This window comes from Methylobacterium sp. ap11 (assembly GCF_900110515.1).
In the GTDB taxonomy this organism is placed as follows: domain Bacteria; phylum Pseudomonadota; class Alphaproteobacteria; order Rhizobiales; family Beijerinckiaceae; genus Methylobacterium; species Methylobacterium ajmalii.
In genome coordinates, this window is the sequence record NZ_FOEB01000005.1 from 1 (window position 1) to 57237 (window position 57237).

A 57237-nucleotide genomic window follows, 5' to 3' on the forward strand; every position below is an offset into this window, starting at 1 on the left:
AGGCGAGCGCGACGGGGAACATCCACATCGGCACCATGGCGGGGAAGTTGAACGGCGTGATGCCGGCGACCACCCCGAGGGGCTGGCGGATCGCGCTGCTGTCGACGCGGGTGCCGACGTTCTCGGTGATCTCGCCCTTGAGGAACAAGAGGGCGCCGGTGGCGAACTCGACCACCTCCATGCCGCGCTGGATCTCGCCCTTGGCGTCGGAGAGGACCTTGCCGTGCTCGGCGGTGATGACGGCGGCGAGTTCGTCGATGCGATCCTCGAGGATGCGCAGGAACTTGTTGAGGATGCGGGCGCGGCGCAGCGGCGGGGTGGCGGCCCAGGCCGGGAAGGCGGCGCGGGCGGCCGCCACGGCGGCCCCGACCTCGTCGGTGCCAGCCAGGGCGACGGTGCCCGACTGCTCGCCGGTGGCCGGGTTGAAGACCGGCGCGGTGCGGCCCGAGCGGCCGGCAACCTGGCTGCCGCCGACGAAGTGTCCGATGGTGTTCATGGTGTCTTCGATAGTCCGGATGCGAGGATGACGAGGATTTCGATGCGTTGATCCGCGCGGCATGCCTCACCCCACCCACGAACTCGTCCTGAGATGTTGGTCCATCATCGATGGACCGACATCTCAGGACGAGGTTGCGGTGTGGGAGAAGAGGCGCTCGCGGCACCGCCTCTATCGACGAGGAGGCTGTCGATGCCCGATAGGGTGGATGCTTACGCCGCCCGGCGCAGGGCCTCGCCCAGCATCGACGCCATGGTGTCGATGTGCTCCGCTTCCGCGATCAGCGGCGGCGACAGGGCGATGATGTCGCCGGTGACGCGGATGAGCAGGCCCTTCTCGAAGCAGTCGGTGAAGACGTCGTAGGCCCGCGCGCCCGGCTTGCCCGCCCGCGGCTCCAGCTCGATGCCGGCGATGAGGCCGATGGTGCGGATGTCGATCACGTTCGGGCGGTCGCGCAGGGCATGCATCGCCGCGTGCCACTGGGCCTGGACCTGGTTCGTGCGGGTGAGGAGGCCTTCCTCCTCGTAGATCTCCAGGGTGGCGAGGCCGGCCGCGCAGGCGACCGGGTGGCCCGAATAGGTGTAGCCGTGGAAGAGCTCGATCGCGCCCTCCGGCCCGTGCATCAGCGCGTCGTGGACGGCCCGGGTGGCGAAGACCGCGCCCATCGGGATCGTGCCGTTGGTGAGGCCCTTGGCGGTGGTGATGAGGTCCGGCGTCACGCCGAAATAGTCGGTGGCGAAGGGCGCGCCGAGGCGGCCGAAGCCGGTGATGACCTCGTCGAAGATCAGCAGGATGCCGTGCTTCGTCGCGATCTCGCGCAGGCGCTCCAGGTAGCCCTTCGGCGGCACCAGCACGCCGGTCGAGCCCGCCACCGGCTCGACGATGACGGCCGCGATGGTCTCGGCGCCGTGCAGGGCCACCAGCCGCTCGAGGTCGTCGGCAAGCTCCGCGCCGTGCTCGGGCTGGCCCTGCACGAAGGCGTTGCGGGACAAGTCGTGGGTGTGGCGCAGGTGGTCGACGCCGGGCAGCAGCGGGAACATCCGGCGGTTGTTGACCAGCCCCCCGACCGAGATGCCGCCGAAGCCGACGCCGTGATAGCCGCGCTCGCGCCCGATCACCCGGGTCCGGGTGCCCTGGCCGATGGCGCGCTGGTAGGCGAGCGCGATCTTGAGCGCGGTATCGACCGATTCCGAGCCCGAGCCGGTGAAGAACACCCGGTCGAGGACGCCGCCCGGGGCGATGGCGGCGAGGCGCTCGGCGAACTCGAAGGCGATCGGGTGGCCCATCTGGAACGAGGGCGCGTAGTCGAGGGTCGAGAGCTGGCGCTCGACGGCCTCGGCGATGCGGCGGCGGCCGTGGCCGGCATTGACGCACCACAGGCCGGCGGTGCCGTCGAGGACCTCGCGCCCGTCGTCGGTCGTGTAGTGCATGCCTTCGGCCGAGACGAGGAGGCGCGGGGCGGCCTTGAACTGGCGGTTGGCCGTGAACGGCATCCAGTAGGCGTCGAGGCTCGGGCGGTTGAGGCGCGGCGGATGGGCGTTCATGGCGGGGTTCTCCTGGGGCGCGGTCGCCGCAAGACAAGACCGTTCCGGCAACGGCAACAAGTCCTTTTCTGCCCTGCGCCAACCCCTTGCCCTCATGGGCCGGCGCGGTAGAGTGTTGCCCGATCCGCAACAGCCTCAACAGGGGAGACGGCGTGACCAACGACGAGGTGGGCGCGCGCCTGCGCCACGTGCGCATCCTGCACGGCCTGTCGCAGCGCGCGCTCGCCAAGCGCGCCGGGGTGGTGAACTCCACCATCTCGCTGATCGAATCGGGCCAGACCAACCCGTCGGTCGGCGCCCTCAAGCGCATCCTCGACGCGGTGCCGATCGGGCTCGCCGAGTTCTTCTCCCTGACCCCGGAGGGGACCGAGAAGGCGTTCTACGCCAGCGAGGAGCTGGTCGAGATCGGCAAAGGCCGGATCTCCTACCGCCAGGTCGGCGACAACCTGTTCGGCCGCGCCCTGCAGTTGCTCAAGGAGCGCTACGAGCCGGGCTCCGATACCGGCCGGGTGCCGCTGGTCCATGACGGCGAGGAGGGCGGCATCGTGCTCTCGGGGAGGCTCGAGGTGACGGTGGACGACGAGCGCCGGGTGCTCGGGCCGGGCGACGCCTACTACTTCTCCAGCCGCCGGCCCCACCGCTTCCGCTGCATCGGGCCGAACCCCTGCGAGGTGGTCAGCGCCTGCACGCCGCCAACCTTCTGACCGCCTTGCGGGCCCATATCGTATACAATATGCGTTCGAGTGAATCGGTGGAGTGGGAAGCATGGCCGTGACGGAACGCGTGCGCGGAGCCCGATCCGTCGCCGGGGGGCTCGGCCACCGGACGGTCTCGGCGGCGGTGGCCGAGGCGTTGCGCCAGCGCATCCTCTCGGGTGCCCTCGCGCCGGGCGTCCAGCTGCGCCAGGACGCGCTGGCGGAGGAATTCGGCATCAGCCGGATCCCGATCCGCGAGGCGCTGCTGCAGCTGGAGGCCGGCGGCCTCGTCAAGATCGTGCCGCATCGCGGCGCGGTGGTCTCGGGCCTGTCGATCGAGGAGGTCGAGGACATCTTTCAGCTTCGCGTCTCCCTCGAGCCGCAATTGCTGATCCTCTCCGCCCGCCATCTGACGCCCGACGATTTTTCGGAGTTGCGCGCCCTGCGCGACGAGTACGGCGCGGCGCTGAAGGCCGGCACGGTCGAGACCTGGGGCGAGCTGAACCGGCGCTTCCACCTCGGCCTCCTGCGCCATGCCGGCCGGCCGCGCTCGCTGTCGATCATCGCCGGCCTGCTCCAGGATTGCGACCGACCGACCCGGCTCCAGCTCTCGGTCACCGGCGACGTCGCCCGCGCCGACCTGGAGCACACCACCATCCTCGACCTGTGCGAGGCCGGCGAGATCGTGGCGGCGGCCAACCTGCTGCGGATCCATGTCGAGCATGCCGGGCGCTCCCTCATCGAGATTTATCGCCGCTCGGCCGCCGCCACGGCTTGATCCGCACGCATATTTTATACAATCTGCGAATCGAGAGCCACGGAGGGCCGGTGTCCTGTGCGTGGTGCCGTGGTCGCGCGATCCGTGCCGAATCGTGCGGCCCGACAAGCCTGGAGAGGAAACAGCCCCATGTGGACAGGCGTCATTCCCGCCGTCACCACCAAGTTCACCGCCGACGGCGAGCTCGACCACGCCGAGATGGAGCGCTGCTTCTCGCTCCAGATGCGGGCCGGCTGCGACGGCCTCATCGTCTGCGGCTCGCTTGGCGAGGGCCCGATGCTGTCGCCGGACGAACGGCTGGAGGTCCTGAAGACCGCCCGGTCGGTCGCCGGCGGCAAGCCCGTCCTGCTCACCGTCTCCGAGGCCGGCACCCGCGAGGCCTGCGCGCTCGCGGGGCGCGCCGCCAAGGCCGGTGCCTCGGGCCTGATGGTGGTGCCGAGCCCGATCTACCACACCGACGCCGACGAGACCGTCGCGACCTTGAGCGCGGTCGCCGCGGCCGGCGACCTGCCGGTGATGATCTACTCCAACCGCGTCGCCTACCGGGTCGACGTGACGGTGCCGATCATGGAGCGGCTGGCCGCGGACAAGCGCTTCGTCGCCATCAAGGAATCCTCCGACGACATCCGCCGCACCACCGAGATCATCAACCATTTCGGCGACCGCTTCGCGGTGCTGACCGGCGTCGACAACCTCGCCTTCGAGGCCCTGAGCGTCGGCGCGGTCGGCTGGGTCGCGGGCCTCGTCGTCGCCTTCCCCGACGAGACCGTGGCGATCCACCGGCTGATGAAGGCGGGGCGCCATGCGGAGGCGCTGGAGATCTACCGCTGGTTCCGCCCGCTCCTCGACCTCGACGTCTCGACCTTCCTCGTCCAGAACATCAAGCTCGCCGAGGCGCTGGCGATCGGCTCGACCGAGCATGTCCGCATGCCGCGAAAGCCCCTCTCGGGCGAGCGCCGCGCCGCCGTCGAGGCGATCGTGCGCACCGCCCTGGAGCGCCGCCCGTCGCTCAAGCTCGCCGCGTAAGGGAGCCGCCTTGCCCCGCGAGGTCGCCATCGTCGGGGCCGGCATCGTCGGCCTCGCAACCGCCCACCACCTCCAGGCCGAGGGCTGGCGGGTGCGGCTGATCGAGCGCGGCGGCATCGCCGAGGGGGCGAGCCTCGGCAATGCCGGGGCGCTCGCCTTCACGGACGTGCTGCCGCTCGCCTCGCCGGGCATCCTGCGCAAGGCGCCGCGCTGGGTGCTCGACCCCCTCGGGCCCCTGGCGCTGCCGCCCGCCTACCTGCCGCGGATCGCGCCCTGGCTCGTGCGCTTCTGGCGCGCCAGCCTGCCCGACCGGCACCGGCACGCGACGCAAGTCCAGTCCGGCCTGATGCGGCTCGCCTCCGAGGCCATGGCCGCGATGGTGGAGGCGGCCGGCCTCGCCGGGCGGTTGCGCCGCGACGGCAACCTCGAACTCTACGAGAGCGAGGCGGAGCTCGCCGCCTCCGCGCCCGGCTGGGCGGCGCGGGAGCGGGAGGGCATCGCCTTCGAGCATGTCCGCGGCGCCCGCCTCGCCGAGTTGCAGCCCGGCCTGTCGCCCCGGTTCGTCGCCGGCACCTTCACGCCCCACTGGATGACGGTCGACGATCCGCACCGTTTCGCCCTGGCGCTCCACGCCGACGTCGTGGCGAAGGGCGCCGTGCTCACGCGGGGCGAGGTGCGGGACGTCGCGCCCGCGGGCGAGGGCGTGCGCCTGACGCTGGCCGACGGCATGTCGCTCACGGTCGAGGCCTGCGTGCTCGCCGCCGGGGCCTGGTCGCGGGATCTGGCGCGCCGTCTAGGCGACCGGGTGCCGCTCGACACCGAGCGCGGCTACAACACTACGCTGCCGCCCGGCGCCTTCGACCTGCGCCGACAGCTCACCTTCGGCGGCCACGGCTTCGTGGTCACGCCGCTCGCCACCGGCATCCGGGTCGGCGGCGCCGTCGAGTTCGGGGGCCTGAATCGCCCGCCCAACTTCGCCCGCGCCGACGCGATGCTGAAGAAGGCCGCCACCTTCCTGCCGGGCCTGCGGACGGACGGGGGGCGTCGATGGATGGGCTTTCGCCCCTCGCTCCCCGACAGCCTGCCGGTGATCGGCCCGTCGCGGGCGAGCCCCCGGGTGATCTACGCCTTCGGCCACGGCCATCTCGGCCTGACGCAGAGCGCCGGGACCGGGCGGATCGTGGCCGATCTGCTGGCCGGGCGTCGGCCCGGTGTGGATGTGGCGGCGCTGCGGGCGGGGCGGTTCGGGTAAGACCTGCCCTGACCATCCCCGCTCTACGGCAGGGCTGTCCGGGGAAAAACGGCACAGGTTAGTCCCTCCCCCCTCTGCGGGGAGGGTGGCTCCTGCGTCAGCAGGGGCCGGGAGAGGGGATGCCGCCTCCGGATAAGACTGAACCGTTCTGACGGGCGCTCCCTGGATCAGCGTCGTGCCGCCCCTCTCCCGCCCGGCTCCGCCGGTCACCCTCCCCCGCAGAGGGGGAGGGGGAAACCCGCGCCCTTCATTCCCCCTGACAGCCCTGCGCGGAGGGGAAGGATTCAGGCGCCCCGCTCACGCCCCCCGCATCGCGTTCATCGTCAAGAGCTCGTAGGTCGCCGCCGTCTCGCCGGCGGCCGTCTGGATCTCCACGTCCCAGCGCACCTCGCCGTACTGCGCGTTGCGGGGCGCCTTCTCCTTGGCGGTGAGCCGCACGCGGATCGCCTCGCCGGGCTGGAGCGGCTTGAGGAAGCGCAAGCTGTCGAGCCCGTAATTGGCCAGCACCGGGCCCGGATCGGGATCGACGAACAGGCCGGCGGCGAAGGACAGGAGCAGGTAGCCGTGGGCGACGCGGCCGGGGAAGAACGGGTGGCCCTTCGTCGCCTCCTCGCTCATGTGGGCGTAGAAGGTGTCGCCGGTGAAGTGCGCGAAGTGCTCGATATCCTCGAGGGTGATGACCCGCTCGGCCGAGTGGAAGCTGCGGCCGATCTCCAGGTCCTCGAAGTGGCAGCGGAACGGGTGCTCGGGGCGGATCGCTTCCGGCGCGCCCTTGATCCAGCTGCCCGTGATCCGGCTCAGCATCGCGGGCGAGCCCTGGAGGGCGGTGCGCTGCAGGTAGTGGTGCAGCGCCCGCACGCCGCCCAGTTCCTCGCCGCCGCCGGCCCGGCCGGGGCCGCCATGCATCATGTGGGGCATCGGCGAGCCGTGGCCGGTCTGCTCCTTGGCGCAGTCGCGGTCGAGGACGACGAGGCGTCCGTGATAGGCGCCGATTCCGAAGACCAGCTCGGCGGCCGCCGCCGGATCGTGGGTGTAGAGCGAGGCGACGAGGCTGCCCTCGCCGCGATTGGCGAGCGTCGCCGCCTCGTCGAGCCCGTCATAGCCCATCACCGTGCAGACCGGGCCGAAGGCTTCCAGCGCATGGACCTGCCGGGCCCGGAGCGGGTCGGCGCAGTGCAGGAGCAGCGGCGGCAGGAAGGCGCCGGCCTCGGCATCCGCCCCCTCCACCACGAGGTGGGCGGGATCGCCGGAGACCAGCTCGGCCTCCGCCTTGAGGGCCTCGACCCGGGCGAGCACGTCGCGGCGCTGCGAAAGGCCGACCACTGGCCCCATCCGCACGCCGTCGAGGGCGGGGTCGCCGATCCGCACCGACGCCAGGCGCCGCTGCAGCGCCTCGATCACCGCCGGGACGTGGGCGCGGGGCGCCAGCGCCCGGCGGATCGCCGTGCATTTCTGCCCGGCCTTGACGGTCATCTCCTTGGCGACCTCCTTGATGTAGAGGTCGAATTCCGGGCTGCCCGGTCCGGCATCGGGGGCGAGGATCGCGGCGTTGAGCGAATCGCGCTCGGCGACGAAATGCACCGCCTCGCGGGCGATCACCGGATGGCGCTGGAGCAGCTGCGCGGTGTCCGCCGAGCCGGTGAACGACACCACGTCCTGGCCGGTCAGGTGATCGAACAGGTCGCCGGTCGGGCCGACCACGCATTGCAACGCGCCGTCGGGCAGGATGCCGGATTCGGCGATCAGCCGCACCAGGGCATGGGCGACGTAGGACGTGATCGTGGCGGGCTTCGTCACCACCGGCACGCCGGCGAGGATCGCGGGCGCGAGCTTCTCGAGGAGGCCCCAGCACGGGAAGTTGAAGGCGTTGATGTGGACGGCGCAGCCGTGGCGCGGCGTCATCACGTGGCGTCCGACGAAGCTGCCGCCCCGCGAGAGCGGCTCCACCGCCCCGTCGATCAGGAAGGTCGCGTTCGGGAGTTCCCGCCGCCCCTTCGAGGCGTAGACGAACAGGGTCCCGATGCCGCCGTCGATGTCGATCAGGTTGTCGGCGCGGGTCGCGCCGGTCTGGTGCGAGAGGGCGTAGAGCCCGTCGCGGCGCTCGTTGAGGTAGGTGGCGAGCCGCTTCAGCATCTCGGCGCGCTGGTGGAAGGTGAGGCGGCGCAGGGCAGGACCGCCGACCCGGCGGGCATGGTCCAGCACCTCGCCCATCGCGAGCCCGCCGCCCGCGACCTCGGCCACCACCGCGCCGGTCACGGCGCTGCGGATGCCGGCCCAGTCTCCCCCCGGCGCGATCCAGCGCCCCTGGACGTAGCTCTCCAGCCGCATGGCGTCCCTCCTGTTCGTTGGCGCCCATTATTGACCGACCGGCCGGTTGGTCAAGCGGGCGACGGAGGAGTCGGCGGGAGGCGTCGGCGGGAGGCGGATCTCTTCGGGAGGCAGGCCGCCGGGACGTCGCCCGGCGGCCGGCTCGTCGCTCAGCCCGCCCGCGCGGCCGCGGCCACCGCGGTCACCGCCGTCATGTTGACGATGCCGCGCACCGTGGTGGTGTGGGTGAGGATGTGGACCGGGGCGGCCGCACCCAGCAGGATCGGCCCGACGCTGATGCCCTGGCCGGCCACCACCTTGAGGGCGTTGAGGGTGATGTTGGCGGCGTCCAGGTTCGGCATCACCAGAAGGTTGGCCTCCCCGGTGAGGCGCGATTCCGGAAACACCCGCTCCATCAGCGGCCGGCTCAGCGCCGCGTCGGCCTGCATCTCGCCCTCGACCTCGAGGTCGGGCTCGCGCTCGGTGATCAGCCGCAGCGCCTCGCGCATCTTGGACGCGGAGGGGTTGCGGGCGGTGCCGAAGCTCGAATGCGAGACGAGCGCCACCCGCGGGGTCTGGCCGAAGCGGCGCATCTCGGCCGCCGCCAGCAGCGTCATGTCGGCGATCTCGTCCGAGGCCGGGTCGAGGTGGATGTAGGGGTCGCAGATGAACAGCGTGTGGCGCGGCAGCTGCAGCAGGCTCATGGCGGCGAGCGCCCGCACCTTCGGCGCCATGCCGATCACCTCGCGCACGTGGCGCAGGTGGCTGTGGTAGGAGCCGGTGCCGCCGCAGAGCAGCCCCTGGACCTTGCCGAGCTGCAGGAGCATCGCCCCGATCACGGTCGGGTTGCGCCGCGTCTCGGCGAGCGCCACCCCGCGCGACAGGCCGTGGCGCTTGCGCAGGGCGTAGTAGCCCTCGGTCGCCTCGGCCTGGAACACCTCGTCGTCGAGGTCCTGCACGTCGACGTCGCGGCCGACCTCGATGCGAAGCCCCAGCGCCTTCATCTTGTCGGCGATGACCTCGCGGCGGCCGACCAGGACCGGACGGGCGATCCCCTCGTCGACCACGACCTGGGCGGCCCGCAGCACCCGGTCGTCCTCGCCCTCGGCATAGGCGATGCGGGTGCGCCCGGCCTCGGTCGCCGCGGCGAAGACCGGCTGCATCACCGTGCCGGAGGTGTAGACGAGGCGCTCGAGCGAGCGGCGATAGGCCTCGACGTCGAGCATCGGCTTCGTGGCGACGCCGCTCTCGGTGGCGGCGAGGGCCACGGCGGGCGCCACCTTGGTGATCAGCCGCGGGTCGAACGGGCGCGGGATCAGGTAGTCGGGCCCGAAGGCGATGTCCTGGGTGCCGTAGGCCGCCGTCACCACGTCCGACTGCTCGGCCCGCGCCAATTCGGCGATCGCCCGCACGGCGGCGAGCTTCATCTCCTCGTTGATCGTCGTCGCGCCGACGTCGAGCGCGCCGCGGAAGATGAACGGGAAGCACAGGACGTTGTTGACCTGGTTCGGGTAGTCCGACCGGCCGGTGGCGATGATCGCGTCGGGGCGCACGGCCTTCGCGGCTTCCGGCCGGATCTCCGGCTCGGGGTTGGCGAGCGCCAGGATCAGGGGCTTGTCGGCCATGCCCTTGACCATCTCGGGCGTCAGCGCGCCGGCGGCGGAGAGGCCGAGGAAGATGTCGGCGCCCGGCACCGCGTCGGCGAGCGAGCGTGCCTCGGTGACCTGCGCGTACTGCGCCTTCTGAGCGTCGAGGTTGTTGCGGCCCTGGTAGATCACGCCGCGGCTGTCGGTGACCAGCACGTTCGCCTTGTCGAGGCCGAGGCTGACGAGCAGGTTGAGGCAGGCGATGGCCGCAGCACCCGCACCCGAGCAGACGACGCGCACGTCCTCGATCTTCTTTCCGACCACCTCGAGGCCGTTGAGGATCGCAGCCGCCGCGATGATCGCGGTGCCGTGCTGGTCGTCGTGGAAGACCGGGATCTTCATCCGCTCACGCAGGCGGGTCTCGATCTCGAAGCACTCGGGGGCCTTGATGTCCTCGAGGTTGATGCCGCCGAAGGTCGGCTCCAGGCTCGCAATGATGTCGACGAGCTTGTCCGGATCGGTCTCGTCGATCTCGATGTCGAACACGTCGATGCCGGCGAACTTGCGGAAGAGGCAGCCCTTGCCCTCCATCACCGGCTTGCCGGCGAGCGCGCCGATGTTGCCGAGGCCCAGCACCGCGGTGCCGTTCGAGATCACCGCCACGAGGTTGCCGCGGGAGGTGAGTTCCGCGGCCTGCGCCGGGTCCTTCTCGATGGCGAGGCAGGCGGCGGCCACGCCCGGCGAGTAGGCGAGCGCGAGGTCGCGCTGCGTGCTCATGTCCTTGGTCGGCAGCACCGCGATCTTACCCGGCGTCGGGAAGCGGTGGTAGTCGAGGGCGGCCTTCTCGAATTGCTCGTCCACGGGCGTGTCCTCCTGATGTGTCGTGCGGGATGGCGGCGTGCGCAAGCCGTCTCCCGGCCAGTGCCGTTCGAGGGCACCGATCGGGATGGCAACGCTCAAGTTTAGGGTCGTGATCCCGCCGAAGTCGGCGGGGGAATCGAAACTACAGACCTGTCAAACAGGCCGGCGTGACGCAGACGAAATTGAATTGATGCGCAGACTTTCCCTCCCCCTTCTGCGGGGGAGGGTGCCCGGCGGAGCCGGGCGGGAGAGGGGTAGCGCGACGCTGTTCCAGGGAACGCCCGTCAGAACGGTTCAGGTATTTCCGGAAGCCGCGTCCCCTCTCCCGGCTCGCTTACGCTCGCCACCCTCCCCCGCAGAGGGGGGAGGGGGAATGCTCACTGTCGTTGAGGGTATCCGGTAGCGGGCGGCACTGCCGCCGCCCCGCTCCAAAGACTGACCTCAATGCGCCTTCTTCTTCGGCATGTAGAGGTCGGTGATGGTGCCCTCGAAGGCCTCGGCCGCCATGCCGACCGTCTCCGACAGGGTCGGGTGCGGGTGGATGGTCATCCCGATATCCTCGGCATCCGCCCCCATCTCGATGGCGAGCGCAGCCTCGGCGATCAGGTCGCCGGCCGAGGGGCCGACGATGCCGCAGCCGACGATGCGGTTCGATTCCTCGTCGAACAGCACCTTGGTCAGGCCCTCGTCGCGCCCGAGCGACAGCGAGCGGCCGCTCGCCGCCCACGGGAACACGCCCTTGCCGACCTTGATGCCCTTGGCCTTGGCCTCGGTCTCGGACAGGCCGACCCAGGCCACTTCCGGATCGGTGTAGGCCACCGACGGGATCACCTTGGCGTCGAAGAACGAGTTCTTGCCGGCGGCCGCTTCCGCCGCGACCTTGCCCTCGTGCACCGCCTTGTGGGCGAGCATCGGCTGGCCGACCACGTCGCCGATGGCGAAGATGTGGGGCGCGGTCGTGCGCATCTGCTTGTCGACCGGGATGAAGCCCTGCTCGTCCACCGCGACGCCGGCGGCCTCGGCGCCGATCAGCTTGCCGTTGGGACGGCGGCCGACCGAGACCAGGATCTTGTCGAAGGTGTCGGTGGCCGGCGCCGAGCCGCCCTCGAACGTCACCTTGAGGCCCTCGGGGGTCGCCTCGACGGCGGTGACCTTGGCCTTGAGGTGGATCGCCTCGTACTGCTTCGAGATCCGCTTGAAGAGCGGGGTGACGATGTCCTTGTCGGCGCCCGGGATGATCTGGTCCATCAGCTCGACGATGGTCACCTTGGACCCGAGCGCGTGGTAGACCGTCGCCATCTCGAGGCCGATGATGCCGCCGCCGATCACCAGCAGGCGCTTGGGCACCCCGTCGAGTTCGAGCGCCCCGGTCGAGTCGATCACCCGCGGGTCGTCATGCGGGATGAACGGCATCTTGATCGGCTCGGAGCCGGCCGCGATGACCGCGTTGTCGAAGCCGATGACCGTCTTCTTGCCCTCGTGCTCGACCTCGATCTGGTGCGGGCTGACGAAGCGGGCGGTGCCGGTGACCACCGTCACCTTGCGCTGCTTGGCGAGACCCCCGAGGCCGCCGGTCAGGCGCTTGACCACGCCCTCCTTCCAACTCCGCAACTGATCGATGTCGATCTGCGGTGCGGCGAAGCTGATGCCGTGCGAGGCCATCGCCTGGCTCTCGTCGATCACCTTGGCGGCGTGGAGGAGCGCCTTCGAGGGGATGCAGCCGACGTTGAGGCAGACCCCGCCGAGGCTCGGCCAGCGCTCGACCAACACGACCTTCTTGCCGAGATCGGCGGCGCGGAACGCCGCCGTGTAGCCGCCGGGGCCGGCGCCGAGCACCAGCACCTCGGCCCGCATCTCTTCGCCGGAGACCGGGGCGGCGCCCTTCGGGGCCGGGGCCGCGGAGACACCCTGGCCGCCGGCGGTGGCGGGCGAGCCGTAGCCCGCCTGGCCCGCACCCGCCGCGAGCGGCGAACCGCCGGCGGAGGCCGCCGGGGCCGCCTTCTCGGCGACCTCGGGCTTGGCCGGCGCGGCGCCGGCAGCGACGCCCTCCAGCACCAGCAGCAGGTCGCCCTGCGTGACCGCGTCACCCGGCTTGATCTTCACCTCCTTGACCGTGCCGGCCACGGAGGAGGGGACGTCCATGGTCGCCTTGTCGGATTCCAGGACGACGATGGTGTCGTCGACCGCGATCGTGTCGCCGGCCTTGACCAGCACCTCGATCACCGGGACGTTCTTGAAGTCGCCGATATCCGGCAGACGGACTTCGTTGCTCATTTAGATCACCTCGCTACGAGTTTCGTCAGACGACGAGGCGCCGGACGTCCTCAAGGACGTGGGCGAGGTGGCGGGTGAAGCGCGCGGCCAGCGCGCCGTCGATCACGCGGTGGTCGTAGGAGACCGAGAGCGGCAGCATCAGCCGCGGCTTGAACTCGGAGCCGTTCCACACCGGCGCCATCTTGGAGCGCACGACGCCCAGGATCGCGACCTCGGGGGCGTTGACGAGCGGCGTGAAGCCGGTGCCGCCGATGCCGCCGAGCGACGAGATCGTGAAGGTGGCGCCCTGCATGTCGCCGCTGCCGAGCTTGCCGTCGCGGGCCTTCTTGGACAGCGAGCCGAGTTCCTGGCTGATCTCGACGATGCCCTTGCGGTCGGCATCCTTGACCACCGGGACGACCAGGCCGTCCGGCGTGTCGACGGCGACGCCGATGTTGTAGTACTTCTTGAGGATCAGCGCGTCCTTCTCGGGGTTCAGCGACGAGTTGAACTCCGGGTGCTGGCGAAGCGCCGAGACCGCGGCCTTGATCAGGAACGACAGCAGGGTGACGCGGTAGCCCTTGTCCTTGCCGGCGGTGTCGAGTTCCTTGCGGTAGGCGTCGGTCTCGGTGATGTCCGACTCGTCCGAATGGGTGACGAGCGGCACGTTGAGCCAGGCGCGGTGCAGGTGCGGGCCGGAGATCTTCTTGATCCGCGGCAGCGGCTTGACCTCGGTCGGGCCGAACTTCGAGAAGTCGACCGCCGGGATCTCCGGGATGCCCATGCTGCCGGTGGCGACCGCATTGCCGGCGGCCGGTGCGGGCGCGGCGGAGCGCACCAGCGAGCCCTTCACGTCCTCCTTGGTGATCCGGCCCTTCTCGCCGGAGCCCTTGATGCCGTTGAGGTCGACGCCGAGCTCGCGGGCGAGGCGCCGCACCGCGGGGCTCGCATGGACGTTCGAGAAGTCCGGGGCCGAGGAGGCGGGAGCGGCCGGGACCGGGGGAGCGGCGGGCCTGGCCGGATCCGGCTCCTGCTTGGGCATCAGGGCGGCGGTGTCGGCGGCGGGGGCCGCACCGGCGGACGGGGTCGCCGCGGCCGCGGCGGCCGGCGCCTTCTCCTCGGACTCGCCCTTCAGCAGCAGGACCGGGCTGCCCTCGCTCACCGTGTCGCCGACCTTGACCAGGATCTTCTCGATCACGCCGGCCGATGGGGAGGGGACCTCCATCGTCGCCTTGTCGGATTCGAGCGAGACGATCGGGTCCTCGGCCCCGATGGTGTCGCCCTCCTTCACCAGGATCTCGATGATCGGGATGTTCTTGAAATCACCGATATCCGGGATCTTGACCTCGATCGACACTGCGCACTCTCCCAGTTTATTCGCTTAAGATACTTTGTGCAGATGGCATTTTTGGCGCGCGAGACTGCCCGCTCCCCGACATCCGCAGGGTCGTCCGGGCGAAATCCCTCTCAGAATCAAGCGTGGGATTCCCTCTCCCGTGTGGGAGAGGGGTAGGGGTGAGGGTGCTACGGTTCCGGGTCAGGCTCAGACCGTCCCGCTGCCAGCACCGCGTTCGGTGCTTCACGCTGAAGCGTGTCACCCTCACCCCCGGCCCCTCTCCCACACGGGAGAGGGGGACCCGCGCCTTGTCCTTTCCCCGACACCCCTGGGGTGTCCGGGAGAGGTCGCCTCGCGCCTCTCGCAGGCTCAGACCGTCCAGGGGGCCGGCTTCTCCGGGTTCAGCCCGTACTTGGCGATCGCCTCGGCGACCTTGGCGGCCGGCACGGCGCCCTCCTCGGCCAGGCTCTTGAGCGCCGCGACGACGACCCAGTAGCGGTTGACCTCGAAGAACTCGCGCAGGCGCACCCGGTAATCCGAGCGGCCGAAGCCGTCGGTGCCGAGCACCTTGTAGCGGCCCGGTACGTAGGGGCGGATCTGGTCGGCGAAGAGACGCATGTAGTCGGTCGCCGCGATCACCGGGCCCTGGCGGCTCGACAGGCAGGTCTCGACGTGGGACGTCTTCTGCGTCTCGGTCGGGTGGAGCATGTTCCAGCGCTCCACCGCCATCGCCTCGCGGCGCAGTTCGGTGAAGCTCGGGCAGGACCAGATGTCGGCGGCGATGCCGAAATCCTGCTCCAGAAGCTCGGCCCCGGCGATGACCTCGCGCAGGATCGTGCCCGAGCCCATCAGCTGGACGCGGTTCGCCGCACCCGCCTTGCCTTCGCGGAACAGGTACATGCCCTTGAGGATCCCGGCCTCGGCCCCTTCGGGCATGCCGGGATGCTCGTAGTTCTCGTTCATCACCGTGATGTAGTAGAACACGTCCTCCTGCTCGGCGTACATCCGGCGCAGGCCGTCCTGCACGATCACCGCCACCTCGTACGAGAAGGTCGGGTCGTAGGAGACGCAGTTCGGGATGGTGGCCGAGATCAGGTGGCTGTGGCCGTCCTCGTGCTGCAGGCCCTCGCCGTTCAGGGTCGTGCGGCCGGCGGTGCCGCCGATCATGAAGCCGCGGGCGCGCATGTCGCCGGCGGCCCAGGCCAGGTCGCCGATGCGCTGGAACCCGAACATCGAGTAGTAGATGTAGAACGGGATCGTCGGCGCGTCGGAATGCGAGTACGAGGTCGCGGCCGCGATCCAGGACGACATCGCCCCGGCCTCGTTGATGCCCTCCTGGAGCATCTGGCCCTTCTCGTCCTCGCGGTAGTACATCAGCTGGTTGGCGTCTTCCGGCCGGTAGAGCTGGCCGACCTGGCTGAAGATGCCGAATTGCCGGAACATGCCCTCCATGCCGAAGGTCCGGCTCTCGTCGGGCACGATCGGCACGATGCGGTTGCCGATGTTCTTGTCGCGCAGGAGCGTGTTGAGCACCCGCACGAACGCCATGGTGGTGGAGATCTCGCGGCCCGCGGTCTCCTTCAGCTGGGCCGAGAAGGCGTCGAGCGGCGGCACCTGCAGCGCCTGGGACTTCGCGCGCCGGGCCGGCAGCGGACCGCCGAGCGCCTTGCGGCGCTCCATCAGGTAGGTGTGCTCCGGCGACCCCTCGGGGAAGCGGATGAACGGGATCTCGGCGATCTGCTCGTCGTTGAGGTCGATGCCGAAGCGGTCGCGGAACTGCTTGAGCACCGCCTCGCCCATCTTCTTCTGCTGATGGGTGATGTTCTGGGCCTCACCGGCCTCGCCCATGCCGTAGCCCTTGACGGTCTTGGCGAGGATGAGGGTCGGCTGGCCCTTGTGCTTCACGGCCGCGGAATAGGCCGCGAACACCTTGCTCGGGTCGTGGCCGCCGCGGGTGAGCCGCCAGATGTCGTCGTCGCTCCAGTCCTTCACCAGCGCGGCGGTCTCCGGGTACTTCCCGAAGAAGTGCTCGCGGATGTAGGCGCCGTTCTTCGACTTGAAGTCCTGGTACTCGCCGTCGACGCACTCCTCCATCAGGCGCGCCAGCATGCCGGTGGTGTCGCGGGCCAGCAGCTGGTCCCAGCCCGAGCCCCACAGCACCTTGATGACGTTCCAGCCGGCGCCGCGGAAGTTGGCCTCCAGCTCCTGGACGATCTTGCCGTTGCCGCGCACCGGGCCGTCGAGGCGCTGCAGGTTGCAGTTGATGACGAAGACCAGGTTGTCGAGCTTCTCGCGCGAGGCGAGCGAGATCGCGCCGAGGGACTCCGGCTCGTCCATCTCGCCGTCGCCCATGAAGGCCCACACCTTGCGGCCGTCGGTGTTGGCGAGGCCGCGATGGTGCAGGTAGCGCAGGTAGCGCGCCTGGTAGATCGCCATCAGGGGGCCTAAGCCCATCGAGACGGTCGGGAACTGCCAGAAGTCCGGCATCAGCCAGGGATGCGGGTAGGACGAGAGGCCCTTGCCGCCGACTTCCTGGCGGAAGCTCAGCATCTGCTCCTCGGTCAGGCGGCCTTCCAGGTAGGCGCGGGCGTAGATGCCCGGCGAGGAATGGCCCTGGACGTAGATCAGGTCGCCGCCGCGCTCCCCCTCGGCCCCGTGCCAGAAATGCATGAAGCCGGTGTCGTACAGGGTGGCCGCCGACTGGAAGCTGGCGATGTGGCCGCCCAGCTCCGACGAGTCCTTGTTGTTGCGCAGGATGATCGCGATGGCGTTCCAGCGGATCGCCGAGCGGATCCGGTGCTCGATCGCCCTGTCACCCGGATGGGGGGGCTGCTTGTCGGCCGGGATCGTGTTCAGATAGGCGGTGTTGGCCGAGTACGGGACCGGCGCGCCCTTCTTGCGGGCGCCCTCGATGACCTGCTCGATGAGGAAGTGCGCCCGGTCCGGGCCCTCGACCTCCAGCACGCCGTCGAGCGAGTCGAGCCACTCCTGGGTCTCGACCGGGTCGAGATCGCGACTGCGTTCCACGTTGTCCTCCCTAGGGTCATACTCGATCGGCGAGTCGAGCTGCCGCAGGCGTCAGCATTCTTCGTGCCACCGCCATGCTTTCGCAACTCGTCTGGCATTGCAAGGGTTTAGCTTACCTGGTGGAGAGGCGGGTTCCGATCATCCGCACCTTGCGTATTGCTGCAGTGCGGAAATCCGGAACCGCCTCCGGTCCGGCGAAATCAGGAGACCGAACGCGAGGGCCCGGTGCTCAGGTTTCCGATTTGGGGCGAGAGTCCGGCTTGGCCGGCGGCGACGCGGTCCCGCCGAAACCCTGCTGGAACATCTTGAGGAACATGGTCTGCATCTGGTCCGCGTTCTGGGGAAACACCGTGAACCAGCTGCGCATGATCGCGTCGGGCGAGAAGCGGTCCATCTCGGCCATCATGCGCCGTTCGACCTCGGCCATCACCGCCGCCTGCAGCGGCTCGACGTTGGGAAGACCAACGAACTGGCGGGCCTCGACCGGGGTGCAATCGACCTCGACGCGGAACTTCATTGTTGTCTTTCCTCTCGGTCCCCGATCGAAGCTTAGAGCACCTTTTGCTGCGGCTGGGAACCGGGCGAGGCGAAAAAAATGCCTTGAAATCAAGGGCCTAGTCTAGCACGCAGCATCGCTGCCGCGTCTCGCGCGGCCGACAGCCTCCTACGACGAAGGTCGTATGCGCCCCCTCGGCCATTCCGGCGGCCTTGTAAAGCCACATTGTTACGTGCCGATGATTCTGTCACCGGTCCCGCTTGCCGCGATCCCGCTCGTCCCGGCCTCCGTCCCGGTCTCGCTGCGGCCCGCCTCGCTCGCCCAGGGCGCCGCGGCGAGCCGGCGCTCGAGGAACGTCACCAGGGCGGTGACGCGGGCCGGGCGGGCCGCGCCCGGCGGCATCAGGAGGTTGAGCCCGACCGGCGGCGGCGACCAGTCCGGCATCACCCGTTCGAGCCGCCCGGCGCGCAGGTCGTCCCAGACCAGGAAGTCCGGCTGCACCGCGAGCCCCAGCCCGGCGCGCAAGGCCGGTGTGAGCGCATCGGCGTTGTTCGCCCGCAGCCGCCCGGCGGGCGTCACCGTCGCCTCGGTGCCGGCCGCGTCGCGGAAGTGCCAGCGCTCCGGGTTCGGCAGGTAGGCGTAGCCGAGGCAGGCATGGCCGGCGAGGTCGCGCGGATGCGCCGGCCGCCCGGCCCGGTCGAGATAGGCGGGCGCCGCCACCAGCGAGCGGCCGACGGCGCAGAGGCGGCGCAGGCGCAGGCTCGAATCGGCGAGCGCCGCGATGCGCAGCCCGAGGTCGAAGCCGTCGCCGACGAGGTCGACCTGCGCGTCGCTCAGGTGCAGGTCGACCGCGACCTCCGGATGCGCGGCGAGGAAGTCGGGCAGGAGCGGCGCGACGTGGGCGAGGCCGAACGACATCGGGGCCGCCATCCGCACCAGGCCGCGGGGCGAGGCGGACTGCGCCATCGCCTCGGCCTCCGCCGACTCGCCGGCCGCCAGGATGCGGGCGGCGCCGTCGAGGGCGAGGCGCCCGGCCTCGGTGAGGGCGAGCCGCCGCGACGTGCGGTGCAGGAGGGCGGCGCCGAGGCGGCGCTCGAGCCGGCTCACCGCCTTCGACACCGTGGCCTTGGACAGGCCGAGCTCGGCGGCGGCGCGGGAGAACGAGGCGGTCTGCGCCACACGGGCGAAGATCGCCCAGGCCTCGAAATCGGGCAGCGGCATGGGCGCGTCCGGAAACGATGGGTTTCGACTGTTTCTATTTTGGGCCTCGAAGGCAAGTCCTAGATTGTCGTCATCGCAAGGCGGCCCGGCTTATCCGTCCCGCCGCCGCCCCGGGAGCTCTCGGCCATGACCACCACCCACGCCTCCGCCGGCCTGCATCACGTCACCGCCATCTCGGGCCCGGCGCGCCGCAACCTCGATTTCTACACCCGGATCCTCGGGCTGCGCCTCGTGAAGAAGACCGTCAACTTCGACGATCCGGGCACCTACCACCTCTATTACGGCGACGCGGACGGCGCGCCCGGCACGATCCTGACCTTCTTCCCCTGGGAGCACGTCGCCCCGGGCCGGGTCGGGGTCGGGCAGACCGAGGAGACGGCGTTCCGGGTGCCGGAGGGGTCGATCGGCTACTGGACCCACCGGCTGGTGGCGGCCGGCATCGCCTTCGAGGCGCCCGCCAGGGTCTTCGGCGAGACGGTGCTGCCGTTCCGCGATCCCGACGGGATGCGGCTGGCGCTCGTCGGCGTGGCGGGGGCGCAGGCCGAGCCGGCCTGGACCGGGTCGGACGTGCCGGCCGAGCACGCGGTGCGGGGCTTCCACGGCGTGACCCTGATGCTGCGCCAGGCGGCCCCCACCGCCCGGGTGCTGACCGAGGTGTTCGGCTGGGCCGAGACCGGGCGGGAGGGCGCGCTCGTCCGCTACGCCGGCGCGGCCGGGCTCGGCGCCCACGTCACCCTGCGGGAGGTCGGCGACTTCCTGCCCGGGCGCTCGGGCGGCGGCTCGGTGCATCACATCGCCTTCCGGGCCGCCGACGACGCGGGCCAGGCCGAGATGGCGGAGCGGGCCGGGGCGCTCGGACTGCAGGTGACCGAGCAGCGCGACCGCAACTACTTCCGCTCGGTCTACTTCCGCGAGCCCGGCGGCGTGCTGTTCGAGATCGCCACCGACGCGCCGGGCTTTGCCGCCGACGAGCCGGCGGAGGCCTTGGGCGAGGCCCTGAAGCTGCCGGGCTTCCTCGAGCCTCACCGGGCCGAGATCGAGCGGGTGCTGCCGGCCCTGGCGTGAGGGGAAGACGGTCCGGGTCCGCGGACCCGGACCGTCTTCCGCGCGCCCGGACCGCCTTCCGCGGGCGCGAGGCGGCGCGACGGTAACCAATCGGTAAGCAAGCATGGTTACCCAAATCTTCCTGGATTTCTGGGAAGCTCGGGTCATGGTGGATCAGAACGACGTCGCCGGCGCGCCGGCCCCGGCGATGCCCTCGGCGAAGCGCGGTGTCGCGGCCCTGGCCGGGTGGCGCAAGATGAAGACGACGACGGTGGCCGCGCTGCTCTGCGCCGGCTGCGTCGGTGCCCTGTCGGGCGGCGCCACGGTGGCGCTGATGAATGCCGCCCAGGGCGGCGACGCGGGCATCCCGCAGGCCGAGTGGACGCGGCTGAGCGCCCGGGTCGAGGCCGGCGGCACCGAGAGCGCGCGGCTCGCCACCGACCTGTCGCTCCTGCGCGACCGCACGCTGCAGGCCCACGAGGCAGCCGACAAGGGCCGGGCCGAGGCCGGAGCCCGCCTCGGGCAGATTTCCGAGCGCATCGAGCGGATGCAGCGCCAGGAGGGCGACGTCGCCGGCAAGGTCGCGGCGCTGACCGAGCGCCTGTCGGCGATGGCCGAGCGCCAGGAGCACGCCGACCGCGAGCAGGCCGCCCGCCTCGCGGCGGTGATGGACAGGCTGGAGAAGGCGGACAAGCGCCCGGTTCCGGTCGCCGCGGTTCCGGCTCCGGCGGCCCAGAGTCCCGTGGCCCAGATTCCCGTGGCTCAGGCTCCGGCGGCCCACGCGCCGATGGCGGCCGCGGTCAAGCCCGTCGCGGCGGCGGAGCCGGCCCTGACCGGCAGCCTTCCCGACAAGCCGGCCGACAAGGGCAAACCGCCGGCCATCGAGGGCTGGGTGCTGCGCGACGTCTATGACGGGATGGCGATGATCGAGAACCGCAACCGGCGTCTCGTCGAGGTCGGGCCGGGCGATACGCTGCCGGGCGCGGGCCGGATCGAGGCGATCGAGCGGCGCGGCCGAACCTGGGTCGTGGTGACCACCAAGGGGTTGATCACGCCGCAGACCTGGTGAGCGCGGGGCGGAACGCTTGGCCGCGCTCGCGCGGTCAGGCGTGCTGCAAGGTCTGCCCGGCGGGTACACCCTGCGCTGGGGCCTGGACAGGCAGGAAGCCGATCGCCGCACGGCGACGACCGCGGGCCTTCGCCTCGCTCTGAGCGGACTTGCTCGGATGGAGAAGCTCGGCGAGGCGGGCAAGGCTCTCGGCGTCGTCGAGGTTCCGTGACTCGAAATCAGGCATGGGGGTCCCCCGGGCGCACGGCCCGCGGCTGTCTGGGAAGACGCATACTCGGGTTAGAGAACCGATAACGACTAAGAAATGCCATAGTTCCGCACACCGGACCGCCGCGCAAGAAAAAGTTCACGAATGCCGATCAAGCTCGCGTTCCGCCATGCGCGTCAGTGAAGTGGGGCTTAGCGCAGGGGTTGCAGGTCGGGTGTGTGCCAGCGCACGCCCGTTATTGTGCGCTGCAAGATGACCGCGTGAGCAGGGCGCCGGACCAGGTCTTGGCAAAGCTTGGCCGATCGATCATTCGATCAGACGGCGCGCGGTAGGGGATGACGCCGGCGTGGCATGACCCCGCAAGATCAAGGTTTGTAACCAAGGCTTGCAAGGGCCAAATCCCGCAGGGGAAAGCTTCGCAAGGCCGGGTGACATCCTCATCGGGTCCGCCTCCCAACCCGCAGGCGAGTCGTCCGGTTCCCGCCATCGCCGCAAACGGGGCGGCTTTCGGTACGGCTGGCGCCGGGCCCTGTAAGGCGCTCGCAGGATCATCGGAGGCCCCGCCCTCGGGGGCATGGCCGGATCAGCTTCGCGATTCGCTCGCCGCGAGGGCGGATTGCGCCATGCGGATCAACTCCCGCGCGGTAAGCGCGCGGTGCTCGGCGTTGGTCGACTGCTGCGCCGCCTCGCGCAGCAAGGCAGCACGCTGCGCACGCCAAGCGAGCCCTGCGCGCCAAGCCTCTCCCAGACCCTTCATGACGGAATCCCCCGACCGCACAGCAACGCTAACAAGTGTCGCGTCGAGGATAAAGTCTTGACAGGGGGATTGTTGGCCCGACGGGATTCGCACACTGCCTGGTCGGATGACCCAAGCGCCTGATGCGTCCACGTTATTGGGCTGAGACAGGGCATCGGAAAATTTCGGAATCATATCCTATGTTATGTTCTTCAACGACTGATTCGCCGGATCAGCGCGTATCCTCGCGCAGCAGTTCGGTATTGATCGCGAAGGCCGCCATCGCGCCTTCTGCGGCAGCCACGATGGCGAGCTGGACTCGGCGCGAGGCATCGCCCGCCACGTAGAGCCCCGGCACGTTCGTCTCTTCGTACTCGCCGGTCCGCACCGTGCCCTTGCCCGACAGATCGCAGCCGAGGCGCGCGACGAGCCGGGACGGGATGCACGGCCCGGTGACGAAGAACAGGGCGCCGAGATCGAGGGCCTGCCCGTCGCGCAGGCGAATCCGGGCGAACCGTCCGTCCTCGCCCTCGAGCCGGGCGATCCCGCGCTCCTCGATCCGCACACCGTGGCGGACCAGGCGCTCCCGCCCCGGCGCGTCGAGGCCGCAGGGCCCATCGGTGCAGAGCGTCAGGTCGCGGCTCCAGGCGGTGAGCTCGAGGGCGAGCCCCTTCCCGGTCTCGCCCGGGCCGTAGACGGCGAGCGGCCGGTCGCGGTTCTCGTAGCCGTCGCAATAGGGGCAGTGGTGGACGCCGTGGCCCCAGAACTCCGAGAACCCCTCGATCGGCGGCAGGTCGGTGCGCAGGCCGGTGGCGAGGATCATCCGGCGGGCCTTGGCGCGGCGCTGGTCGTCCATCACGATCTGGAAGCCGTCCGGCGCCTGCACGGCGTCGGCGACGCGCCCGTCCCAGATCTCCACCGTATCGTAGGCGGCGAGTTCCCGGCGTCCCTCGTCGCGCAGGTCGCCGGGCGGGCGGCCGTCGCGGCCGAGGAAGCCGTGCATGTGCGGCGTCACCGCGTTGCGCGGGTGGCCGGCATCGATCAGCAGCACCCGGCGCCGGCAGCGCCCGAGGATGAGGGCGGCCGACAGGCCCGCCGGCCCGCCGCCCACGATGATCACATCCCGGATCACGTCCCGCATGTCGCCGTCCCGCGCGCCGTCACTCGGGGTTAGACGTTTCGACGGCTTGCCGGGTTTCGCCGCACCGCCCACGAAAAAGGGCGCTCGCGCGCCCTTCCTCGTCCGCCTGTCCGCCGTGGGATCAGGCCGCGGCGGTGTTGGTGGCGATGCCCTTCTCGGTCAGCATCTGCTGCAGCTCGCCGGACTGGAACATCTCGCGGGTGATGTCGCAGCCGCCGACGAACTCGCCCTTGACGTAGACCTGCGGGATGGTCGGCCACTGCGAGAAGGCCTTGATGCCCTCGCGGATCTCCATGTCCTCGAGCACGTTCACGCCCTTGAACGGCACGCCGAGGTAGTTGAGGATCTGGGCCACCTGGCCCGAGAAGCCGCACATCGGGAATTGCGGCGTGCCCTTCATGAACACCACCACGTCCTGGGACTTGATCTCGGTCTCGATGCGGCTGCTGACGTCGGTCATGGCTCTACCCCTGTGTGGGCTCTAGCTAGTGATGGTCGTTCGGGTTTTGCAAGATGGAGGCGAGGCGCAGGAGCGCCCCGTCGAGGGTGAAATCCTCGGCCACCAGTTCCTCGGGCGTGAACGGGCTCCGGTCCGGCAGCCCGGTCGCCAGCTCGTCGCCCCAGACCGCCAGTTCGGCCGCGGCCACCGCCTTCGAGTCGCGCCAGAGGCCGTCCCAGTCGATCCGCTGCCGCATCGATCGCGTGTAGCGGCGCCTCGCCGTCGCGTGGAACGCGATGATCTCGGCCCGCCACGAACGCACCGATTGGGCCCTCGGGGCCGACAGGTATTTCAGGACGTGGACCAGCATCGCCTGCAGGGTGCCCTCGAGGGTCCTGATCTGCGACCGCCCCACGTCCTCGACCTCCTCGATGATGTTCTCCCAGTCGAGGGTGTTCGAGAGGTCCGGCCGCGCCCCGAGGGCGCGGAGAGCCGCCGCCTGCTGCTCCGCCCAGGCGACGACGTCCTCGTCGTAGAGGCTCGGCCGATCCGTGCGGATCTCGTCCATGCGGCAGCCCTCCGGGGGAATCGATCCTTGGGGCATCGAACCTTGGGGCATCGATCCTTGGAGCGTCAATCCTGCGGCACGCCCGTGGTCAGGGCAAGGGCGTGCAGCACCCCGCCCATGCGCCCCTGGAGCGCGCCGTAGACCATCTGGTGCTGCTGCACCCGCGACTTGCCCTTGAAGGCCGCCGACACGACGGTGGCGGCGTAGTGGTCGCCGTCGCCGGCCAGATCGCGGATCTCGATCGTGGCGTCGGGCAGGGCCTCCTTGATCATCGCCTCGATCTCGCGGGCATCCATCGGCATCGGGGTCGTCTCCTATTCGAAATCGGCTTGCGGCGAAGGCATCCAGGATAGGTGAGCCCGTTCACTCCCACCCGCAACCTCATCCTGAGGTGCGACTGGAAGGGAGCCTCGAAGGAGGGCTCCAGAGACCGAGGCGATGTCTGGAGCCCTCCTTCGAGGTCAGTCCATCTTCGATGGACCGACACCTCAGGATGAGGTCGTGGGTGAGATCAAGCGCAAGGTGGGCTCGATGGGACGCTCAGGCCGCGTCGGCCGCGGGACCGGCCATGTAGCCCGGCAGCCAGCCCTCGTGCGCCGTGCGCAAGTCGTCGAGGGCGACGAGCTCGTCGCCCGGCAGGGTCAGCGAATCGGCGCCGGTGACGCCGATCACCGCCGCGTCGATCCCTTGAGCGCTGGCGCTGTAGAGCAGGTCGGCGACCGCGTCGGGCTCCACCGCCAGGAGGTAGCGGCCCTGGTCCTCGCCGAACAGGTAGGCGTGGGCCGGCACGGGCAGCGGGCATTCGGGCAGCACCGCGCCGATGTTGCCGGCGAGCGCCATCTCGGCGACCGCCACCGCGAGGCCGCCGTCGGAGAGGTCGTGCACGGTGTCGACGATCCCCGAGGTGATCAGCCCGCGCACGAAGTCGCCGTTGCGCTTCTCGGCGGCGAGGTCGACCGGGGGCGGCGCCCCCTCCTCGCGGCCGCAGACCGTCGCCAGGTAGGCCGACTGCCCGAGCCAGCCCTTGGTGGCGCCGATCAGCACCAGGGCGTCGCCGTCGCGCTTGAACGCGACCGTGGCGATCTTCTCCACGTCGTCGACCACGCCGACGCCGCCGATGGTCGGGGTCGGCAGGATGCCCACGCCCTCGGTCTCGTTGTAGAGCGAGACGTTGCCGGACACGACCGGGAAGTCGAGGGCGCGGCAGGCCTCGCCGATGCCCTGGATGCAGCCGACGAACTGGCCCATCACCTCCGGCTTCTCCGGGTTGCCGAAGTTGAGGTTGTCGGTGATGGCGAGCGGACGGCCGCCGACCGCCGTGATGTTGCGCCAGGCTTCCGCCACCGCCTGCTTGCCGCCCTCGACCGGGTCGGCCTCGCAGTAGCGCGGGGTGACGTCGGTGGAGATGGCCAGCCCCTTCGGCCCGTCCTCGACCCGCACCACCGCGGCGTCGCCGCCGGGCTTCTGCACGGTGTTGCCGAGGATGAAGTGGTCGTACTGCTCGTAGACCCAGCGCTTCGAGCACAGGTCCGGCGAGGCGACGAGCTTTTTCAGCGCGTCGACGTTGCGCATCGGCGCCGCGACGTCCTCGGGCCTGATCTCCGGCTGGTGGGCGTTCTGGCGGTGCGGCCGGTCGTAGAGCGGCGCCTCGTCGCCGAGCTCCTTGATCGGCAGGTCGGCGACGGTCTCGCCGCCGTGCTTGATGACGAAGCGGAGCGTGTCGGTGGTGTGCCCGATGATCGCGAAGTCGAGGCCCCACTTGACGAAGATGGCCTTGGCCTCGTCCTCCATGCCGGGCTTGAGCACCATGAGCATCCGCTCCTGGCTCTCCGACAGCATCATCTCGTAGGCGGTCATGCCGGGCTCGCGGGTCGGCACCGCGTCGAGGTTCAGCTCGACGCCGAGGTTGCCCTTGGCGCCCATCTCGACCGCCGAGCAGGTGAGCCCCGCCGCGCCCATGTCCTGGATCGCGATCACCGCGCCGGACGCCATCAGCTCCAGGCAGGCCTCGAGCAGCAGCTTCTCGGCGAAGGGGTCGCCGACCTGCACGGTCGGGCGCTTCTCCTCGGACGAGGCGTCGAAGGCGGCGGACGCCATGGTGGCGCCGTGGATGCCGTCGCGGCCGGTCTTCGAGCCGAGATAGACGATCGGGTTCCCCACCCCCGTGGCGGCGGCGTAGAAGATCGCGTCGGTCTTCGCGAGGCCGACCGCCATGGCGTTGACCAGGATGTTGCCGTCGTAGCGGGTGTGGAAGCCCACCGCCCCGCCGACCGTCGGCACGCCGAAGGAATTGCCGTAGCCGCCGATGCCCGCGACCACGCCCGAGACGAGGTGGGGCGTGCGCGGATGGTCCGGCGCGCCGAAGCGCAGCGCGTTGAGCGCCGCGATCGGCCGGGCGCCCATGGTGAAGACGTCACGCAGGATGCCGCCGACGCCCGTGCCCGCGCCCTGGTAGGGCTCGATGAAGCTCGGGTGGTTGTGGCTCTCCATCTTGAACACGCAGGCGAGGCCGTCGCCGATGTCGATGACGCCGGCATTCTCGCCCGGGCCCTGGATCACCCACGGCGCCTTGGTGGGCAGCGTCTTCAGGTGCAGGCGCGAGGACTTGTACGAGCAGTGCTCGTTCCACATCGCCGAGACGATGCCGAGTTCGGTGATGGTCGGCTCGCGCCCGATCAGCCCGACGAAGCGCTGGTACTCGTCCTCGGTCAGGCCGTGCTGGCGCACGAGCTCGGGCGTGATGGAGACGTCGTTGCGGATCATGCGGCATCCTCTCGCCGGTCGGGCGGCCCTGCTGCCCGTGCGCTTACTGCCTGATGGGACCGAAAGGCAACTCGCGACCGAGGGTCAGGCGGCTTGCTCGGGCCGCATGCCGCCGGGGGTCCGCGCGGTCCCGGCCGCCGGGGCCGCGGCCTGCCGGCGCCGGCTGCGGCGCCGACCGAGGTAAAGCAGCAACCCCGTCACCCCGAAGAGCGGCATGGCGAGCGCCGCCAGCGCGAACGCCACCGTGCCGACGGGCCCGAAGAAGCGGCCCTCGTGCAGGGCCAGCATGCTGCCGGCGAGCCGGGGCCCCAGCGCCCGCTCGGCGTAGAGGTCGCGGGAGTCGAGCGTGCCGTCGGGACGGAACCGCCACTCGTCGCGGGCCTGGAAATGCGCCGCGTCGGGCGCCACCGACCGGATGCGGATGGTCTCGCCGGCGCGGGCGGGGGCGAGCGTCGCGCTCGCGTAGCGCCCGCCCGTCGCCGCCGAGAAGGCCGCGAAGGCGGGGTCGAGGGGAACGGCCGCGGCCTCGCGCTTTACCGCCTCCCGGGGTCCCGCGATCCGCGCCGGTGCGGCGGCGGGCGGCCGGCCGGTGAGCAGGACGGTCGCCCCGTCGCGGTACCAGTCGTAGGACCACCACAGGCCGGTCAGCGCCATCACGAGGTAGAGCACGAGCACCCAGGTGCCGACGACCGCGTGCAGCGACCAGTACAGCGCCCGGCCGCGGCGGGCGAGCGCCGGCTTCAGCCAGATCCGCCAGTCGCGCCGGCCCTTCGGCCAGCGCAGGTACAGGCCCGACAGCGCGAGGTAGACGAGCGCGAGCGCCGAGGCGCCGGTGAGGCTGCGGCCCCAGCCGTCGCCGTTGCCGGGAAGCAGCAGCCAGCGGTGCAGCCGCAGCACCGCGTCGAAGAAGGCCTCGCCCCGCGCCGGCCCGAGGACCCGCCCGTCATAGGGGTCGACATAGGTCTCGGTTCCGCGGCCCGGCCCGTCGGCGAGCCGGACCCGCGCCGCCCGGTCGAGGGCGCCGTTCAGCACCATGAGGGTGACGCGGCGCCCCGGCGCGTCGCCCGTCAGCCGGGCGACCAGCGCGTCCGGCGTCAGCCGCGGTGCCTCGCGAACCTGGACCGCGACGATGTCGGGGCTGAGGAGGCCGGTGATCTCGTCCTCGACGCTCAGCACGCCGCCCGTCACCCCCACGACCATCAGCACGAGGCCGGCGGTCAGGCCGAGGAACCAGTGGAGCTGGAAGAGCGCCGATCTCGCGAGCGCCGCACTCACCGGGGGTGCCCCGCGCGGGCCGGCTCGGGCTGAATCATGGTCGGTATCCCCGTCGCGGGCGCCGGGCCGAACGAGCGCCGCCGGCCGCTCGCCGGCCGATGACCTGGATCACCGCGACGCTTAGGCCGGTGATGGAGCGCATGTCAACGGTTCTCGTTGCAATCGCGGGCACGGGTATAATTATAATCATTCCAATTTGTACGTTTTCCAAGCATACACGAAAAATAAAGACTGAAACATGCCGTGTCAGAGCCCGTTTGAACGGTCGATATCATTTATTCCACCAGCAACTTCATCCTGAGGTGTTGGCGATCGGAGATCGCACGCGATCTCTGATCGACTGACCTCGAAGGAGGGCTCCAGAAGCCTCCGAGATCACTGGATCCCTCCTTCGAGGCTCAGCGATCTTCGATCGCCCGCAACTCAGGATGAGGTGGAGGGTTAGGATACAAAATCCCCTCGCTATTGCGTCGATTCAAGTCAACCAGGCTCCCATACGGTTTGGATGATGATATATACGAATTTTTTTTGTCGTGATCGTTCGATTTTTTGGAGGCTCGATTGGAGCGGGCAGGTTCCGGGACGGCGTCGCATGTAACGCCGGGCGAGTGACCTCGGGCGGTCGCAGTTTCCTCTTGACGCGCTCGCGTCCCGCGCCGGACCTTTCGATCCGGCAACGCGGCACCGGCCCGGCAGGGACCCGAGACGACCGCGGCCGAGAGGAGAGGAAGCATGATGACCATTCGCGAGGCGCTGCGCGGCGCCGCCTTCGTCGTCGCGACCTGCGGCCCGGCCCTCTGCGGCCCGGCCCTCTGCGGCGCAGCCCTTTGCGGCGCAGCCGCCGCGCAGGAGACGGTCAAGATCGCCTTCATCGATCCGCTCTCGGGCGGCGGCGCCCCGACCGGAGAGGCCGGCCTGCGCCACTTCCAGTACATGGCCGAGGTGCTGAACGCCCGCCAGAAGGCGTTTCGCTTCGAGGTCCTGGCCTATGACAACAAGGTGAACCCGCAGGAGACCCTGATCGCCGCCCAGAAGGGCATCGATGCCGGGGCCCGGGTGGTGGTGCAGGGCAACGGCTCCTCGGCGGCCGCGGCGCTCACCGATTTCGTCGCCAAGCACAACGAGCGCAACCCCGACCGCCAAGTCATCTACATCAACTACGCGGCGGTCGATCCGTCGCTGACCAACGAGAAGTGCAACTACTGGCACTTCCGCTTCGATGCCAACTCGGACATCAAGATGGAGGCTCTGACGAACTTCATCAAAACGCGACCCGAGATCAAGAAAATCTATCTGATCAACCAGGATTACTCGTTCGGCCAGTCGGTGCGCCAGCAGGCGCGGGCGATGCTGAAGGCCAAGCGCCCCGACATCCAGATCGTCGGCGACGAGGTGACGCCGCTGCAGAAGGTCAACGACTTCGCCCCCTACATCACCAAGATCAAGGCGTCGGGGGCGGATTCGGTCATCACCGGCAACTGGGCGCAGGACATCAACCTGCTGCTCAAGGCGGCGGCGGAAGCCGGGCTGCAGGCGAGCTTCTACACCTACTATGCCGGAGGCACCGGTGGACCCACCGTGGTGCGCCAGACCGGCCTCGCCCACCGGGTGTTCGAGGTCAAGCAGGGCGGCGCCAACGAGGGCGATGCCGCCACGCAGGACTTCGAGGCGGCGTTCCGGGCCCGCACCGGCATCGGCTCGACCTATCCGCGCGCCTTCAACGCGATGAACGCGCTGCTCACCGCGATGCAGGAGGCCGGCTCGTCGGAGGCGCGCAAGGTGGCGCCGAAGCTCGAACAGGCGCGACTCAAGCCGTATGTCGGCAGCGAGGGCTTCGTGCGGCCCGACGACCACCAGTATTTCCAGACGATGTTCGTCTCGTCCTTCGGGCCGATGGAGCCCGGCATGCGCTTCGACGAGGAGGGCACCGGCTGGGGCTGGAAGATGGCCGGCCGGGTCGAGACCAAGGACACGCTGCTGCCGACCACCTGCCGGATGGAGCGGCCGAACTGATCGGGGCCGGGAACTAAGCAGACTTGCGTTGGCAGGCCAACGCTTCGCCCGCTTAGGTTCTTGTGTTGTCGCAGATTTTCGGCGTCGAACCGGTCACCACTTCGGCGAAATCTGCTTAGGGCTGAGGCAGCGCCTGCGAGGCCCGGTCCGCCTCCGCCAGCGCGTCCAGGAAGGCGTCCAGCATGGCGGCCGCGAAGGCCTCCATGTTGGCGGCCCGGTCGGCGAGGCCGGTCTCGAGGGTCGCGCGGCGCGGGGCCGGGCCGGCGACCGAGAGGCAGGTATGGCCGGCCGCGTCGCCGTAGCGGTTGCCGCGCGGGCCGGCGGCCCCGGTCTCGCACAGGCCCCAGTCCGCGCCGTGGCGCTCGCGCACCAGGGCGGCGACGCGTTCGGCATAGGGCTCGCTGGCGCTGCGCAGGCCCGCCATCCCGGCCTCGTCGAGGCCCAGCAGCGCGCGGCGCGCCGCACCGGTATAGACCACCGCGCCGCCGAGGAAGTAGGCCGAGGCGCCCGGCACCGCGAGCAGCGCGGCCGCCACGAGCCCGCCGGCGGAGGATTCGGCCACCGCGACGGTCTCCCGCCGCGCCGTGAGCCGGGCGGCGACGCGGCCGGCCCTGTCCAACTGTTCGCGCATCGTCCCGTCTCCCGCGGGGGCCCGCTCCGGCCGCAGCCTCTACTCGGTCAGGGCGCCGTCGTCGCCGCCGTTCGGCGCCTGCCGCACCCAGGCGTCGAGGGCCTTGCCGATCCCGACCCCGGCGAGGGCCACGAAGGTCATCGACCCGGCGATGTGGAGGAAGAGGTACGCATCAGACATCGAACTCACCCGACATGAGGGCTGGGCGGCAGGGCCGTGGCGGTTGCAAACCGCCCGGCCACGAGACCGTCGTCGCCCCGTGGTGTGGTGGAAGGCCGGAGCGGTCCGGCCTGCGGGAGCCGGCGGTGCCGGCGCGAGGGCGAGCCCGGGGGATCGCCTCGGGGATGAAGCCCATCCCGTTCGGGAGCGGTATCGCACCGCCTTTGGGCGGAACGATGGTCCCGATGTGGCAAGGCTAGCGCCGGCCACGCTCGATCCGCGGTGCGCTCGCGCACCCGGGGGACCGCCGGGTTCCGAGCCGGGTTCCGAGCCAGCTTCCTGGCGGCCGCCGGCGTCACGGCTCGGCCCGCCCGAGCACGCGCCCGGCGAGGGCGAGCCCGCTCAGATAGGCGAACTCGACCCGCGGGCCGAGGCAGCCGTCGCCGGCATAGCCCAGGCCCGTCTCCGGCGCGAACAGGCATGGGGCTCCGACCGCCCGCTCGACCTGGGCGTAGCGCCAGCGATGGGCGGCGGCGTGGCGCACCGTCCCGAGGGGGACGATGGCCCGCAGGGCCGCGACCAGCCGCTCGGCGACCGCGTCGGCGCCGTCCTCGAGGTTGGCGCGCGACCAGGCCGGTGCGGCGTGCGCCACTACGGTGCCGCCGCCGTCGCGGCCGGGCTTGGTGCCGTCGCGGGCGATCCAGGCGAAGACGGCGGCAGGGTCGTCGTCCTGCCGCGCCGGCGCCTCGAAGGGCGGCGGGCCGTCATGGGCGAGCATCAGCGTCCAGCACGGGGCGTAGCGCACCTCGGCAAGGCCCGGCAGGTCCTGGCCGCAGCCGGCCAGGAGCGCGAGGCCCTGGGACGAGGGGCAGGTGAGCAGCACGCGCGAGAAGGCGGCCCCGTCGGCGAGGGCCGTGCCGTCGGCCTCCTCCAACCGCCACCCGTCGTCCGCCCGCACCAGGCGGCCGACGGCGCGGCCGCAGGACAGGTCGATGCCGGCGAGGAGGTCGCGGGCCGGGGCCCACATGCCGGGGGTTCCGACGGACCGGTGGGGCCCGCCCCAGGGGGCGGCGACACCCCGGGCCGTCCAGTCCTCGACGCAGGCCGCGAAACGCGGGTCGCGGGCGGTGAAGAACTGGGCGCCGTGGTCGAAGCGCAGGCCGTCGGGCCCGCGTCTCGTCGCCATGCGGCCGCCGGGACCGCGGCCCTTGTCGAGCACGACGACCCGGTGCCCGGCATCGTGCAGGCGGCGCGCCGCCGCGGCCCCGGCGATGCCCGCCCCGATGATCGCGATGGTCCCGTCCCGGCCCAATTCCGTCGCTCCCGCCTTCCGACCGCGCCTTGAAAATTCGTGGCGTCAACGCACAACAATTCGCCGCGGTGCCAATCAATCGCGCAAAATCTCTTGCGTCAGGTGCGGAACTTTTCGCCGCCGGCTTGAGGCCTCGAACTTGCAGGCTTAAGGCCGCGCTTCGTCTTCAAGTCCGGGATTGCCGCTCCGTGCCGAACCTCGAAACCGTCGTCTGCGAGATCGCCGACGAGATGCGCCAGCGGACCGACCGCGGCGAGGTGGCGCGCTACATCCCCGAGCTCGCCCGGGTCGATCCGAACCAGTTCGGCCTCGCGGTGATCGGCGCCGACGGCACGATGGCGGCGGCGGGCGATTGCGACGTGCCGTTCTCGATCCAGAGCATCTCGAAGGTGTTCACCCTGACGCTCGCGCTCGGCATGGTCGGCGACCGGCTGTGGCAGCGGGTCGGGCGCGAACCCTCGGGCAGCCCGTTCAACTCCGTCGTCCAGCTCGAATACGAGCGCGGCATCCCCCGCAACCCGTTCATCAATGCCGGCGCGATCGCCGTCACCGACCTGATCCTGTCGGGCCACCAGCCGCGCGAGGCCTTGGGAGAAATCCTGCGCTTCATGCAGTACCTGGCGCAGGACCCCGCGATCACCATCGACGAGGCGGTGGCGGCCTCCGAGCAGCGCACGGGGTTCCGCAACGTGGCGCTCGCCAACTACATGAAGTCGTTCGGGGTGATCGACAATCCGGTCGAGTACACGCTCGGGGTCTATTTCCACCACTGCGCCATCAGCATGACCTGCCGCCAGCTCGCGGCGGCGGGGCGGTTCCTGGCGCATTCGGGCCGCGATCCGAGTACCGGCCTGTCGGTGGTGCAGGCCGAGCGGGCCAAGCGCATCAACGCCGTCATGCTGACCTGCGGCCATTACGACGGCTCGGGCGAGTTCGCCTACCGGGTCGGCCTGCCGGGCAAGAGCGGGGTCGGCGGCGGCATCCTGGCGGTGGCTCCCGGAAAGGCCTCGATCGCCGTCTGGGCGCCGGGGCTCGACGCCGCGGGCAATTCCCATCTCGGGCGCATCGCCCTCGAGCGGCTGACGAAGCGCCTCGGCTGGTCGATCTTCGGCGAGTAGGGGACTTCTCCGTCGTCCCTACGGCTGCCCGTCGTCCCTACGGCTTGCGCGAGCGCTCCTCGCGGATCGCCGCGTCGTGGTAGCCGCCGTTCGCCGGCATGATGTCGGGCGCGCGCTCGCGCGCGGCCGGGCTCGGGGCCGACCAGTCGTTGCGGCCGCCGCGGCTGCGGCCGCCGGCCGGAAACGCGTAGATCTTCGCCGTGCCGTGCGGGCTGGTGGTGCTCATCGAAAGGGCCTCCCGTGAGGGCCGCCGCGTCGCCGCATCGGCCTCTGAGATCGTGATGGAGTGTGCCTGGCGAATGCTCGGTTTGACCACGGAAAAATCAGTGGTTGGCTACAATTCGTGCATGCCCGCGCTTGCATCGGCGTTCGATTTGGCGGGTGTGGCGCAGCGTTGGGCGTCGTGGCGCCCTGGCGCGCAACTGAGCAGCGCCATGTCGCCCAAGGCGTGGAGCTTCTCGGGGCGAGATGCGGTTGGCAACGCCCCGTTCCGGCGATCGTTCCGGCCCCCGCCACGCCTTGGCCGGCGCTTGGCACGGGTCGTGCTAGGCAGGGGATGCCGCTGGCGGGTGATGGGCGCCACGAGGAATCATGGGCACCATCGGAACCTGATAGAGAGACGCGAGATGACCAAATACAAGCTCGAGTATATTTGGCTCGATGGTTACACCCCGACCCCGAACCTTCGCGGCAAGACCCAGATCAAGGCCTTCGACAGCTTCCCGACCCTCGAGCAGCTCCCGCTCTGGGGCTTCGACGGCAGCTCGACCCAGCAGGCCGAGGGCAGCTCCTCCGATTGCGTGCTGAAGCCCGTCCGCCACTTCCCCGATCCGGCCCGCACCAACGGCGTCCTGGTCCTGTGCGAAGTCATGATGCCGGACGGCAAGACCCCGCACCCGTCGAACAAGCGCGCCACCATCCTGGATGACGAGGGCGCCTGGTTCGGCTTCGAGCAGGAATACTTCTTCTACAAGAACGGCCGCCCCCTCGGCTTCCCCGAGACCGGCTACCCGGCGCCGCAGGGCCCGTACTACACCGGCGTCGGCTACTCGAACGTCGGCTCGGTCGCCCGCCAGATCGTCGAGGAGCACCTCGACCTCTGCCTCGCCGCCGGCATCAACCACGAGGGCATCAACGCCGAGGTGGCGAAGGGCCAGTGGGAGTTCCAGATCTTCGGCAAGGGCTCCAAGCGGGCCGCCGACGAGATGTGGATGGCGCGCTACCTGATGCAGCGCCTGTGCGAGAAGTACGAGATCGACATCGAGTACCACTGCAAGCCGCTCGGCGACACCGACTGGAACGGCTCGGGCATGCACGCCAACTTCTCGACCGCCTACATGCGGGACGTTGGCGGCAAGGCCTATTTCGAGAAGCTGATGGCGGCCTTCGGCGATGCCCGCGAGGACCACATCGCCGTCTACGGCCCGGACAACCACATGCGGCTGACCGGCAAGCACGAGACCGCCTCGATCCACACCTTCAGCTGGGGCGTGGCCGACCGCGGCGCCTCGATCCGGGTGCCCCACAGCTTCGTCAACAACGACTACAAGGGCTACCTCGAGGATCGCCGCCCGAACTCGATGGGCGACCCCTACCAGATCGCCTCGCAGATCCTGAAGACCATCTCGACCGTCCCGACCGAGGTCTCGGCCGCGGCCTGAGACCCGGCGACTCGGTGAGACATGGAACGGCGCGGGTCCCGACGGGCCCGCGCTGTTCCGCGTTGGGGTGGTGCGGGATCGCGGGGCTCCGCCGGGTGATGAAACGCCCGCGGGGCGTCCGTCCTCACGCGGGCGGCAAGATTGTTCAGAGCCTGTTTGACTTGCGACGACACAATCGCGAGGGGATTTTCTATCCTACCCTCGACCTCATCCTGAGGCACGAACGCAGTGAGCCTCGAAGGAGGGATCCAGTGATCTTGGATGCTTCTGGAGCCCTCCTTCGAGGTTGGTCGATCAAGATCGACTAGCACCTCAGGATGAGGTTGCTCGTGGGATATAGTATATCGATCGGCAAAACACGCTCTGAGATCAAGCGTGGGATCCCCTCTCCCACACGGGAGAGGGGGGAAGCGCCAAGATTTTTCCCGGACGGTCTTTAGCCCGCAGGAAGAAGACAGGCGCCCATGTCGGGTCCGACGTTGCAGGCTCAGTACGTCGCCCGGCCGCCCGACACATCGAACACTGCGCCGGTCGAGAACGAGGCCTCCTCGCTCGCCAGGAAGCAGATCAGCGACGTCACCTCGTCGATGGCGCCGAAGCGGCCGATCGGGATCTTCGACAGCATGAAGTCGATGTGCTGTTGCGTCATCTGGTCGAAGATCGCGGTGCGCACCGCCGCCGGCGTGACGCAGTTCACCCGGATCTCGGACTTCGCCAATTCCTTTCCGAGCGACTTCGTCAGCCCGATCACCCCGGCCTTGGAGGCCGAGTAGGCCGAGGCGTTGGGGTTGCCCTCCTTGCCGGCGATCGACGCGACGTTGACGATGCGGCCGTAGCCGCCCGCCTCCATCGCCGGCACCGCGGCGCGGTTGCAGTAGAACAGGCCGTTGAGGTTGACGTCGATCACCCGCTGCCAGGCGTCGACGGGGTAGTCGCGCAAGGTGGTGTTCGGCCCGGTGATGCCGGCGCTGCACACCAGCACGTCGAGCCGGCCGCCGAGCGCCGCAAGGGTCCCGGTCATGGCGGCCTCGACCGCGGCGGCGTCCGCGATGTCGATCGCCCGCGCATCGGCGGCGCCGGATTCGGCCTTCGCCGTCTCCAGCGCCTCCGTGTTTAGGTCCCACAGCGCCACCGTCGCGCCCTCGGCCCTCAGCCGCGCGGCGACCGAGAGCCCGATCCCCGAGGCGCCGCCGGTGACGAGGGCGGTGCGGCCCTCGAAGCGGTTCGGGAAGGATCTGGGGGAGGTCATGGCCTCACGCCTCCCGGCGCTGCCAGGCGGTCACGTCCTGGCGCTGCTCGCCGAGCTTCTCGATGCCGAGCGTCATCACGTCCCCGGCCTTGAGGAAGACCGGCTCGGGCTTCATCCCCATGCCGACGCCCGGCGGCGTGCCGGTGGTGATGACGTCGCCGGGCATCAGGGTCATGAAGCGGCTGACATAGGAGACGATCTGCGCGCAGGTGAAGATCATCGTCCGGGTGTTGCCGGTCTGCATGCGGCGGCCGTTGAGGTCGAGCCACATGTCGAGGTTCTGCGGGTCGCCGACCTCGTCGGAGGTCACGAGCCAGGGGCCGACCGGCCCGAACGTGTCGCAGCCCTTCCCCTTGTCCCAGGTGCCGCCGCGCTCGATCTGGTACTCGCGCTCCGAGACGTCGTTGACGAGGCAGTAGCCGGCGACGTGATCGAGCGCCTGCGCCTCCTCGACGTAGGCGGCGCGGGTGCCGATGACGATGCCGAGCTCGACCTCCCAGTCGCTCTTGACCGAATCCCTGGGCAGCATCACCGGGTCGTTCGGGCCGGACAGCGAGCTGATCGCCTTCGTGAAGACGATCGGCTCCTTGGGCACCGGCAGGTTCGATTCGGCGGCGTGGTCGGCGAAGTTGAGCCCGATGGCGATGAACTTCGCCACGTTGGCCACCGGCGTGCCGAGGCGCGGCGCGCCGTCCACCACCGGCAGGCTCGCGACGTCGAGCGCGGCGAGGCGGGCGAGGGCGTCCTTGCCGAGCGCCGCCGGGCCGAGATCCGGCAGGTGGCCGGACAGGTCGCGGATGCGGCCGTCGCCGTCGAGCAGGCCGGGCTTCTCCTGGCCCGCCGGGCCGTAGCGCAAGAGCTTCATGGGCGTGTGACCTCCGTCGTGAGGCGCGCTGCGGCGCACCGGGTTCGGGCGTGGCCGGGACGGGAGGCCGTTCGCGGCGGTCGCTCGCGCGGCGCCCGTGGGGTGTCCTCCGGCGGCCCTGGCGACGCGCCTGCAGATCCCATATAGTGGGATCTTGTTCTTCTATTTGGGACGATACGCGCATGGCCGCGAAGCCGTCAACCGGGCCGGAGGGGCCGCCGCCGGGCAGCCAGACGCTCCTGCGCGGCCTCGCGATCCTGGAGGCGGTGGCGGGCGGCGCCCGCGATCTCGCCGGGCTCTCGGCGGCCCTCGGCACCACCCGCAGCACCACCCACCGCCTCGCCGCGGCCCTGGTCGAGCGGCGCTACCTGACCTTCGCACCGCGGGAGGGCTACGGGCTCGGCCCCAAGCTCCTCGAACTCGGCTTCCGGGCCCAGCAGGCGGCGCCGGTCACCCGGGTGGCCCGGCCCCATCTCGAGCGCCTGTCGGAGGCCTGCGGCGACACCATCCATCTCGGCGTGCTGGAGGGGGAGTGGGCGCTCTACCTCGACAAGCTGCCGGGGCGCCGCCGCATCGCGATCAGCTCGCGGATCGGCGAGCGCCAGCCGGTCTGGTCGACGGGTCTCGGCAAGGCCCTGATCCTCGATCTCGACGAGGCGCGCTGGCGGCGCTTCCACCGCCTCGGCGAGGCGCGCGGCGGCCACAGCCCGGACCTCGCGACCTGGCTCGACCGGATGCGGGTCTACGCGTCCCGGGGCATCGCCTACGACCGCGAGGAGAACGAGCCGGAGGTGCGCTGCGTCGCCGGGCCGATCCGCGACGCCAGCGGGGCGATCGTCGCGGCGTTCAGCGTCACCAGCACGGTCCAGTACATGGACGAGGCGCGGATGGAGGAGTTGGCCGGGACGGTGCGGGAGGTCGCCTCGGCGATCAGCCGGGATCTGGGCTTTGCAGGGTGAGGGGGGGTAGGGCGGCCTCGGCCCCGGGCTCGCCGGGGGACGGCGCCTCCGCCGCGCTTGCCCCCGCCCCCCGCCTCCGGCACACCGGCGGGATCGCGGGCGGGTTCGGGCTCCCATGGCACTGGTCAAGAAGGCGAAGCTCGCGGCCCGGGACGGCGCGTCCCCGGAGACGGCGGTCGCCGAGAGCCGTCCGCCCGCCCCCGGCCGGGCCCAGGCCGCCCCGAGACCACTCGAGAAGGGCGGCCGCGGGCCGGCGCGGGCGCGCCGGCAGAAGGCGGTCGAGCGCCTGGGCGCGGCCACCGAGGAACTGGCGGCCAGCACCACCGAGGCCGCGGCGGCGGCCGAGGAGCTGAGCCGGGCGATGGAGCGGATCGCCGGCGGGGCCGAGGAAGCGGCGGGCGCGGCGCAGGAATCCCTCGCCGCCGTCGCGGCGATCGTCGGGCGCCTCGGTGCCGCGCGGGAGCGGGCCGACCTGTCGCGCCGGCGCACCGGCGCGTTCCAGACGCGGCTCGCCGAGGCCGGCGCCCAGGTCACCCAGTCGGTCGCCGGCCTCGAGGCCGAGGCCGGCCGCCAGGACGCCACGGTCGGCATCGTCGGCGACCTTGACCGGGCGGCGGCGCGCATCGGCGACGTCACCGAGACGGTGGCGGGTCTTGCCGACCAGACCGGGTTGCTCGCCCTCAACGCCGCCCTGGAGGCGGGCCGGGCCGGCGAGCACGGCCGCGGCTTCGCGGTGGTGGCCGACGAGGTGCGGGCGCTCGCCGAGACCGCCGAGGCCGCCGCCGGCGAGGTGCGCGACCAGGCCGGCGCGATCCGGACCGAGATCCGCGCGCTCGGCGCGGCGATCCGGGAGGCTGCCGCCCGGGCGGTGGCCGAGGCGGCGTCCGGCGCCCGGGTCGCCCGGCGGATCGAGGCGGCGCGGGCCGATCTCGGCGGTCTCTCCGAGGGCGCCCAGGAGATCCTGGCGGCGGCGCTGCGGGCGGAGGCGACGATCCGCGAGGCGCAGGCGGGCGCCGAGCAGGTCGCCGCGGCCGCCGAGGAGCAGGCCGCCGCCACCGAGCAGGCCCAGGCCGCGGTGGCCCAGCAGACCGATGCCCTCGAGCGCGGGCGCACCACCGCCGAGGCCCTGGCCGCCCTCGCCGAGGGCCTGCGCGGCGGGACTGCCGGGCGATTGGACACGGGGGAGATCGCCGGAGCCGCCGACGGGCTCTCGGCCTCGATCGAGGAATTGTCGGGCGCTGCCGCCGAGATCCTGGCCGCCGTCGACCAGATCAGCCGGGGCCTTGCCGTGCAAAGTGCCGCCGCCCGGCAATCCTCCGCCGCCCTGACGGAGATCGAGCGTGCCGCCGCCGACGCCCGCGGCGGCGCCGACCGGGCGCTCGCCCGGGCCGCGGCGATCGCCGGCTCCCTGCAGGAGGCCCGCGGCACGGTCGACGCGCTGGCCGACGGGGTCGGCCGGGCGCTCGACGGGATGCACGCCTCCCTCTCCCGCCTCGACGCGATCGAGGCCGGGGAGCGGCGCATCGAGACCGCCGTCGAGGGCATCGCGCTCGTGGCGGTGCAGATCGGCATGCTGGCGGTGAGCGGCGCCATCGAGGCGGCCCGGGCCGGCGAGGCGGGGCACGGCTTTGCCGTGGTCTCGGCCGACATCCGGGCGCTCGCCCGCGATGCCGCCGGCGGCGCCCAGGGGATCCGCGGCACCGTGCGGGCGATCCGCGACGGCGCCGCCGCCCTGCGCCGCGCCCTTGAACGCTCGGCGGCCGCGGCCGAGGCCGAGGTGGCGAAGAACCGGGCCCTGACCGCCGGCCTCGCGGCGGTCGCTGCCGAGGTGGCGGAGCTGGAGGGGACCAACCGCGAGATCGCGACCGGCGCCGACGAGATCCTGACCGCCGCCGCCGAGATCGCGACGGGCGCCCGCCAGATCGCCCTGGCGGCCGAGGAGGCCGACCGCGCCTCCAGCGAGGCCGCCACCGCCGCCCGCCAGCAGGCCCGCGGGGCCGAGGATCTGGCGGCGGCGGTCGAGGAGATCGCCCTGCTCGCCGACGAGCTGCAGGGCACGGATGGCTGAGGCCGGTTCCGGGCGCTGGCTCGTCGTCGCCCTCGGGTCCGGCCCGGGCGGCCGTCCCGTCGCCCTGGCGGCCGCCCGGGTGCGGGCGCTGGCCCGCGTCCCCGGCCTGACCCGGGTACCGGGAGCCCCGCCCGCGCTGGCGGGCCTCGCCGGGCTCTCGGGCCGGGCGCTCCCGGTCCTCGACCTCGCCCGGCTGCTCGACCCGGAGGCGGCGCCGCCCCTCCCAACCCGGATGGTGGTGGCCGAGGCCGACGGCCCGGTCGGGCTCCTGGTCGCCGGGATCGTCGGGCTCGTGGCGGATCCGGGTCCGACCGTGCGCCCGGACCTGCCGGCGCTCGTCGCCGCCTGCCTGCCCCGGCGGGCAGCGGGAACGGCCGAGCCGGCGCCTCCGGGCGAGGCCGCGCCGCCGCCGCCGCGGGACGCTCGCGTGGCCCTCCTCGCCCTCACCGTCGCGGGGCGCCCCTATGCGCTGCCGCTCGCGGAGGTGGAGGCGGTGCTGCACCGGCCCGAGGCCGCGGCATCGCCTCCGGGCCGCGAGGGACTGTTCTGGCGCGGCCGGCCGCTGCCGCTCCTCTGCCTCGCGACCCGGCTCGGGTTCGGGGCCGCGCCCGCCTGCCGGGTCGCGGTGGTGCGCGGCGTCGGGCTCGCGGCCGGGCGGGTCGGGCCGGTCCTGCGCCTCGAACCCGGGGCGATCGATCCGGTGCCGCGGGCCCTGCGCGGCGACCCGGCGCTCGCGGGCTTCGCCCGTCCCGGGGACGGGCACACCCTCGTCGGCATCCTCTCGGCCCGGATCCTCGCCGGCGACGCGCAGGAGGCCGCCCCGGAGGCCGCCCCGGCGCCGGTCCCCGCGCGTCCGGCGGACAGGGCCGTGACCCTCGACCTCGCCGGACAGGCCTACGGCCTGCCCGCCGGGGCGGTGCTCAGCGTCGCGCCCGCCCCCGGCTTCCTGGTGCGGGTACCGCGGGCGCCCGATTTCCTCGCCGGGATGATGCCCGTCCGGGGCGGCGCGATGCCGGTGATCGACCTCGCCCGCCGCCTCGGCCTGCCGCCCGGCGGGGAGAGGCGGCGCCTGGTGGTGGTCGAGGCCGGCGGCGTGCGGGCGGGCCTCCTCGTCGACGGGGTACGGTTCGGGGTGGGCGGGCGCGCCCTCGATCCCGCCGCGCTCCTGGCGCCGGCCGGAGGCCTCGACCTATGATCCGCCTCCTCGTGGTCGACGACTCGGCGCTGGTGCGCAAGGTGCTGGGCGGCATCTTCGCCGCCGAGGGCGATTTCGAGCTGGCCTTCGCCCGCGACGGGCTGGAGGCCCTCGACCTCCTCTCCCGCTTCGCCCCCGACGTGATCACCCTCGACGTGACCATGCCGGGCCTCGACGGCCTCGCCTGCCTCGACCGGATCATGCTGGAGCGGCCCTGCCCGGTGGTGATGCTGTCCTCGCTGACCGCCGAGGGGGCGGAGGCGAGCCTGGAGGCCCTGGCCCGGGGCGCGGTCGACGTCCTGGCCAAGCCCGCCGGCGCGGTCTCGCTCGCGGTCGACCGGCTGGCGCCGGTGCTGGTCCAGAAGGTGCGCGCGGCCGCCCGGGCCCGGCCGCGCGGCCAGGGCCTCGCGGCGCGCCTGCGCGCGCGCCATGCCGGCCTCGTCGCCGCCCCGCTCCGGCGCCGGGACGCCGCGCCGGATGCGCCGCGACCGGACCCGGAAGAACCGGCGCCGGATCCGGGCCCGGGGCACGAGCCGGCCGGTCTCGTGCTGGTCGGCGCCTCGACCGGCGGTCCGCCGGCCCTCACCGCCCTTCTCGGCGCGCTGCCGGCCGGCTTCCCCTGGCCGATCGTGGTGGCCCAGCACATGCCGGCGAGCTTCACCGGGGCGCTGGCGCGGCGGCTCGACGGGCTCTCGGCCCTGGCGGTGCAGGAGGTGACCGCGCCGGTCGCCCTCGTCCCGGGCCGGGTCTATGTCGGGCGCGGCGACGCCGACGTGATCGTGGTGCGCCGGCCCGGCGGCCTGATGGCCGCCCCGGCCCCGGCCCGGGCCGACTACCCCTGGCACCCGAGCGTCGACCGGCTGGTGGAGAGCGCCCTCGACCTCGTCCCGGCCCCTCGCCTCGTCGGCGTGCTGATGACCGGCATGGGCCGCGACGGCGCCCGCACCATGGCGGCCCTGCGCGAGCGGGGCGGGCGCACCATTGCGGAGGCCGAGGCGACGGCGGTGGTCTGGGGCATGCCGGGCGAACTGGTGCGGGCCGGCGGCGCCAGCGTGGTCGCCCCGCTCGAGGCCATCGCGGCCGAGCTGACGGCGCTGGTGCCATGAGGCGCGGGGCGGCCACCGGGGAGCCCGCCCCCCTCGCGGATGCCGACCTGGCCCGGGTCTGCGAGCTGCTCTACCGCCAGACCGGCATCCTGGTGCCGGCCGACCGGCGCCCGTTCATCGAGCGCCGGGTGCGCGAGCGGATGGGCGCCACCGGGACGGACGGCGTGCCCGGCTACCTCGCGCGGCTGCGCGCCGACACGGACGGCGAGGTCCAGCTGTTCGTCAACGCCTTCACGGTCAACGAGACCTACTTCTTCCGCGAGGCCCACCAGCTGCACTGCCTCACCGCCTCGCTGATGCCGGCGGTCACCGCCGGGCGCGACCCCGGCGACCCGATCCGGATCTGGTCGATGCCTTGCGCCACCGGCGAGGAGCCGTATTCCCTGGCGATCTGGCTCCTCGAGCACTGGCCCGAGGTCGACCGCTGGGAGATCGAGATCGTCGGCTCGGACATCGACACCCGGGCGCTCGCCGCCGCCGGGGCCGGGCGCTACGGCGCCCGTGCCCTCGGCCGGCTGCCGCCGGACCTCGTCGCGCGCTACTTCACCGCCGAGGCGGGGACCGCCGTGCCGTCCTGGCGCATCCTGCCGGAGCTGCGCGACTCGGTGCGCTTCAGCCGCCGCAACCTCGTCGACGGGCCCGGCATGGCGCAGGAGGGCCGCTTCGACATCGTGTTCTGCCGCAACGTGCTGATCTACTTCGACGACGCCTCGCGGCGGCTCGCGGCGGACACCCTTTTCTCCGCCCTGCGGCCGGGCGGCTTCCTGTGCCTCGGCCACACCGAATCGATGGACCGGATCCCGTCGCGGTTCCGCACCCGCCGCTTCCCGGAGGCGATCGTCCACCAGCGTCCCGCGGATGCGCGCGAAGGGGATGCCCCGTGACCGACACGCCCCCGCCGACACCCGGCCTGCCGCCCTTGGACGATCTCGTCGCGGATTTCGTCGCCGAGGCGCGCGAGCTGATCGAGGCCGCGGCCGAGGACCTGCTCGCCCTCGACGCCGCCGCCGATCCGGCGGTGCTGAACCGGGTCTTCCGCGCCGTCCACACCCTCAAGGGCTCGGTCGCCCTGTTCGACTGGCCGGCGATGCTCGCGGTGCTGCACGCCGCCGAGGACGGCCTGTCCGCCGCCCGCGCCGGGCGCCTGCTCGCCGCCGACCTCGTCGACCCGTCCCTCGCCACCCTGGACGCCGCCGGGCGCTGGACCGAGGCGATCGCCGCGACGGGCCGCCTCCCGGACGGCGCCGGGGCGGAGGCCGAGCGGATCCTCGCCCGCTACCGCGCCCTGCTGGGGCCGGGCGAGGATGGGGCCGGGTCCGCAACGCCCGCGCCGCCGGGGCCCGTGCCCCGCTGGGCGTCCGATCTCCTTGCCGAATCGGGCCCCCATCCGGACGGTCCGCTGACGGCCCTGCTCTACGTCCCGCGGGCCGATTGCTTCTTTGCCGGCGACGACCCCCTGGCCCTGGTGCGCCGGCTGCCCGGCCTCGTCGCCCTGCGCCTCCACCCCGCCGCCCCCTGGCCGCCGGTCGAGACCCTCGACGTCTTCGCCTGCAACCTCGCGGTGACGCTGCTGACCACCGACGCGCCGGCGGAGGTCGACGCGGTCTTCCGCCTGGTGCGCGACCAGATCACGACGGCGACGTTCGTCCCGACCCCGGCCTCCGACGCCGCGGACGGAGCCGGGCCGACCCGGGACGCCGCCACCGATCCGGGTCCCGATCCGGCCCGGGGTGCCGACACGGACCCGCGGTCCGACGCGGACCAACGGTCCGACGCGGACCAACGGTCCGACAGGACCTTGCGGGTCGACGCGGCGCGGGTCGACGCCCTCGTGGCGCTCGCCGACGATCTCGCGGCGGCCCGCGCCGCCCTCGGCGAGGTCGTCGCCCGGGCGGTCGCGGGCACCGACCTCGCCGACCTCGTCCCGGCCCTGCGGGCGGGCGACGAGCGGATCGGCCGGCTCTCCGCCGAGCTGCACCGCGAGGCCCTGGGCCTGCGGCTCCAGCCGCTGGCCCGGATCTTCCGCCGCTTTCCCCGCGCCCTGCGCGACGTCGCCCGCCAGCTCGGCAAGCAGGCGACGCTCACCCTCGACGGCGAGGCGACCGAGCTCGACCGGGACGTCGCCGAGGGGCTGTTCGAGCCGCTGCTCCACCTCGTGCGCAACGCCGTCGACCACGGGATCGAGCCGCCGGAGGCGCGGCGCCTCGCCGGCAAGCCCGAGGCGGGCCGGATCGCGCTGCGGGCCGAGGCCCGGGCCGACCGGGTGGTGGTCTCGGTCGAGGACGACGGCCGCGGCCTCGACCCGGCCTTCCTCCGCCGCCGCGCCGCCGAGCGCGGGCTGCTGGCGCCCGACGCCCTCGCCGCCCTCGACGAGGCGGGGGCGATCGACCTGATCTTCGCCCCCGGCTTCTCGACCGCGGCCGAGGTCGGCACCGTTTCCGGCCGCGGCGTCGGCATGGATGCGGTGCGGGCCGCCGCGACCCGGCTCGGCGGGACCTGCACGGTCGAGAGCCGGGCCGGCCGGGGCACGACGGTGCGCCTCGTGCTGCCCCGGACCCGGACCCTCGCCCGGCTGCTCCTCGTCGGCATCGGGCCGGAGCGCTACGGCCTGCCGATGGAGGCGGTGGTCGAGCTCGCCCGGGTCCCGCGCGAGCGGATCCAGTCCCTCGGCGCCGGCGCCGCGACGGTCCTGCGCGGGCGCACGGTGCCGGTCCTGGCGCTCTCCGCCCTCCTCGGCCTGCCGCGGGAGGATCTGCCGCCAAACGACTTGCCGCGAAAGGACCTGCCGCGAAAGGACTTGCCGGAGGAGGTTCGGCTGGCGGTCCTGCGCGTCGGCGGCGGTGACTGGGTCGCCGTCGAAGTGGACCGGTTCGCCGGCCGCCTCGACGGGCTGGTGCGGCCGCTGCCGGCGCTCGCCGCGCTGCCCGGACTCGCCGGCACGGTGCTGACCGGCGACGGCGCGGTGCTGCTGGTGCTCGATGCCGAGACCCTGGTGGGCGGCCCGGACGGGGAGGGGCGGGCGTGAGCGTGCGGCGCGACGGCGAGCTGATCCGGCTCGAAGGGGCCTGCCCGGTCGAGGAGGCCGAGACCCTGGCCGCCCTGCTGCTGGCCGAGCCGGGCCTCGGCGTCGAGTGGAGCGCCTGCACGGGGCTGCACACCGCGCTGGTCCAGGTGCTGCTGCGGCTGCGCCCGCCGCTCCACGGCACCTGCGGCGATCCTTTCGCGGCGCGCTGGCTGGCGCCGGTGCTCGCCGCGCCCCGCGCTCCGCCGGAGCCCGGTTGATCCGGGTCGAGCTTTCCCGACCTCGACCTCCGTCGAGGCCGGCCGATCGGATGTTATGTGGCGATCTCGTCTGAAGGCGTCGAGGTGGAATTCTATTAAATCCTGTTCGACTGGTCGACATACTCTATCCCGCCAGCAACCTCATCCTGAGGTGCGAACGCAGCGAGCCTCGAAGGAGGGCTCCAGAAGTCTCCGAGATCACTGGAGCCCTCCTTCGAGGCTCGCTGCGTTCGCACCTAAGGATGAGGTAAAGGGCAGGATGGAAAATATCCTCGCGATCGTGTCGTCGCAAATTAAAAATTAATTTATAATAATGATATTGATGTTGTAATGATAACCAATTTAATCACTATTGTTTATTTGCATGAGAACGGTCAGATTATCGACAAAGGCAATAATATCATCTTCAAAAGTGCGCTTTATCGACAATAAGTTGTCGGTAATGGGCGCGCGCGGGATGAGGTCGAATGGGGGACGAAACCTTCGTATCGTCGCGAGCAGGTTCCGGAAGACGCATGCCGCAGCGGCGCCGCGCCGCGCCCGCGGCGCTTCCACCGCCGAAAAAACCCCGCGCGAGAAAACCCTACGCAGGGATGCCTGTTTTCCGCTATGCCGGCCCGGAGCATACGGCCCCGTCCATCGCCCTCCCCACGCGCCTTTCCCGCGGGGCAGGCGTTTCCCTCCCGGTGCAAACGACCTAGATGCCCTCCATGACGCAGCCTCCGTCGCCGCACACCGTGACCGTCCTCGTCGTGGACGACAGCAAGCTCGCCCGGGCGGTGGCCGTGCGGCTCCTGCGGCAGCTCAAGCCGGATTGGGCGGTGCGCGAGGCGGCGAATGCCGAGGAGGCCGCGGCGATCGCCGCCGCCGAGCCGGTCGACGTCGCGCTCCTCGACTTCAACATGCCGGGCAAGGACGGGCTCGCCCTCGCGGCGGAGCTGCGGGCCGAGAGACCCGGCATGCCGATCGCCGTGATCTCGGCCAACATCCAGGACGAGGTGATCGCCCGCGCCCGGAGCGTCGACGCGACCTTCATGCCCAAGCCCCTGACCGGCGAGGCGCTGGCGGGCTTCCTGTCGGGTGCGTCCCTGCGCCTGCGCCGGGGCGCCCCGTGACCGTCCCGGATCCCGGCGCGGCGCCCCCTCCCGCCATCGGCCTGACCGAGCTGCAGCAGGACGCCTTCACCGAGCTCGTCAACATCGGCGTCAGCCGCGCCGCCGCTAGCCTGCGCACGATGATCGGCACCCAGGTGCTGCTCTCGGTGCCCTCGGTCGAGATCGTCTCGCGCGCCGCCGCCGCCCGGCTGATCGGCGAGCGCGAGGCGGCGCCCCTCGTGGTGGTGCACCAGGATTTCGAGGGCGCCTTCGCGGGCCGCGCCCTGCTGATCTTCCCGCAGGAGAACGGCCGCGAGCTGGTGCGGGCGGTCGCCGGCGGGGACCTGTCGCCCGAGGAGGTCGCGGCGTTGGAGGACGAGGCGCTGGCCGAGACCGGCAACATCATCCTCAACGGGTGCCTCGCCACCATGGCGAACATGCTCCAGCGCACGCTCACCATGTCGCTGCCGGGCATCGCGCGCGGCGACGGCCCGCGGATCTTCGGGGCGGAGGCGGGCGCGCGGACGGCCGCGGACGCCCTGGTGCTCTTTCTCTACATCGACTTCTCGGTGAGCGAGCGCGACATCCGCGGCTACCTGGCGATGCTGATGGACCTGCCGTCGATCGAGAACCTGCGCGGGCTGGTGGACGAGTTCATCGCCCGCGCGCTCGGCGACCTGGACGCCTGATGACGCTCCCCCCTCAGGCCGGCGGGCTGCCCGCATGAGCGCCCCGGACGGCACCGATCCCGGCCGCGCCGAGGCGCTCGCCGCCGCGATCGCGGCGGCGCGGCAGCGGGCCGGGCCGTTCCTCGCCGCTTTCGAGCAGTCGCGCCAGCCGATGCTCGTCACCGACCCGCGCCTGCCCGACAACCCGATCGTCTACGCCAACCCGGCCTTCCTGACGCTCGCCGGCTACTCCGCCGAGGAGGTGGTGGGCAGCAACTGCCGGTTCCTGCAGGGGGCCGAGACCGATCCGGGCGCGGTGGCGGCGATCCGCGAGGGGCTGCGCGAGGAGCGCGTGACCCGGGTCACGCTCCTGAACTACCGCCGCGACGGCAGCCGGTTCTGGAACCAGCTGCTGATCTGCCCGATCCGCGACGAGGCGGGCCGCCTCGTCAACTACTTCGCCTCGCAGGTGGACATGTCGCATGTCCACGAGGCCGAGGCCGGACGCACGCGGCTCGCCGACATCGAGCGGCGCCTCTCCGAGGCGCAGCGCCAGCTCTCGCTCACCCTGTCGTCGGCCGGCATCGCCGGCACCTGGGACTGGGACATCCCGGAGAAGCGCCTGCACGTCGACGGGCGCTTCGCGGCGCTGACCGGGCTCGCGCCGCCCGCGCGCCCCGGCACGGTGCCGCTCAGCCCCGGCCCGCTGCCGTCGAGCGCCTTCTTCGCCGGCATCCACCCCCTCGACCGGTTGCGGGTGCGGCTCGCGGTGAGCGGCATCCTCGGCGGCGCGGAGGTGTTCGACAAGGAGTACCGGCTGCTCGGGCCGGACGGTGCGGTGCGCTGGGTCCATGCCCGCGGCCGCTGCCATTTCGGCGTCGACGGGCGGCCGGCCCGCTTCACCGGCGTGCTGGTCGAAGTCACCGACCAGAAGCGGGTCGAGGAGCGGCTGCGCATCGCGCAGTCGGCGGGGCGCGTCGGCGCCTTCGAGCACGTCCCGGGCTTCGCCACCGTGGCGGCCTCGCCGCAATTCTGCAGCTTGCTCGGCCTGGTGCCGGCCCGCACCGTCGCGGCGAGCGCCGTCAACGCCCTGGTGGTCGAGGGCGACCCGCCGCTGATGGCGCCCGACCAGCGCCAGGAGGGCGAGTTGCCGCCGATCGAGACGCGGGTGCGGCTGTCTGACACCGGCGAGGTGCGCTGGCTGGTGCGCCGGGGCGAGGCGATCCGCGACACCGAGACCTCGGGCCTGCGCCATGTCGGGGTGATCTACGACGTCACGGAATCGAAGCGGGCCGAGGTGGACCTGCGCGAGCTCAACGACACCCTGGAGGCGCGGGTGCGCGAGGCGGTGGCCGAGCGCGAGCGGGCCGAGGAGCAGCTGCGCCAGTCGCAGAAGATGGAGGCGGTGGGCCAGCTGACCGGCGGCATCGCCCACGACTTCAACAACCTGCTCACCGGCATCGTCGGCTCGCTCGACCTGATGCAGACCCGCATCAACGAGGGCCGGACCGAGAACCTGACCCGGTACGCCGGCCTCGCGATGGCCTCGGCCCAGCGCGCCGCGGCGCTGACCCACCGGCTGCTCGCCTTCTCGCGCCGCCAGCCGCTCGAATCGAGGCCCGTCGACGCCAACCGCCTGGTGAGCTCGATGGACGAATTGATGCGCCGGACGCTAGGCGAGCGGGTCCAGCTCGAGGTGGTGGTGGCCGGCGGCCTGTGGCTGACGCTGTGCGACCCCAACCAGCTCGAGAACGCGATCCTCAACCTCGCCATCAACGCCCGCGACGCGATGCCGGAGGGCGGGCGGCTCACCATCGAGACCGCCAATTCCCACCTCGACGACGCCTACGCCGCCCGGGAGATCGGGGTGCGGGCGGGCCAGTACGTCTGCGTCAGCGTGACCGATACCGGCACCGGCATGCCGCCCGACGTGATCGCCCGGGCCTTCGACCCGTTCTTCACCACCAAGCCCCTGGGGCAGGGCACGGGCCTCGGCCTGTCGATGATCTACGGCTTCGCCAAGCAGTCCGAGGGCAACGTCAAGATCTACTCGGAGGCCGGGCAGGGCACGACGGTCAAGCTCTACCTGCCGCGCTACCACGGCGAGGTCGAGGCCGCCGCGGAGGTGCGGGGCGAGGCGCCGCGGGCCGAGCGCGGCGAGACGGTGCTGGTGGTCGAGGACGATTCGACCGTGCGGTCCCTGGTGATCGAGGTGCTGCACGAGCTCGGCTACCGCACCCTGGAGGCCGGCGACGGCACGGCGGGCCTGCGCCACCTGCAATCGGACGCGCATATCGACCTGCTCGTCACCGATGTCGGCCTGCCGGGCCTCAACGGCCGCCAACTCGCCGACCAGGCCCGGCTGGTGCGCCCGGCCCTCAAGGTGCTGTTCATGACCGGCTACGCCGAGAACGCGACCTTCGGCAACGGCCATCTCGGCCCCGGCATGCAGATGATCACCAAGCCATTCCCGGTCGAGGGGCTGGCGACCAAGATCCGGTCGATCATCGAGGGGTGACGGGGCGCCGGGCGCATGAGCCGTGCCCGCAGGGGACGGGGTACACCCCGTCCTCCGCTCAGCCCGGCCAGGCGAAGGTCGCGAAGCCCGGTTTCTCGACCGTCACCGCCCGCCCGCCCGCCAGGACGGTCTCGCCCGCCGCCAGCGCCTCGCCGAGCCGGTCGATGCGCAGTATCGCCAGCCCGCGCGCGCCGGCGCCGCCGCCGGTCTGGCCGAGGCTGCGCTCGCCGGCGCTCACGGCCGCGCCGGCCGGGGCCGCCTCGCCGTCAGGATAGACGACCGGCACGATGCGGGTGCGGGCGGTGCCGCGGTGCTGCATGCGCGACACCACCTCCTGGCCGACGTAGCATCCTTTCCTGAAGTCGACGCCGCCGAGCTGGTCCATCAGCGCCTCGTGCGGAAAGGCGTCGCCGAACGGGAAGTCGGTTCCGGCCTCGGGCACGCCGAGGCCGATGCGGTGGGCGGCGTAGGCCGAAGCGTCCGCGTCGGCGGCCGGGGCGTCACCCTCCGGGACGTAGAGGCGCCAGCCGAGTTCGGCGAGGCGGCCGTCGCGCAGGGCCGGGGAGGGGGCCGGCCCGTCCCAGCCCGCCGCCACCGCGAGCGGCCGCGCCGCCACGGTCACCTGGGCCCGCAGCTTGTAGAGGGTCAGGCGCTTGAGGAGGTCGGGCGCCTTCTCGCGGGCGACGTCGAGGTGGAAGCCGTCGGGCGCGCGGCTCGCCAGGAAGTCGAACAGGATCTTGCCCTGGGGGCTGAGCAGCGCGCCGAGACGCGCCTCGCCCTCGGGCAGGGTCTCGACGTTGCAGGTCAGGAGACCCTGGAGGAAGCTCGACGCGTCGGCGCCGGTGACCGCCACGACGGCACGGTCGGGCAGGAGGGCAAGCGGCATCGGGGGTCCTTTGCTTGAACCGCGGGCAGGGCTGACATAAGCCGCCTGCGCCCGGCCCTCAATCGCGGCACGGGGGCGAACGAGGAATGCGACCGATGAGCCAGAGCTTCGACCTCCTCCTGCGCGGCGGCACCGTGGTCAACCACGACGGCGAGGGACTGGCCGATATCGGCGTCACGGCCGGGCGCGTCGCCGCCATCGGCGACCTGTCGCAGGCTTCGGCCGGCCGCACCCTCGATTGTCGCGGCCTGCACCTCCTGCCCGGCGTGATCGACAGCCAGGTGCATTTCCGCGAGCCGGGCCTCGACCACAAGGAGGACCTGGAGACGGGGTCGCGCGCCGCCGTGATGGGCGGCGTGACCACGGTGTTCGAGATGCCCAACACCGTGCCGCAGACGACCGATCCGGACGCCCTCGACGACAAGCTGAAGCGCGCCCATCACCGGATGCATTGCGACTTCGCGTTCTGGGTCGGCGGCACGCACGAGAACGCGCGCGACGTCGCCGAGCTGGAGCGCCTGCCGGGCGCGGCCGGCATCAAGGTGTTCATCGGCTCCTCCACCGGCTCGCTCCTCGTCGAGGACGATGCCGGCATCACCGAGATCCTCAAGCGCACCCGCCGCCGCTCGGCTTTCCACGCCGAGGACGAGGCGATGCTGCGCGACCGCAAGGGCCTGCGGGTGCCGGGCGATCCCTCGTCCCACCCGGTCTGGCGCTCGCCGGAAGCCGCGCTGAAGGCCACCGAGCGGCTGGTGCGCATCGCCCGCGAGACGGGGGCCCGCATCCACATCCTGCACATCTCCACCAAGGAGGAGATGCGCTACCTCAGCCAGCACAAGGACGTCGCGACCTGCGAGCTGACGCCCCACCACCTGACGCTCGACGGGACTGAGGCCTATGCCCGCCTCGGCACGCTGGTGCAGATGAACCCGCCGGTGCGGGGCGCCGACCACCGCGACGGGCTGTGGTGGGGCCTGTCGCAGGGCGTGGCCGACGTGCTCGGCTCCGACCACGCGCCGCACACGCTGGAGGAGAAGCGGAAGACCTATCCGGAGTCGCCGTCGGGCATGACCGGCGTGCAGACCCTGGTGCCGGTGATGCTCGACCACGTCGCCGCCGGCCGGCTCTCGCTGCAGCGCTTCGTCGACCTCACCAGCGCCGGCCCGAAGCGGATCTTCGGCATCGCCCGCAAGGGGCGCCTCGCAGTGGGCTACGACGCCGACGTGACGGTGGTGGATCTCAAGCGCCGCGAGACCATCACCAACGCCTGGATCGCCTCCAAATGCGGCTGGACGCCCCATGACGGGCGCGAGGTCACCGGCTGGCCGGTCGGCACCGTGGTGCGCGGCCAGGCGGTGATGTGGGAGGGCAGCCTCACCGAGCCGTCGCGGGGCGAGGCTGTGCGGTTCGAGGAGGGGTTTCCGGCGAGAGGGTGAAGCAAGCACGGCCCTGCGCGTGAACCCTCCCCCCTCTGCGGGGGAGGGTGGACCCTGCGTCAGCAGGGGCCGGGCCGGGACAAAGTCCCGCAAGAGGGTCAGCGCGACGCTGATCCAGGCAGAGCCGTTCAGAACGGTTCAGCCTTGTCCGAGACCGTGGTTCCCCTCTCCCGGTCTGCTCCGCAGGCCACCCTCCCCCGCAGAGGGGGGAGGGTTTGGCGCGCGCAACCGCGGACTCCTCACATCTCCATTCCACCCATCACCCTTGGCGTCGGCGCACTTCTCGTATAGGAGCGCCCGGAATTGGAGGTCCGGACGCGTCCGCGTGCCGGCCGTTGCCACGTTGGCGGCCCGAACAGGGCCGGCCCGGAAGCCCGATGCAGACCGTTCTGATCGTCGTCCACCTGATCATCGTCCTCGCCCTGATCGGCGTGGTGCTGCTGCAGCGCTCCGAGGGCGGCCTCGGCCTCGGCGGCGGGGGCGGCACGCAGGGCTTCATGACCGGCCGCGGCCAGGCCAACGCGCTGACCCGCGCCACCGCGATCCTGGCGGCCCTGTTCTTCACCACCAGCATGATCCTGGCGATCATGTCGCACCGGGGTGCGGGCCCGCGCTCGATCTTCGAGGGCGCGAGCACCAAGGCCCCGGCGGGCCAGACCGGCGCCCCGCCGGCCGGCAACGTCCTCGACCAGCTGCGCCAGCAGCAGGGCGACGCGCCCGCGACCCAGACCCCGGCGGCGCCCGCCGCTCCGGCCGCCCCCGCGGCGCCCCAGTCCCGCTAGGACGCTGCGCGAGCGACGGCGGCGCCTGCGCGCCGCCGCTCCGGTTCTGAAAAATCCTGTGCATCCGGCCGGCCCTGCCGCCCGGACATGACCCCGTTGAGCTGGCGGCGTTTGGCAACCCGGCCACGCCTGTGTATGGAGCAAGTCCCATGACGCGGTATGTTTTCATCACCGGCGGCGTGGTCTCCTCGCTCGGCAAGGGTCTCGCTTCCGCCGCCCTCGCGGCCCTGCTCCAGGCTCGCGGCTACAAGGTCCGCCTGCGCAAGCTGGACCCCTACCTCAACGTCGATCCGGGCACGATGAGCCCGACGCAGCACGGCGAGGTCTTCGTCACCGACGACGGCGCCGAGACCGATCTCGATCTCGGCCATTACGAGCGCTTCACCGGCGTGCCGGCGACGCGGGCCGACAACATCACGACCGGCCGGATCTACCTCGACATCATCACCAAGGAGCGCCGGGGCGACTATCTCGGCGCCACCATCCAGGTGATCCCGCACGTCACCAACGCCATCAAGGAATTCGTCCTCGACGGCAACGACGCCTACGACTTCGTGCTGGTCGAGATCGGCGGCACCGTCGGCGACATCGAGGGCCTGCCGTTCTTCGAGGCGATCCGCCAGCTCGGCCAGGAGCTGCCCCGCGGCACCTGCGCCTACGTCCACCTGACGCTGCTGCCCTACATCCCGTCGGCGGGCGAGCTGAAGACCAAGCCGACCCAGCACTCGGTGGCGGAGCTGCGCTCGATCGGCATCCAGCCCGACATCCTGCTCTGCCGCTGCGACCGCGCGATCCCCCGCGAGGAGCGCCGCAAGCTGGCGCAGTTCTGCAACGTGCGCGAATCGGCAGTGATCGAGGCGCGCGACGTCGGCACGATCTACGAGGTGCCGCTCTCCTACAAGGAGGAGGGGCTGGACCGCGAGGTGCTGGCGCATTTCGGCCTCGAGACCGGCCCCGAGCCGAAGCTCGACCGCTGGCGCGACATCGTCGGCCGGATCAAGAGCCCGGAGGGCGAGGTCTCGATCGCCATCGTCGGCAAGTACACGGGCCTCAAGGACGCCTACAAGTCGCTGATCGAGGCGCTGAGCCACGGCGGCATCGCCAACCGGGTCAAGGTCAACCTGGAGTGGATCGAGGCCGAAGTGTTCGAGCGCGAGGATCCGGCGCCGTTCCTGGAGGGCCTCAACGGCATCCTGGTGCCGGGCGGCTTCGGCCAGCGCGGCGCGGAAGGGAAGATCCGCGCCGCCCGCTACGCCCGCGAGCGCAAGATCCCGTATTTCGGGATCTGCTTCGGCATGCAGATGGCGGTGGTCGAGGCGGCCCGCTCGCTCGCCGGCATCGCCGATGCCAACTCGACCGAGTTCGGCCCGACGCCGGAGCCGGTGGTCGGCCTCCTGACCGAGTGGATGCGCGGCAACGAGCTCGAGCGCCGCCTCGCCGAGGGTGACCTCGGCGGCACGATGCGGCTGGGCTCCTACACCGCGGCCCTGGAGCCGGACTCGCAGATCGCCAAGATCTACGGCGGCACCCGCATCGCCGAGCGCCACCGCCACCGCTACGAGGTCAACATGGCCTATCGCGAGCGGCTGGAGGCCAAGGGGATGCGCTTCGCCGGCCTGTCGCCGGATGGCTTGCTCCCCGAGACCGTCGAGGTGGTGGGCCACCCGTGGTTCATCGGCGTGCAGTTCCACCCGGAGCTGAAGTCGCGCCCGTTCGAGCCGCACCCGCTGTTCCAGAGCTTCGTCGCCGCGGCGATCGAGCAGAGCCGCCTGGTCTGATACACCGATGCCCGGACGGGTTCCGTCCGGGCCAAGCGGGGCCGGCCGGAGAGACCAGGACCACCATGCGTTGACCGGCGGGCATCGCGCCCGCATCGCCGCGCCGATCGACCGCGACAGCGATACCAGCCCACGGTATAGGTGCCCGATGAGTCGAGCGTCCGGCCCGAGGCCGGACCCGGCGTGGAGCCCGACAGGCGCGAAGACCCGACGGGCATGGGTGAGGTATCGGTGATGCGTGACATTCCCCTGGCGGCGATCCGGGCCCGCGCCTACGACATCTGGGAGCGCAACCACCGCCCCGCCGGATTCGAGATCCAGTTCTGGCTGCTCGCCGAGCGCGAGCTGCGGGCCGAGATGGAGAACCGGCGCGACGCCGAGGCGCTGGAGCCCCGGATGATGCAGGGGCGGACGGCGTCCGCGGAGGTCGATTTCGTGCAGGTCAAGTCCGGGCAGTCCCAGATGGCCCAAGCCTCGGGCGGCGGCCGCACCGAGACGGTCGAGGGCTGAGCGCCCGCCTCGGTCAGCGCGCCGCCATGCGGGCGCCCGCCCGCAGGAAGCGCTGGGGATCGACCGGCTCGCCGTCGATGCGGGTCTCGTAGTGCAGGTGCGTCCCGGTCGAGCGGCCGGTGGAGCCGACCCGGCCGACGGTCTGGCCCGCCGCCACCGCCTGGCCGGGCACCACCGTGATCGCCGAGAGATGCGCGTAGCGGGTCGCGAGGCCGTGGCCGTGATCGACCTCGACCATGTTGCCGTAGCCGCCGGAATAATCCGCCATCGTCACCGTCCCGGCCGCGGTCACCCGCGCGGGAGCGCCGTATTCCGAGCGCAGGTCGATGCCGGTATGGAGGGCGAGGCCGCGGGTGAACGGGTCGGACCGGTAGCCGAAGGTGCTCGACAGTCCACCATCGACCGCGACCGGCCGGCGCAGGGGTAGCGAGTCGACGATGCGCCGCAAGGCGTCGCGCTCGCCGAGGTCGCGCTGCGCCTGCAGCACCGCGGTCTCGAACGGCCCCGATCCGGCCGGCACCAGCGGACCGCCGATCCCGCCGCCGCGACGGTCGGCGAAGCGAGCCGCATCGAGCCCGGTCTCCGCCATCACTCCGCGCAGGCGCGCCGCCTCGCCGCGGCTGCGGGCCGCGAGGCGCCCCACCACCAGGCTCTGGCGCGCCTCGAACCCGTCGAGGGCGTGCCCGAGCATCGCCATCCGGGCGCTCACGCCGGGAGAGGGAGATGGAGAGGGAGCGGGGAGGGGCGCGCCCGTCTCCGCCTCGGTGCGCAGGCCGAGCGATTCCGGCGTCGGGGCCGGCGCGGGCGCCCGGGCGGGCAACGGGCGGGCAGGGGCTAAGGAGGATTGCACCCCGTCCTCGTCCATCGCCATGCCGGCGCCGCCGGCCTGCTCGGCGAGGCCCATCAGCATCGCCTGGCGGCTCTCCAGCGCCACCTGCCGGCCGGCAAGGTCGGCAAGCCGGGTCTCGACCCCGTCCTGTTCGAGGAGCTTCTGCGTCGCCACCCGGTCGAGCCGGGCCCGCAGGGCGCTGACCCGCTCCTCGTAGGCGTATTGCATCGTGGCCTGGCGCTCCATGAACCGGGCCAGGGCCTCGTCGCGGAACACGATGAACCAGGTCGCCGCGCTCGCCCACAGGGCCAGCGTCCCGAAGGCCAGGGCCGCGACCACAAGGGTCCGGCGCCGCACCACCCAGACCCGCTCCGGCCCAGGGGAGGGGAGCGAGGATGGCGGGCGGGTGGAAGCCGGGAGATCGGGGCGGGAGGAGAGCATCGGCACGGTCCGGTAACCTGAGCCGAACCGTCGCGGGTTAAGGTTAAGGATGTCTCAAGTCTCGGAGACGGTTCGCGTCCCGCGCCGGTATCACGGTGCCCCAGAGGCAGTGGCAGTGGCAGAGGCGGCCGGGTCGTCCGGCCGCCCCGCGCTGGCGCGGGCGTCGTGCCCTCAGAGCGTCTTGGCCGCCGCCAGCACCGCGTCGGCGTGGCCCGGCACCTTCACCTTCGGCCAGACCTGCGCGATGGTGCCGTCGCGGCCGATCAGCACCGTCGTGCGCTCGACACCCATGTACTTGCGGCCGTACATGCTCTTCTCGACCCAGACGCCGTAGGCCTCGAGCATCGTCTTGGTCTCGTCGGAGGCGAGCGGGAAGCCGAGGCCGTACTTCTCGCGGAACTTGTCGTGGCTCTTCATCGGGTCGGGCGAGACGCCGATCACCACCGTGTCGGCCGCCGCGAAGGCGTCGGCGAGGGCGTTGAAGGCCTGGGCCTCCAGGGTGCAGCCGCTGGTGTCGTCCTTGGGGTAGAAATACAGCACCGCCTTGCGGCCCTTC

Annotated in this window: 49 protein-coding genes (1 of these 49 only partly in view); 24 read left to right on the top strand and 25 right to left on the bottom strand. The window is 71.7% G+C overall.

Features of this window, described 5'->3' with window-relative positions; translation table 11 throughout:
• Positions 1–496, bottom strand: a 496-nt coding sequence (locus BMX97_RS08410) for an aldehyde dehydrogenase family protein (RefSeq protein WP_143074581.1), incomplete at its 3' end; no start/stop codon positions are given.
• 212 nt (positions 497–708) lie between these two features.
• Positions 709–2040 (bottom strand): omega-aminotransferase AptA, encoded by a 1332-nt coding sequence (locus tag BMX97_RS08415; protein WP_091748020.1) that lies wholly within the window; start codon positions 2038–2040, stop codon positions 709–711.
• A 152-nt stretch (positions 2041–2192) separates the two neighbouring features.
• On the opposite strand from BMX97_RS08415, the gene BMX97_RS08420 reads away from it, so the two are divergent.
• The 4 genes from BMX97_RS08420 to BMX97_RS08435 all read left to right on the top strand — a co-directional run bounded on the left by BMX97_RS08420 (position 2193) and on the right by BMX97_RS08435 (position 5791).
• Complete coding sequence (locus BMX97_RS08420; protein ID WP_091748024.1) at positions 2193–2744, top strand: cupin domain-containing protein; 552 nt, start codon at positions 2193–2195, stop codon at positions 2742–2744.
• A 61-nt stretch (positions 2745–2805) separates the two neighbouring features.
• The gene (locus BMX97_RS08425) at positions 2806–3513 is read left to right on the top strand and encodes a GntR family transcriptional regulator (RefSeq protein WP_091748027.1); all 708 of its coding nucleotides are present in this window, start codon (positions 2806–2808) and stop codon (positions 3511–3513) included.
• Between the two features lie 129 nt (positions 3514–3642).
• Complete coding sequence (locus BMX97_RS08430) at positions 3643–4539, top strand: dihydrodipicolinate synthase family protein (RefSeq protein WP_091748030.1); 897 nt, start codon at positions 3643–3645, stop codon at positions 4537–4539.
• 10 nt (positions 4540–4549) lie between these two features.
• Positions 4550–5791 (top strand): NAD(P)/FAD-dependent oxidoreductase, encoded by a 1242-nt coding sequence (locus BMX97_RS08435; protein ID WP_244538341.1) that lies wholly within the window; start codon positions 4550–4552, stop codon positions 5789–5791.
• Positions 5792–6088: 297 nt separating this feature from the next.
• On the opposite strand, the gene paaZ is transcribed toward BMX97_RS08435, so the two are convergent.
• The 7 genes from paaZ to BMX97_RS08470 form a co-directional block, all read right to left on the bottom strand.
• Entirely contained in the window at positions 6089–8119 is a 2031-nt protein-coding gene (gene paaZ, locus BMX97_RS08440) for a phenylacetic acid degradation bifunctional protein PaaZ (protein ID WP_091748037.1), read from the bottom strand.
• Between the two features lie 149 nt (positions 8120–8268).
• Positions 8269–10545: an NADP-dependent malic enzyme gene (locus BMX97_RS08445; protein WP_091748040.1), complete on the bottom strand. Its 2277-nt coding sequence runs from the start codon at positions 10543–10545 to the stop codon at positions 8269–8271.
• A gap of 441 nt (positions 10546–10986) precedes the next feature.
• Complete coding sequence (gene lpdA, locus BMX97_RS08450; RefSeq protein WP_091748043.1) at positions 10987–12819, bottom strand: dihydrolipoyl dehydrogenase; 1833 nt, start codon at positions 12817–12819, stop codon at positions 10987–10989.
• Between the two features lie 25 nt (positions 12820–12844).
• Positions 12845–14155: a dihydrolipoyllysine-residue acetyltransferase gene (gene aceF, locus BMX97_RS08455; RefSeq protein ID WP_091748046.1), complete on the bottom strand. Its 1311-nt coding sequence runs from the start codon at positions 14153–14155 to the stop codon at positions 12845–12847.
• 348 nt (positions 14156–14503) lie between these two features.
• A complete protein-coding gene (gene aceE, locus BMX97_RS08460) occupies positions 14504–17161 on the bottom strand; it encodes a pyruvate dehydrogenase (acetyl-transferring), homodimeric type (protein WP_091748049.1) in 2658 nt (885 codons plus the stop codon).
• Between the two features lie 229 nt (positions 17162–17390).
• Complete coding sequence (locus BMX97_RS08465; protein ID WP_091748052.1) at positions 17391–17678, bottom strand: DUF6489 family protein; 288 nt, start codon at positions 17676–17678, stop codon at positions 17391–17393.
• 207 nt (positions 17679–17885) lie between these two features.
• Positions 17886–18878 carry a LysR family transcriptional regulator gene (locus BMX97_RS08470; RefSeq protein ID WP_091748055.1) on the bottom strand — a complete coding sequence of 331 codons (993 nt, stop codon included), beginning with the start codon at positions 18876–18878 and terminating at the stop codon, positions 17886–17888.
• A 126-nt stretch (positions 18879–19004) separates the two neighbouring features.
• On the opposite strand from BMX97_RS08470, the gene BMX97_RS08475 reads away from it, so the two are divergent.
• From BMX97_RS08475 to BMX97_RS32740, 3 genes are all read left to right on the top strand, one after another.
• The gene (locus tag BMX97_RS08475) at positions 19005–19943 is read left to right on the top strand and encodes a ring-cleaving dioxygenase (RefSeq protein WP_091748058.1); all 939 of its coding nucleotides are present in this window, start codon (positions 19005–19007) and stop codon (positions 19941–19943) included.
• Positions 19944–20088: 145 nt separating this feature from the next.
• Entirely contained in the window at positions 20089–20991 is a 903-nt protein-coding gene (locus tag BMX97_RS08480; protein WP_091748061.1) for a hypothetical protein, read from the top strand.
• A gap of 16 nt (positions 20992–21007) precedes the next feature.
• Complete coding sequence (locus BMX97_RS32740) at positions 21008–21202, top strand: hypothetical protein (protein ID WP_177202160.1); 195 nt, start codon at positions 21008–21010, stop codon at positions 21200–21202.
• A 580-nt stretch (positions 21203–21782) separates the two neighbouring features.
• On the opposite strand, the gene BMX97_RS32745 is transcribed toward BMX97_RS32740, so the two are convergent.
• The 7 genes from BMX97_RS32745 to BMX97_RS08515 form a co-directional block, all read right to left on the bottom strand.
• Positions 21783–21956, bottom strand: a complete 174-nt coding sequence (locus tag BMX97_RS32745) for a hypothetical protein (protein ID WP_177202161.1) — start codon at positions 21954–21956, stop codon at positions 21783–21785.
• A 211-nt stretch (positions 21957–22167) separates the two neighbouring features.
• Entirely contained in the window at positions 22168–23076 is a 909-nt protein-coding gene (locus BMX97_RS08490) for an NAD(P)/FAD-dependent oxidoreductase (protein WP_244538342.1), read from the bottom strand.
• 121 nt (positions 23077–23197) lie between these two features.
• A complete protein-coding gene (gene grxD / locus BMX97_RS08495) occupies positions 23198–23536 on the bottom strand; it encodes a Grx4 family monothiol glutaredoxin (RefSeq protein WP_091748067.1) in 339 nt (112 codons plus the stop codon).
• A gap of 25 nt (positions 23537–23561) precedes the next feature.
• Positions 23562–24083 (bottom strand): DUF29 domain-containing protein, encoded by a 522-nt coding sequence (locus BMX97_RS08500; protein ID WP_091748070.1) that lies wholly within the window; start codon positions 24081–24083, stop codon positions 23562–23564.
• A 65-nt stretch (positions 24084–24148) separates the two neighbouring features.
• A complete protein-coding gene (locus BMX97_RS08505; RefSeq protein WP_048426957.1) occupies positions 24149–24385 on the bottom strand; it encodes a BolA family protein in 237 nt (78 codons plus the stop codon).
• A 238-nt stretch (positions 24386–24623) separates the two neighbouring features.
• On the bottom strand, positions 24624–26846 hold the full coding sequence (purL, locus tag BMX97_RS08510) for a phosphoribosylformylglycinamidine synthase subunit PurL (RefSeq protein WP_091748073.1): 2223 nt from the start codon (positions 26844–26846) through the stop codon (positions 24624–24626).
• An 84-nt stretch (positions 26847–26930) separates the two neighbouring features.
• The gene (locus BMX97_RS08515) at positions 26931–28121 is read right to left on the bottom strand and encodes a PepSY-associated TM helix domain-containing protein (protein ID WP_244538343.1); all 1191 of its coding nucleotides are present in this window, start codon (positions 28119–28121) and stop codon (positions 26931–26933) included.
• A 732-nt stretch (positions 28122–28853) separates the two neighbouring features.
• On the opposite strand from BMX97_RS08515, the gene BMX97_RS08520 reads away from it, so the two are divergent.
• Entirely contained in the window at positions 28854–30134 is a 1281-nt protein-coding gene (locus BMX97_RS08520; protein WP_244538344.1) for a branched-chain amino acid ABC transporter substrate-binding protein, read from the top strand.
• Between the two features lie 115 nt (positions 30135–30249).
• Here BMX97_RS08520 and BMX97_RS08525 read toward each other — a convergent pair whose 3' ends face one another.
• From BMX97_RS08525 to BMX97_RS08530, 3 genes are all read right to left on the bottom strand, one after another.
• A complete protein-coding gene (locus BMX97_RS08525; RefSeq protein ID WP_091748076.1) occupies positions 30250–30765 on the bottom strand; it encodes a CinA family protein in 516 nt (171 codons plus the stop codon).
• Positions 30766–30804: 39 nt separating this feature from the next.
• Complete coding sequence (locus BMX97_RS32750) at positions 30805–30945, bottom strand: hypothetical protein (RefSeq protein WP_177202162.1); 141 nt, start codon at positions 30943–30945, stop codon at positions 30805–30807.
• 334 nt (positions 30946–31279) lie between these two features.
• On the bottom strand, positions 31280–32236 hold the full coding sequence (locus BMX97_RS08530; RefSeq protein ID WP_091748080.1) for an NAD(P)/FAD-dependent oxidoreductase: 957 nt from the start codon (positions 32234–32236) through the stop codon (positions 31280–31282).
• A gap of 188 nt (positions 32237–32424) precedes the next feature.
• On the opposite strand from BMX97_RS08530, the gene BMX97_RS08535 reads away from it, so the two are divergent.
• The gene (locus tag BMX97_RS08535; RefSeq protein ID WP_091748083.1) at positions 32425–33354 is read left to right on the top strand and encodes a glutaminase; all 930 of its coding nucleotides are present in this window, start codon (positions 32425–32427) and stop codon (positions 33352–33354) included.
• Between the two features lie 37 nt (positions 33355–33391).
• Here the strand turns inward: BMX97_RS08535 and BMX97_RS08540 are convergent, their stop codons facing one another.
• A complete protein-coding gene (locus tag BMX97_RS08540; protein ID WP_091748086.1) occupies positions 33392–33580 on the bottom strand; it encodes a DUF2735 domain-containing protein in 189 nt (62 codons plus the stop codon).
• 400 nt (positions 33581–33980) lie between these two features.
• Between BMX97_RS08540 and BMX97_RS08545 the strand changes: the two genes are divergently transcribed.
• The gene (locus BMX97_RS08545) at positions 33981–35015 is read left to right on the top strand and encodes a glutamine synthetase beta-grasp domain-containing protein (protein WP_060847111.1); all 1035 of its coding nucleotides are present in this window, start codon (positions 33981–33983) and stop codon (positions 35013–35015) included.
• A 487-nt stretch (positions 35016–35502) separates the two neighbouring features.
• Here the strand turns inward: BMX97_RS08545 and BMX97_RS08550 are convergent, their stop codons facing one another.
• Positions 35503–36264 (bottom strand): SDR family NAD(P)-dependent oxidoreductase, encoded by a 762-nt coding sequence (locus BMX97_RS08550; RefSeq protein WP_091748090.1) that lies wholly within the window; start codon positions 36262–36264, stop codon positions 35503–35505.
• Positions 36265–36268: 4 nt separating this feature from the next.
• The gene (locus BMX97_RS08555; RefSeq protein WP_091748093.1) at positions 36269–37129 is read right to left on the bottom strand and encodes a 2,4-didehydro-3-deoxy-L-rhamnonate hydrolase; all 861 of its coding nucleotides are present in this window, start codon (positions 37127–37129) and stop codon (positions 36269–36271) included.
• 182 nt (positions 37130–37311) lie between these two features.
• On the opposite strand from BMX97_RS08555, the gene BMX97_RS08560 reads away from it, so the two are divergent.
• The 10 genes from BMX97_RS08560 to BMX97_RS08605 all read left to right on the top strand — a co-directional run bounded on the left by BMX97_RS08560 (position 37312) and on the right by BMX97_RS08605 (position 50019).
• Entirely contained in the window at positions 37312–38088 is a 777-nt protein-coding gene (locus BMX97_RS08560) for an IclR family transcriptional regulator (RefSeq protein ID WP_091748096.1), read from the top strand.
• Positions 38089–38203: 115 nt separating this feature from the next.
• The gene (locus tag BMX97_RS08565) at positions 38204–40156 is read left to right on the top strand and encodes a methyl-accepting chemotaxis protein (protein ID WP_091748099.1); all 1953 of its coding nucleotides are present in this window, start codon (positions 38204–38206) and stop codon (positions 40154–40156) included.
• Complete coding sequence (locus BMX97_RS08570) at positions 40149–41351, top strand: chemotaxis protein CheW (RefSeq protein ID WP_091748102.1); 1203 nt, start codon at positions 40149–40151, stop codon at positions 41349–41351. Before BMX97_RS08565 ends, BMX97_RS08570 begins: the two co-directional genes overlap by 8 nt.
• Positions 41348–42457, top strand: a complete 1110-nt coding sequence (gene cheB, locus BMX97_RS08575; RefSeq protein ID WP_091748105.1) for a chemotaxis-specific protein-glutamate methyltransferase CheB — start codon at positions 41348–41350, stop codon at positions 42455–42457. Before BMX97_RS08570 ends, cheB begins: the two co-directional genes overlap by 4 nt.
• Positions 42454–43341, top strand: a complete 888-nt coding sequence (locus BMX97_RS08580; protein WP_091748108.1) for a CheR family methyltransferase — start codon at positions 42454–42456, stop codon at positions 43339–43341. Before cheB ends, BMX97_RS08580 begins: the two co-directional genes overlap by 4 nt.
• Positions 43338–45482, top strand: a complete 2145-nt coding sequence (locus tag BMX97_RS08585) for a chemotaxis protein CheA (RefSeq protein ID WP_244538345.1) — start codon at positions 43338–43340, stop codon at positions 45480–45482. The genes BMX97_RS08580 and BMX97_RS08585 overlap by 4 nt, the downstream gene beginning before the upstream one ends.
• Positions 45479–45739 (top strand): hypothetical protein, encoded by a 261-nt coding sequence (locus BMX97_RS08590; protein ID WP_091748111.1) that lies wholly within the window; start codon positions 45479–45481, stop codon positions 45737–45739. Before BMX97_RS08585 ends, BMX97_RS08590 begins: the two co-directional genes overlap by 4 nt.
• A 710-nt stretch (positions 45740–46449) precedes the next feature.
• Positions 46450–46854, top strand: coding sequence for a response regulator (locus BMX97_RS08595; protein WP_091748113.1), 405 nt, complete (start codon positions 46450–46452; stop codon positions 46852–46854).
• A complete protein-coding gene (locus BMX97_RS08600; protein WP_244538346.1) occupies positions 46851–47522 on the top strand; it encodes a chemotaxis protein CheX in 672 nt (223 codons plus the stop codon). The genes BMX97_RS08595 and BMX97_RS08600 overlap by 4 nt, the downstream gene beginning before the upstream one ends.
• A gap of 34 nt (positions 47523–47556) precedes the next feature.
• Positions 47557–50019: a PAS domain S-box protein gene (locus BMX97_RS08605; protein WP_091748116.1), complete on the top strand. Its 2463-nt coding sequence runs from the start codon at positions 47557–47559 to the stop codon at positions 50017–50019.
• Positions 50020–50077: 58 nt separating this feature from the next.
• Here the strand turns inward: BMX97_RS08605 and BMX97_RS08610 are convergent, their stop codons facing one another.
• Positions 50078–50905 carry a CAF17-like 4Fe-4S cluster assembly/insertion protein YgfZ gene (locus BMX97_RS08610; RefSeq protein ID WP_091748119.1) on the bottom strand — a complete coding sequence of 276 codons (828 nt, stop codon included), beginning with the start codon at positions 50903–50905 and terminating at the stop codon, positions 50078–50080.
• Positions 50906–51000: 95 nt separating this feature from the next.
• Here BMX97_RS08610 and BMX97_RS08615 point away from each other — a divergent pair, with 95 nt between their 5' ends.
• From BMX97_RS08615 to BMX97_RS34330, 4 genes are all read left to right on the top strand, one after another.
• Positions 51001–52341 carry a dihydroorotase gene (locus tag BMX97_RS08615; protein ID WP_091748122.1) on the top strand — a complete coding sequence of 447 codons (1341 nt, stop codon included), beginning with the start codon at positions 51001–51003 and terminating at the stop codon, positions 52339–52341.
• 377 nt (positions 52342–52718) lie between these two features.
• A complete protein-coding gene (secG, locus tag BMX97_RS08620) occupies positions 52719–53123 on the top strand; it encodes a preprotein translocase subunit SecG (protein WP_091748125.1) in 405 nt (134 codons plus the stop codon).
• A gap of 149 nt (positions 53124–53272) precedes the next feature.
• Complete coding sequence (locus tag BMX97_RS08625) at positions 53273–54901, top strand: CTP synthase (RefSeq protein ID WP_091748128.1); 1629 nt, start codon at positions 53273–53275, stop codon at positions 54899–54901.
• 234 nt (positions 54902–55135) lie between these two features.
• Positions 55136–55411: a DUF2934 domain-containing protein gene (locus BMX97_RS34330; RefSeq protein ID WP_091748971.1), complete on the top strand. Its 276-nt coding sequence runs from the start codon at positions 55136–55138 to the stop codon at positions 55409–55411.
• A gap of 13 nt (positions 55412–55424) precedes the next feature.
• On the opposite strand, the gene BMX97_RS34160 is transcribed toward BMX97_RS34330, so the two are convergent.
• Positions 55425–56681, bottom strand: a complete 1257-nt coding sequence (locus BMX97_RS34160) for a M23 family metallopeptidase (RefSeq protein ID WP_091748131.1) — start codon at positions 56679–56681, stop codon at positions 55425–55427.
• 171 nt (positions 56682–56852) lie between these two features.
• Positions 56853–57237: the 3' portion of a peroxiredoxin gene (locus BMX97_RS08640; protein WP_091748134.1), read on the bottom strand. The gene runs 80 nt beyond the window's last position; the window shows 385 of its 465 coding nt (coding positions 81–465); its start codon lies off the right edge, out of view; the stop codon is at positions 56853–56855.

Coding starts and splice junctions, on each gene's coding strand:
- BMX97_RS08470 (WP_091748055.1), bottom strand. CDS start 18,878: ATGCCGCTGCCCGATTTCGAGGCCTGGGCGATCTTCGCCCGTGTGGCG.
- BMX97_RS08560 (WP_091748096.1), top strand. CDS start 37,312: ATGGCCGCGAAGCCGTCAACCGGGCCGGAGGGGCCGCCGCCGGGCAGC.
- BMX97_RS08570 (WP_091748102.1), top strand. CDS start 40,149: ATGGCTGAGGCCGGTTCCGGGCGCTGGCTCGTCGTCGCCCTCGGGTCC.
- BMX97_RS08525 (WP_091748076.1), bottom strand. CDS start 30,765: ATGCGCGAACAGTTGGACAGGGCCGGCCGCGTCGCCGCCCGGCTCACG.
- BMX97_RS08610 (WP_091748119.1), bottom strand. CDS start 50,905: ATGCCGCTTGCCCTCCTGCCCGACCGTGCCGTCGTGGCGGTCACCGGC.
- BMX97_RS08425 (WP_091748027.1), top strand. CDS start 2,806: ATGGCCGTGACGGAACGCGTGCGCGGAGCCCGATCCGTCGCCGGGGGG.
- BMX97_RS08475 (WP_091748058.1), top strand. CDS start 19,005: ATGACCACCACCCACGCCTCCGCCGGCCTGCATCACGTCACCGCCATC.
- BMX97_RS34330 (WP_091748971.1), top strand. CDS start 55,136: ATGCGTGACATTCCCCTGGCGGCGATCCGGGCCCGCGCCTACGACATC.
- BMX97_RS08545 (WP_060847111.1), top strand. CDS start 33,981: ATGACCAAATACAAGCTCGAGTATATTTGGCTCGATGGTTACACCCCG.
- BMX97_RS08625 (WP_091748128.1), top strand. CDS start 53,273: ATGACGCGGTATGTTTTCATCACCGGCGGCGTGGTCTCCTCGCTCGGC.
- lpdA (WP_091748043.1), bottom strand. CDS start 12,819: ATGAGCAACGAAGTCCGTCTGCCGGATATCGGCGACTTCAAGAACGTC.
- BMX97_RS08465 (WP_091748052.1), bottom strand. CDS start 17,678: ATGAAGTTCCGCGTCGAGGTCGATTGCACCCCGGTCGAGGCCCGCCAG.
- BMX97_RS32745 (WP_177202161.1), bottom strand. CDS start 21,956: ATGAAGGGTCTGGGAGAGGCTTGGCGCGCAGGGCTCGCTTGGCGTGCG.
- grxD (WP_091748067.1), bottom strand. CDS start 23,536: ATGACCGACGTCAGCAGCCGCATCGAGACCGAGATCAAGTCCCAGGAC.
- BMX97_RS08580 (WP_091748108.1), top strand. CDS start 42,454: ATGAGGCGCGGGGCGGCCACCGGGGAGCCCGCCCCCCTCGCGGATGCC.
- BMX97_RS34160 (WP_091748131.1), bottom strand. CDS start 56,681: ATGCTCTCCTCCCGCCCCGATCTCCCGGCTTCCACCCGCCCGCCATCC.
- BMX97_RS08415 (WP_091748020.1), bottom strand. CDS start 2,040: ATGAACGCCCATCCGCCGCGCCTCAACCGCCCGAGCCTCGACGCCTAC.
- BMX97_RS08520 (WP_244538344.1), top strand. CDS start 28,854: ATGATGACCATTCGCGAGGCGCTGCGCGGCGCCGCCTTCGTCGTCGCG.
- BMX97_RS08605 (WP_091748116.1), top strand. CDS start 47,557: ATGAGCGCCCCGGACGGCACCGATCCCGGCCGCGCCGAGGCGCTCGCC.
- BMX97_RS08430 (WP_091748030.1), top strand. CDS start 3,643: ATGTGGACAGGCGTCATTCCCGCCGTCACCACCAAGTTCACCGCCGAC.
- BMX97_RS08505 (WP_048426957.1), bottom strand. CDS start 24,385: ATGCCGATGGATGCCCGCGAGATCGAGGCGATGATCAAGGAGGCCCTG.
- BMX97_RS08540 (WP_091748086.1), bottom strand. CDS start 33,580: ATGAGCACCACCAGCCCGCACGGCACGGCGAAGATCTACGCGTTTCCG.
- purL (WP_091748073.1), bottom strand. CDS start 26,846: ATGATCCGCAACGACGTCTCCATCACGCCCGAGCTCGTGCGCCAGCAC.
- BMX97_RS08565 (WP_091748099.1), top strand. CDS start 38,204: ATGGCACTGGTCAAGAAGGCGAAGCTCGCGGCCCGGGACGGCGCGTCC.
- BMX97_RS32750 (WP_177202162.1), bottom strand. CDS start 30,945: ATGTCTGATGCGTACCTCTTCCTCCACATCGCCGGGTCGATGACCTTC.
- BMX97_RS08595 (WP_091748113.1), top strand. CDS start 46,450: ATGACGCAGCCTCCGTCGCCGCACACCGTGACCGTCCTCGTCGTGGAC.
- BMX97_RS08555 (WP_091748093.1), bottom strand. CDS start 37,129: ATGAAGCTCTTGCGCTACGGCCCGGCGGGCCAGGAGAAGCCCGGCCTG.
- secG (WP_091748125.1), top strand. CDS start 52,719: ATGCAGACCGTTCTGATCGTCGTCCACCTGATCATCGTCCTCGCCCTG.
- cheB (WP_091748105.1), top strand. CDS start 41,348: ATGATCCGCCTCCTCGTGGTCGACGACTCGGCGCTGGTGCGCAAGGTG.
- BMX97_RS08550 (WP_091748090.1), bottom strand. CDS start 36,264: ATGACCTCCCCCAGATCCTTCCCGAACCGCTTCGAGGGCCGCACCGCC.
- BMX97_RS08480 (WP_091748061.1), top strand. CDS start 20,089: ATGGTGGATCAGAACGACGTCGCCGGCGCGCCGGCCCCGGCGATGCCC.
- paaZ (WP_091748037.1), bottom strand. CDS start 8,119: ATGCGGCTGGAGAGCTACGTCCAGGGGCGCTGGATCGCGCCGGGGGGA.
- BMX97_RS08500 (WP_091748070.1), bottom strand. CDS start 24,083: ATGGACGAGATCCGCACGGATCGGCCGAGCCTCTACGACGAGGACGTC.
- BMX97_RS08615 (WP_091748122.1), top strand. CDS start 51,001: ATGAGCCAGAGCTTCGACCTCCTCCTGCGCGGCGGCACCGTGGTCAAC.
- BMX97_RS08490 (WP_244538342.1), bottom strand. CDS start 23,076: ATGCGGGACGTGATCCGGGATGTGATCATCGTGGGCGGCGGGCCGGCG.